At 68.1% G+C, this 57,671-nt stretch carries 50 protein-coding genes and 2 pseudogenes (2 of these 52 only partly in view); 29 read left to right on the forward strand and 23 right to left on the reverse strand.

Going from position 1 to position 57,671, the window contains the following annotated elements; all coding sequences use genetic code 11:
• The 7 genes from AC07EQ_RS24235 to AC07EQ_RS24265 form a co-directional block, all read left to right on the forward strand.
• A protein-coding gene (locus AC07EQ_RS24235; RefSeq protein ID WP_478390179.1) for a response regulator transcription factor crosses the window boundary here: on the forward strand, positions 1–394 show its 3' portion. 206 nt of this gene lie to the left of the window's left edge; only the last 394 of its 600 coding nucleotides appear in the window; the start codon falls outside the window, past its left edge; its stop codon occupies positions 392–394.
• Between the two features lie 63 nt (positions 395–457).
• A complete protein-coding gene (locus tag AC07EQ_RS24240; RefSeq protein WP_478390180.1) occupies positions 458–643 on the forward strand; it encodes a hypothetical protein in 186 nt (61 codons plus the stop codon).
• Between the two features lie 173 nt (positions 644–816).
• Positions 817–1,011 carry a hypothetical protein gene (locus AC07EQ_RS24245; RefSeq protein ID WP_478390181.1) on the forward strand — a complete coding sequence of 65 codons (195 nt, stop codon included), beginning with the start codon at positions 817–819 and terminating at the stop codon, positions 1,009–1,011.
• A 13-nt stretch (positions 1,012–1,024) separates the two neighbouring features.
• Positions 1,025–2,566, forward strand: a complete 1,542-nt coding sequence (locus AC07EQ_RS24250; protein WP_478390182.1) for an AMP-binding protein — start codon at positions 1,025–1,027, stop codon at positions 2,564–2,566.
• Positions 2,563–3,414: an enoyl-CoA hydratase gene (locus AC07EQ_RS24255; protein ID WP_478390183.1), complete on the forward strand. Its 852-nt coding sequence runs from the start codon at positions 2,563–2,565 to the stop codon at positions 3,412–3,414. Before AC07EQ_RS24250 ends, AC07EQ_RS24255 begins: the two co-directional genes overlap by 4 nt.
• 183 nt (positions 3,415–3,597) lie before the next feature.
• Positions 3,598–3,990, forward strand: coding sequence for an AMP-binding protein (locus AC07EQ_RS24260; RefSeq protein WP_478390241.1), 393 nt, complete (start codon positions 3,598–3,600; stop codon positions 3,988–3,990).
• Positions 3,991–4,815: 825 nt separating this feature from the next.
• Positions 4,816–5,544 carry an alanine:cation symporter family protein gene (locus AC07EQ_RS24265; protein ID WP_478390184.1) on the forward strand — a complete coding sequence of 243 codons (729 nt, stop codon included), beginning with the start codon at positions 4,816–4,818 and terminating at the stop codon, positions 5,542–5,544.
• A gap of 49 nt (positions 5,545–5,593) precedes the next feature.
• On the opposite strand, the gene AC07EQ_RS24270 is transcribed toward AC07EQ_RS24265, so the two are convergent.
• Positions 5,594–5,851 (reverse strand): hypothetical protein, encoded by a 258-nt coding sequence (locus AC07EQ_RS24270; RefSeq protein ID WP_478390185.1) that lies wholly within the window; start codon positions 5,849–5,851, stop codon positions 5,594–5,596.
• Between the two features lie 428 nt (positions 5,852–6,279).
• Here AC07EQ_RS24270 and AC07EQ_RS24275 point away from each other — a divergent pair, with 428 nt between their 5' ends.
• Positions 6,280–7,698 carry an LLM class flavin-dependent oxidoreductase gene (locus AC07EQ_RS24275; RefSeq protein ID WP_478390186.1) on the forward strand — a complete coding sequence of 473 codons (1,419 nt, stop codon included), beginning with the start codon at positions 6,280–6,282 and terminating at the stop codon, positions 7,696–7,698.
• Between the two features lie 340 nt (positions 7,699–8,038).
• Here AC07EQ_RS24275 and AC07EQ_RS24280 read toward each other — a convergent pair whose 3' ends face one another.
• Both AC07EQ_RS24280 and AC07EQ_RS24285 read right to left on the reverse strand, forming a co-directional pair.
• Entirely contained in the window at positions 8,039–8,842 is an 804-nt protein-coding gene (locus AC07EQ_RS24280; protein WP_478390187.1) for an IclR family transcriptional regulator, read from the reverse strand.
• 241 nt (positions 8,843–9,083) lie between these two features.
• Positions 9,084–10,385, reverse strand: a complete 1,302-nt coding sequence (locus tag AC07EQ_RS24285) for a flavin monoamine oxidase family protein (RefSeq protein ID WP_478390188.1) — start codon at positions 10,383–10,385, stop codon at positions 9,084–9,086.
• Positions 10,386–10,796: 411 nt separating this feature from the next.
• Between AC07EQ_RS24285 and AC07EQ_RS24290 the strand changes: the two genes are divergently transcribed.
• From AC07EQ_RS24290 to AC07EQ_RS24340, 11 genes are all read left to right on the forward strand, one after another.
• Positions 10,797–12,011, forward strand: coding sequence for a bifunctional 3,4-dihydroxy-2-butanone-4-phosphate synthase/GTP cyclohydrolase II (locus AC07EQ_RS24290; protein ID WP_478390189.1), 1,215 nt, complete (start codon positions 10,797–10,799; stop codon positions 12,009–12,011).
• A 55-nt stretch (positions 12,012–12,066) separates the two neighbouring features.
• Positions 12,067–12,594, forward strand: a complete 528-nt coding sequence (locus AC07EQ_RS24295) for a flavin reductase family protein (protein ID WP_478390190.1) — start codon at positions 12,067–12,069, stop codon at positions 12,592–12,594.
• Entirely contained in the window at positions 12,591–13,028 is a 438-nt protein-coding gene (locus AC07EQ_RS24300; RefSeq protein WP_478390191.1) for an ester cyclase, read from the forward strand. Before AC07EQ_RS24295 ends, AC07EQ_RS24300 begins: the two co-directional genes overlap by 4 nt.
• A gap of 44 nt (positions 13,029–13,072) precedes the next feature.
• Positions 13,073–13,858, forward strand: coding sequence for a 2-keto-4-pentenoate hydratase (locus AC07EQ_RS24305; protein WP_478390192.1), 786 nt, complete (start codon positions 13,073–13,075; stop codon positions 13,856–13,858).
• A 181-nt stretch (positions 13,859–14,039) separates the two neighbouring features.
• Positions 14,040–15,530, forward strand: a complete 1,491-nt coding sequence (locus tag AC07EQ_RS24310; protein WP_478390193.1) for an aldehyde dehydrogenase (NADP(+)) — start codon at positions 14,040–14,042, stop codon at positions 15,528–15,530.
• A gap of 19 nt (positions 15,531–15,549) precedes the next feature.
• Positions 15,550–16,035, forward strand: a complete 486-nt coding sequence (locus AC07EQ_RS24315) for a riboflavin kinase (RefSeq protein ID WP_478390194.1) — start codon at positions 15,550–15,552, stop codon at positions 16,033–16,035.
• A gap of 155 nt (positions 16,036–16,190) precedes the next feature.
• On the forward strand, positions 16,191–17,696 hold the full coding sequence (locus tag AC07EQ_RS24320; protein WP_478390195.1) for an MFS transporter: 1,506 nt from the start codon (positions 16,191–16,193) through the stop codon (positions 17,694–17,696).
• A gap of 37 nt (positions 17,697–17,733) precedes the next feature.
• Positions 17,734–18,537, forward strand: a complete 804-nt coding sequence (locus AC07EQ_RS24325; protein WP_478390196.1) for an HpcH/HpaI aldolase family protein — start codon at positions 17,734–17,736, stop codon at positions 18,535–18,537.
• A gap of 44 nt (positions 18,538–18,581) precedes the next feature.
• A complete protein-coding gene (locus tag AC07EQ_RS24330) occupies positions 18,582–19,688 on the forward strand; it encodes a mandelate racemase/muconate lactonizing enzyme family protein (RefSeq protein ID WP_478390197.1) in 1,107 nt (368 codons plus the stop codon).
• A gap of 230 nt (positions 19,689–19,918) precedes the next feature.
• The gene (locus tag AC07EQ_RS24335; RefSeq protein ID WP_478390198.1) at positions 19,919–20,998 is read left to right on the forward strand and encodes an alcohol dehydrogenase family protein; all 1,080 of its coding nucleotides are present in this window, start codon (positions 19,919–19,921) and stop codon (positions 20,996–20,998) included.
• 38 nt (positions 20,999–21,036) lie between these two features.
• Positions 21,037–22,164, forward strand: coding sequence for a mandelate racemase/muconate lactonizing enzyme family protein (locus tag AC07EQ_RS24340; protein WP_478390199.1), 1,128 nt, complete (start codon positions 21,037–21,039; stop codon positions 22,162–22,164).
• Between the two features lie 161 nt (positions 22,165–22,325).
• Here the strand turns inward: AC07EQ_RS24340 and AC07EQ_RS24345 are convergent.
• Both AC07EQ_RS24345 and AC07EQ_RS24350 read right to left on the reverse strand, forming a co-directional pair.
• Positions 22,326–22,664, reverse strand: a pseudogene (locus AC07EQ_RS24345) (FAD-dependent oxidoreductase); the annotation flags it as partial.
• The gene (locus AC07EQ_RS24350) at positions 22,615–23,955 is read right to left on the reverse strand and encodes an MFS transporter (RefSeq protein WP_478390200.1); all 1,341 of its coding nucleotides are present in this window, start codon (positions 23,953–23,955) and stop codon (positions 22,615–22,617) included. The pseudogene AC07EQ_RS24345 and the gene AC07EQ_RS24350, both read right to left, overlap by 50 nt.
• Positions 23,956–24,580: 625 nt before the next feature.
• Here AC07EQ_RS24350 and AC07EQ_RS24355 point away from each other — a divergent pair.
• Positions 24,581–25,191, forward strand: a pseudogene (locus tag AC07EQ_RS24355) (zinc-binding dehydrogenase); the annotation flags it as partial.
• Between the two features lie 794 nt (positions 25,192–25,985).
• On the opposite strand, the gene AC07EQ_RS24360 reads toward AC07EQ_RS24355, so the two are convergent.
• The gene (locus AC07EQ_RS24360) at positions 25,986–26,465 is read right to left on the reverse strand and encodes a hypothetical protein (protein ID WP_478390201.1); all 480 of its coding nucleotides are present in this window, start codon (positions 26,463–26,465) and stop codon (positions 25,986–25,988) included.
• A gap of 187 nt (positions 26,466–26,652) precedes the next feature.
• Here AC07EQ_RS24360 and AC07EQ_RS24365 point away from each other — a divergent pair, with 187 nt between their 5' ends.
• A complete protein-coding gene (locus AC07EQ_RS24365) occupies positions 26,653–28,989 on the forward strand; it encodes an ATP-binding protein (protein WP_478390202.1) in 2,337 nt (778 codons plus the stop codon).
• A gap of 244 nt (positions 28,990–29,233) precedes the next feature.
• Here the strand turns inward: AC07EQ_RS24365 and AC07EQ_RS24370 are convergent, their stop codons facing one another.
• Positions 29,234–29,458 carry a hypothetical protein gene (locus AC07EQ_RS24370; protein WP_478390203.1) on the reverse strand — a complete coding sequence of 75 codons (225 nt, stop codon included), beginning with the start codon at positions 29,456–29,458 and terminating at the stop codon, positions 29,234–29,236.
• A gap of 364 nt (positions 29,459–29,822) precedes the next feature.
• Between AC07EQ_RS24370 and AC07EQ_RS24375 the strand changes: the two genes are divergently transcribed.
• The 3 genes from AC07EQ_RS24375 to AC07EQ_RS24385 all read left to right on the forward strand — a co-directional run bounded on the left by AC07EQ_RS24375 (position 29,823) and on the right by AC07EQ_RS24385 (position 32,215).
• Entirely contained in the window at positions 29,823–30,341 is a 519-nt protein-coding gene (locus tag AC07EQ_RS24375; RefSeq protein WP_478390204.1) for a GntR family transcriptional regulator, read from the forward strand.
• Positions 30,338–30,559: a hypothetical protein gene (locus AC07EQ_RS24380; protein ID WP_478390205.1), complete on the forward strand. Its 222-nt coding sequence runs from the start codon at positions 30,338–30,340 to the stop codon at positions 30,557–30,559. Before AC07EQ_RS24375 ends, AC07EQ_RS24380 begins: the two co-directional genes overlap by 4 nt.
• A 318-nt stretch (positions 30,560–30,877) precedes the next feature.
• Positions 30,878–32,215 carry a flavin monoamine oxidase family protein gene (locus AC07EQ_RS24385; RefSeq protein WP_478390206.1) on the forward strand — a complete coding sequence of 446 codons (1,338 nt, stop codon included), beginning with the start codon at positions 30,878–30,880 and terminating at the stop codon, positions 32,213–32,215.
• Positions 32,216–32,301: 86 nt separating this feature from the next.
• On the opposite strand, the gene AC07EQ_RS24390 is transcribed toward AC07EQ_RS24385, so the two are convergent.
• From AC07EQ_RS24390 to AC07EQ_RS24400, 3 genes are all read right to left on the reverse strand, one after another.
• The gene (locus tag AC07EQ_RS24390) at positions 32,302–33,642 is read right to left on the reverse strand and encodes an MFS transporter (protein ID WP_478390207.1); all 1,341 of its coding nucleotides are present in this window, start codon (positions 33,640–33,642) and stop codon (positions 32,302–32,304) included.
• Between the two features lie 240 nt (positions 33,643–33,882).
• Positions 33,883–34,962, reverse strand: coding sequence for a proline racemase family protein (locus AC07EQ_RS24395; protein ID WP_478390208.1), 1,080 nt, complete (start codon positions 34,960–34,962; stop codon positions 33,883–33,885).
• Positions 34,963–35,009: 47 nt separating this feature from the next.
• Entirely contained in the window at positions 35,010–35,990 is a 981-nt protein-coding gene (locus AC07EQ_RS24400; RefSeq protein ID WP_478390209.1) for an Ldh family oxidoreductase, read from the reverse strand.
• A 266-nt stretch (positions 35,991–36,256) separates the two neighbouring features.
• On the opposite strand from AC07EQ_RS24400, the gene AC07EQ_RS24405 reads away from it, so the two are divergent.
• Entirely contained in the window at positions 36,257–38,116 is a 1,860-nt protein-coding gene (locus AC07EQ_RS24405; protein WP_478390210.1) for a GntR family transcriptional regulator, read from the forward strand.
• 344 nt (positions 38,117–38,460) lie between these two features.
• On the opposite strand, the gene AC07EQ_RS24410 is transcribed toward AC07EQ_RS24405, so the two are convergent.
• A complete protein-coding gene (locus AC07EQ_RS24410; protein ID WP_478390211.1) occupies positions 38,461–39,816 on the reverse strand; it encodes an MFS transporter in 1,356 nt (451 codons plus the stop codon).
• A gap of 130 nt (positions 39,817–39,946) precedes the next feature.
• Positions 39,947–40,858 (reverse strand): proline dehydrogenase family protein, encoded by a 912-nt coding sequence (locus AC07EQ_RS24415; protein WP_478390212.1) that lies wholly within the window; start codon positions 40,856–40,858, stop codon positions 39,947–39,949.
• Positions 40,859–41,150: 292 nt separating this feature from the next.
• On the opposite strand from AC07EQ_RS24415, the gene AC07EQ_RS24420 reads away from it, so the two are divergent.
• Positions 41,151–41,858, forward strand: coding sequence for a GntR family transcriptional regulator (locus AC07EQ_RS24420; RefSeq protein WP_478390213.1), 708 nt, complete (start codon positions 41,151–41,153; stop codon positions 41,856–41,858).
• 23 nt (positions 41,859–41,881) lie between these two features.
• Here the strand turns inward: AC07EQ_RS24420 and AC07EQ_RS24425 are convergent, their stop codons facing one another.
• Both AC07EQ_RS24425 and pruA read right to left on the reverse strand, forming a co-directional pair.
• A complete protein-coding gene (locus AC07EQ_RS24425) occupies positions 41,882–42,454 on the reverse strand; it encodes a HutD/Ves family protein (protein ID WP_478390214.1) in 573 nt (190 codons plus the stop codon).
• A 98-nt stretch (positions 42,455–42,552) separates the two neighbouring features.
• Positions 42,553–44,193: an L-glutamate gamma-semialdehyde dehydrogenase gene (gene pruA, locus AC07EQ_RS24430; RefSeq protein WP_478390215.1), complete on the reverse strand. Its 1,641-nt coding sequence runs from the start codon at positions 44,191–44,193 to the stop codon at positions 42,553–42,555.
• 90 nt (positions 44,194–44,283) lie between these two features.
• Here pruA and AC07EQ_RS24435 point away from each other — a divergent pair, with 90 nt between their 5' ends.
• Positions 44,284–44,997 (forward strand): GntR family transcriptional regulator, encoded by a 714-nt coding sequence (locus AC07EQ_RS24435; protein WP_478390216.1) that lies wholly within the window; start codon positions 44,284–44,286, stop codon positions 44,995–44,997.
• 107 nt (positions 44,998–45,104) lie between these two features.
• Complete coding sequence (locus tag AC07EQ_RS24440) at positions 45,105–46,493, forward strand: potassium channel family protein (RefSeq protein ID WP_478390217.1); 1,389 nt, start codon at positions 45,105–45,107, stop codon at positions 46,491–46,493.
• A gap of 83 nt (positions 46,494–46,576) precedes the next feature.
• Here the strand turns inward: AC07EQ_RS24440 and AC07EQ_RS24445 are convergent, their stop codons facing one another.
• Genes AC07EQ_RS24445 through AC07EQ_RS24470 form a run of 6 tightly spaced genes read right to left on the reverse strand, consistent with a single transcriptional unit; the run spans position 46,577 to position 52,594 of the window.
• The gene (locus tag AC07EQ_RS24445) at positions 46,577–47,881 is read right to left on the reverse strand and encodes a nickel pincer cofactor-dependent isomerase, group 22 (protein ID WP_478390218.1); all 1,305 of its coding nucleotides are present in this window, start codon (positions 47,879–47,881) and stop codon (positions 46,577–46,579) included.
• A complete protein-coding gene (locus AC07EQ_RS24450) occupies positions 47,878–48,939 on the reverse strand; it encodes an alpha-hydroxy acid oxidase (protein ID WP_478390219.1) in 1,062 nt (353 codons plus the stop codon). Before AC07EQ_RS24450 ends, AC07EQ_RS24445 begins: the two co-directional genes overlap by 4 nt.
• Positions 48,936–49,868, reverse strand: coding sequence for a dihydrodipicolinate synthase family protein (locus AC07EQ_RS24455; protein ID WP_478390220.1), 933 nt, complete (start codon positions 49,866–49,868; stop codon positions 48,936–48,938). The genes AC07EQ_RS24450 and AC07EQ_RS24455 overlap by 4 nt, the downstream gene beginning before the upstream one ends.
• Positions 49,869–49,894: 26 nt before the next feature.
• Positions 49,895–50,755: an ABC transporter permease gene (locus AC07EQ_RS24460; protein WP_478390221.1), complete on the reverse strand. Its 861-nt coding sequence runs from the start codon at positions 50,753–50,755 to the stop codon at positions 49,895–49,897.
• Complete coding sequence (locus AC07EQ_RS24465; RefSeq protein ID WP_478390222.1) at positions 50,752–51,768, reverse strand: ABC transporter substrate-binding protein; 1,017 nt, start codon at positions 51,766–51,768, stop codon at positions 50,752–50,754. Before AC07EQ_RS24465 ends, AC07EQ_RS24460 begins: the two co-directional genes overlap by 4 nt.
• Before the next feature lie 37 nt (positions 51,769–51,805).
• Positions 51,806–52,594, reverse strand: coding sequence for an ABC transporter ATP-binding protein (locus AC07EQ_RS24470; RefSeq protein WP_478390223.1), 789 nt, complete (start codon positions 52,592–52,594; stop codon positions 51,806–51,808).
• Positions 52,595–52,706: 112 nt separating this feature from the next.
• Between AC07EQ_RS24470 and AC07EQ_RS24475 the strand changes: the two genes are divergently transcribed.
• The gene (locus AC07EQ_RS24475; protein WP_478390224.1) at positions 52,707–53,516 is read left to right on the forward strand and encodes an IclR family transcriptional regulator; all 810 of its coding nucleotides are present in this window, start codon (positions 52,707–52,709) and stop codon (positions 53,514–53,516) included.
• Between the two features lie 46 nt (positions 53,517–53,562).
• Here the strand turns inward: AC07EQ_RS24475 and AC07EQ_RS24480 are convergent, their stop codons facing one another.
• The 3 genes in view from AC07EQ_RS24480 to AC07EQ_RS24490 are tightly spaced (at most 13 nt apart) and all read right to left on the reverse strand, a layout consistent with a single transcriptional unit that may run on beyond the window.
• Positions 53,563–55,155 carry a hydantoinase B/oxoprolinase family protein gene (locus AC07EQ_RS24480; RefSeq protein ID WP_478390225.1) on the reverse strand — a complete coding sequence of 531 codons (1,593 nt, stop codon included), beginning with the start codon at positions 55,153–55,155 and terminating at the stop codon, positions 53,563–53,565.
• Positions 55,152–57,203 carry a hydantoinase/oxoprolinase family protein gene (locus AC07EQ_RS24485; RefSeq protein WP_478390226.1) on the reverse strand — a complete coding sequence of 684 codons (2,052 nt, stop codon included), beginning with the start codon at positions 57,201–57,203 and terminating at the stop codon, positions 55,152–55,154. The genes AC07EQ_RS24480 and AC07EQ_RS24485 overlap by 4 nt, the downstream gene beginning before the upstream one ends.
• Positions 57,204–57,216: 13 nt before the next feature.
• On the reverse strand, positions 57,217–57,671 hold the final stretch of the coding sequence (locus AC07EQ_RS24490; protein WP_478390227.1) for an MFS transporter. Its footprint extends 802 nt past the window's final position; the window shows 455 of its 1,257 coding nt (coding positions 803–1,257); its start codon lies beyond the right edge, outside the window — the gene reads right to left on this strand; its stop codon occupies positions 57,217–57,219.

The following is a 57,671-nucleotide window of genomic DNA, read 5'->3' on the forward strand; positions in this document are numbered from 1 at the left end:
GCACGCCGACATCTCCGCAGCGGTAGAACAGGGTGTCCGGGCAGTCCTGTGGCGCCGCCATTTCTCCACTACAACGTTCATCCAGGCCCTTCGTGCTGTAGGCAGCGGTGGCGGATACTTCCCCACCTCACTGCAAGGCGCACTCATCGAGCAAATCGTGCAGACCTACCGCGAAGTACTCGCACCGCAAGACTTGACCCCGTCCGGGTTCACCCACCGCGAGATCGATATCCTCCGCCTCGTCTCCGAAGGATTCGATCTCCAACAAATAGCTAACAAACTGCACTACTCAGAACGCACGGTCAAGAACATCCTCTACCAGTTCATGAAGCGGTTCGGCCTCCATAACCGCGCTCACGCCGTCTCCTACGCAATCCGCTCCGGTCTCATCTAATCCCAGCCGAATATTTCCGTTCGGTGGATTGTCCATGCCGGCGGCGAAGGAGTTCGCCGCGGCGTGGGGGACGTCAGCCGGTCCAGTCTGGTGGCGCAGCTGCGCAAGATCAAAGGCGATCGCTTCGGCGGCCTCACCGTTCCGCTGACCTTCACCGCCAGCGGCCCGCCGCCGGCGAGCTGCATGTTCATGCAGGGCAGCGGCGGCAAGTGGGCCGCGCCGAAGGGCGACAAGCCGACCTGCTTCTGAGAATTGGGCATTGGCACTGCTTGAGTCTGTCGCAACGATGGCACGAGTTTCGCTCGAACCCCAAGAGGAGATTCCGATGTCGAAATCTTCTGGCGGTCTGCTTTCAGGCCTCGAAGTCGCGGTCACTGTGGACGACCAATTCCAGTGGACCGGGATCCCGTTTCCCGAAGGGCATGGTCCGCAACTCGACGCAGAAGTGGGCCGAGTACGCGGGCGTGTCCATCCCGGATGTTCCGCCGGCGGTGCTCGCCGAGGTGGAGAAGGCGGCTCCCATCGAGGGCATGAGTTACGACGAGGTTCTTGGCCGGGCGATCCAGGAGTGGACGCGCCGGGTGTCCTTCACCCCGGTTCCGGCCGACTTCCACTGAGAAGGGACCTGGCATGAGCGAACCGCGAATCCACTCAGGCGGAACTTCTCAGTCGCTGGAGACGCTGCGCACCCGTGCTGCGCGGCTGGCATCGGCCCTCAACGCCGACGGGATCGGTCCGGGCGACCGCGTCGCCGTTGTCATGCGCAATGACATCGCGTTCGTGGAGGTGACGCTCGCGGTCGGGCTCGTCGGGGCTGCCCCGGTTCCGATCAACTGGCACTGGACGGGGGACGACCTCGCACACGCGCTGGCCGACAGCCGCTCCCGGCTCGCGGTGGTCCACACCGACCTGCTGCCGGCCGTGGAGTCCAGCGCACCCGGGCTGCCGATCATCGAGGCGGAGATACCGCCCGGGGTGCGGTGCTCCTACGGGCTGGCCGAACAGCCGTCCACCGGAAGGTGGCCGACGCTGTCGCAGCGCATCGACGATCACGAACCCCGCACCGAACCCTCACCTGCCGCCCCGATGAGCGTGATCTACACGTCCGGCACCACCGGGCGGGCCAAGGGAGTGCTCCGCGACCCGGTCGCGGTGGCCGACCGCCCGACGTTGCTGGCCAACATCGCGAAGCTGTGGCACCTGGCTCCAGCCGAGACGACCCTCATCCCGGCGCCGCTCTACCACTCCGCTCCGAACGTGCACGCCACCTTCGCCGTCGCGCTGGGCATGAACTTGCACATCATGCCTCGCTTCGACGCCGAGGAGTTCCTGCGGCTGGTGCAGGAGCACCGCGTCAACAGCGTGCAGATGGTTCCTACGATGTTCAACCGGCTGCTGCAGCTGCCCGAGCAGGTGCGGCGTTCCTACGACCTCTCCTCGCTGAAGGCCATCGTGCACGCGGCCGCGCCGTGCCCGCGGCACGTCAAGGAAGCCATGATCGGCTGGTTGGGTCCGATCGTGCACGAGTACTACGGCGGCGCCGAGGTGGGTGCCTTCACCGCCTGCGACACGGCGGAGGCCCTGAGCCGTCCGGGCACCGTCGGGCGCCCGATCCTTGATGCCGATGTGCGCATCCTCGGAGAGGACGGAACTGACAAGCCGGTGGGCGAGGACGGCATCGTCTACGGGCGCTGCTTCACCGGCTGGCCGGACTTCACCTACATCGATGACGAGCCCAAACGCCGTCGGATGGAAAGGGACGGCTACCTCACCCTCGGCGACATCGGCCACCTCGACGACGAGGGCTATCTCTACCTCAGCGACCGGCTCAACGACATGGTCATCTCGGGCGGCGTGAACATCTACCCCGCCGAGGTCGAGGCGTGCCTGCTCGACCTCGAGGGGGTCGCCGATGTGGCCGTGTTCGGCATTCCCGACCCCGACCTGGGAGAGGTGCTCGCCGCCCACATCCAGCCGATCCCCGGCGCGATCCTTCACCCGGCCGAGATCCGGACCCACGTCGGCTCCCGCCTGGCGCGCTACAAGGTACCGCGGGAAGTGGTGCTCGCCGACGAGCTGCCGCGCGAGGACACCGGAAAACTGTTCAAGCGCCGTCTCAAGCAGCAGTACCTCGATGCGGCGGGGCACAACGGGGACGAGGGGGTTGCATGAGTTCGTCCGTGCTTCTCGAGAGCCCGGAGACCGGTATCGCGCGGGTGGTGCTGAACCGGCCCGAGCGTCGCAACGCGCAGAACCCCCAGATGCTCTACGACCTCGACGAGGCGCTGGCGATCGCGGCCCGGGACCGCACAGTCCGGGTGATCATCCTGGCTGGTGCGGGACCCGACTTCTCCGCCGGACATGATCTCGGCGAACGCGACTCGAGGATTCCCGGGCCGTCCGTGGCCACCCTCGAGGGCGCTTTCGACGCCGACGGGGTCGAGGGCAGGCACGCGTTCGAATGCGAGGCCTATCTGGGAATGTGCCGCCGGTGGCGCGATCTGCCCAAACCCACGATCGCCCAGGCCCACGGGCGTTGCATCGCCGGAGCGCTGATGCTGTTGTGGCCGATGGACCTGATCGTGGCCGGCGAATCGGCGACCTTCTCCGATCCGGTAGCGGCATTCGGGCTCAACGGTGCGGAGTACTTCACCCACGTGTGGGAGGTGGGCGCGCGCAAGGCCAAGGAAATGCTGTTCACCGGCGCTCCTGTGACTGCTGCGGACGCACATCGGCTGGGCATGGTCAACCACGTGGTCCCCGACGACGACCTCGCGGACTTCACCCTCGACCTCGCACGGCGGATCGCACGCATGCCCGAGTACGCGCTGCGGCTGGCGAAGTCCAGCGTCAACAACAGCCTCGCCGCCCAAGGCCAGGACGTGGCGCTGGAGTCGGCGTTCGCCCTGCACATCGCCGGGCACGCCAACAACCTCTCCCGCCACGGCGACATCATCGACCCCGGTGGTGTCGACACGATCCGGGCGCTGTCCCGCCAGGCGCCGGAGCGTGCGCCGTGACGAATCCATCCCGAACCAGCCCGCGGGAGGCAGCGTTGACCAGCGACACCCGTCCAACCATCGAAGGTTGGCTCGCCGAGTACGACGCACGCCGACGCCGACGTCGCGTGGCTGCTGTGCGACCGGCACGACCCGAATGCGGTCGCCTTCACCTTCGTCGACGCCGACCTGCGGACGCACGACCTGACCTTCGGTGAGCTCGCCGAGCGTTCCCGCCGACTCGCCACCGTGCTCGCCGACCACGAATTGCGGCGCGGCAGCAGAGTGCCGGTGCTCATGGGAAAACGACCGGAACTCATCGTCACGCTCGTGGCGATCTGGCGCCTCGGTGCGGTCCACGTGCCGCTGTTCACCGCGTTCGCCACCGGAGCCGTCCAGCTGCGCGTCGAGGCGGCCGGCGCCGAGCTCGTGATCACCGACCGCGCGCAGCGTGCCAAGGTCGACCCGATTCCCGGGATCACGGCACTCGACGTCGACCAGTTGGAGCGGGCCGCTGCCGACCGTGAACCCCACACCGGGCGGGAGACGGTTGGCGGCGACGGCACTTCCGGCGCCCTACGAATGCCACCGAAGTGACCGTGATCCCCAGGCAGCGCACGAATCCAGCCGGTTCCGTATGCCCGGCTGGATTCGCCCGGTCAACAAAGTGCCCCCGGACTGGCTCGTACAGGATGCACACGGGTTCGGACGCTGGTCATCGGCGTCGCGGGATGGGCACGCCGGCGCTGTCAAAGCCTCTGGTTGTCGAGGCGAGAGTGCCTCTGGTGATGGAACGCCGTGCAAAGCGTCGGGAGCAGTGAGCGGGTCCTGTCACTGGATCAGGAACGGCTGCTGATGCCGGCAGCGCCGTCTCGACCGCGTTCTACACGGTGAGGGACAACGCCCTGGGAGAGGAAGGAACTTATTGATGGGTAACGCAAATGTGGCGTTGTCGTTGGTTATGGTGTGAAGGTGACGGTGGTTGATGTCAAGCGGCTTTCGCCTGCCTCGCAAGAGGATTTGCGGCGGCGGGTGGTCGCCCGACCACGTGCGCGCCTTGTTCGGCAAGGAAGAAGTCCGCTACGCCGCCGACTAGACACGCCACAATTGCCCTACCCCCCAATATGAAGGTGAAGCCGAGCCCCTTCAGGAGGAGCGCCCAACGGTGAGCATGTCTAGAAACAACGCGCCTGGTCAGGAGGTCGATTTCGACGCTTCAGGCAGCGACCCTCAAGACAGGGCTGGTCCTGATCCGTTGTCCGAACGAGCCTGCGAACTTGATTCTGAACACTGGATCAACCAGTAGTTCTGTTCAGGGTATCCGGGCTGCGAGGAAGTCCCAGGATGGAGACACCCGGGTTTATTTGCTGACGGGGCTGGTCATGTTGCGGGGTGTGTGACCGGCGGTTCGACTCGCACTGGGTGCATTACCGGCCTGGCTATCGCTGCCGTCACGGCCACACCAGCGCGCGCACGCAGAAACCAGCCGCCTGCACCTTCCTCGGATCCGTCCTGTCGCTCAAAACCGTCTGGGGCCTCGCCGACGTCACCACGGGGTTGATGGCCACCGTCAACCTCCTGGCCGTGCTCGCCCTGACCGGCGTGGTCATCAAGGTCCTGCGCGACTTCGACGCCCAACGCGCACGCGGACTCGACCCGGTCTTCACCCGAGCTCTTCACCGGCGTGGTCGAGCTGATCCGGTCGAACGGCATGGCGCCGGTGAGCTGCGGACGGGCGAACGGCTCCCGCCGGAGACCGAGCTCGCGTCGGCGTTCGGGGTGGCTCCGATGACCGTGTCCGGCGAGGCGGCAGCGCTGGCGGCGGAGAGCCACCGCACCGATGTCCCGCCTGCCGACTTCCGGTTCGCCGACGCCGAACTGCACCGACGCATCACCGAACGCAGCGGATCACCGCAACTGGTCGAAGCCGAGCGAGCGGTCCAGGCCGAGCTGACCCGGGTGCTGCGCCACGCGGAACGCCCGCCGAACATCCTCAACCTCGCGCACCAGTCGCACACCCCGCTGGTGGAAGCGGTGCTGGCGGGTGACCCCGAGCTGAGCCGTCAGGAGCTGTGGGCGCACGCCTGGTCGTCCGTCGACCTGATGATCGGCGTCGGTTTCCTGCCCCGAAGGCACGAGAACAGGAGCTGAGCCGGGTTCTGCGCGTGATCGAAAGTCCTAAGTGGACGCCGGCGGACGCTCAGAACCACGAGGCGAGGACGATCGCTTCCAGTCGAGCCGGGCGGTTCCTTGCCGAGATCCCCGGCTCGACGTTGGTGCGCATCCGGGGCGCGGACCGCATCCCGATGGAGAACGATGCGGTGGCCAGCGCCGCATTCTTCGCGAGCTGATCGATCACGCACGATCGGAATCCTGTATGGACGGTCGTATCAGCCGGAACCGTCGGTTGGCGCTGGGTTTTCTCGCTGACGTCGACCAGATCCGTGTCGATCTGCAACGCGCGGGCGGAGGAGTCCGCCGGTGTGGGCGGCCGCGGGTGCGTCACCGCAGGCCAGCTCGCGTCCAGCGTCGAACAAGGCACTGGACGCGGGCTGGTCGGCTGATGGGCCGCTGCCGGAACGGCGGAGTTGGTCGCGGGACGCCGCGGTGCTCGTTGCGGCGTTCACTAAATGACGATGGTGTTCGAATGCAGCGCTTCTGTTGATCGCGCGCTGGCGTCCGCATTGAGACCGGAACTCCGTGAAGAACAGATGATCTCCCGCTCGTTAAGCGGATCGGCGTCATTGGCGGGCCCCGCGGCTTCCCTCTTGACGCGAGCAGGTAGCCGCCGCCACAATCGGCGAAGCAGCGTTCACTAAGTGAGCAATATGTTCAGTTTTCTGGTGACTGTCCTCGCGTGGGCCAGTCCTCGCCAAGGGAGGCGCAATGAGTGACCGTCCGCTCAAGCTGTTCGCTTTCGATGTCCAGGCGCCGGCGCACCTGACCGCGGGGTCGTGGCGCAACGACGACGACCAGGGGTACCGCTACACGGATCTGCGCTACTGGACGGAGACGGCGAAGCTGCTGGAGGAGGCCTGCTTCGACGGGATCTTCTTCGCCGACACGGTCGGTTACCACGACGTCTACGCCGGATCTCCCGACGCGGCGATCCGGGACGCAGCGCAGTTCCCGATCAACGACCCGGCGCTGCTGGTGTCCGGGATGGCTGCGGTCACCGAGCACCTCGGGTTCGGCGTCACCTCCTCCCTGACCTACGAGCAGCCGTACTTGCTGGCGCGGAAGTTCAGCACCCTCGACCACCTGACCGGCGGGCGCGTCGGGTGGAACATCGTGACGTCCTACAGCGAGTCGGCGGCTCGCAACCTCGGGCTGGGCAAGCAGATTCCCCATGACGAGCGCTACGACATGGCCGAGGAGTACATGCAGGTCTGTTACCGGTTGTGGGAGCACTCCTGGCAGGACGACGCCGTCGTGCGGGACCGGGAGTCCGGGACCTACGTCGATCCTGCTCGCATCCACCCGATCGACCACAGCGGGAAGTACTTCCAGGTTCCCGGGATCCACCTGTGCGAGCCCTCGCCCCAGCGAACTCCGGTGCTGTTCCAGGCGGGAGCGTCGTCGCGGGGCCTCGCCTTCGCCGGATCGCACGCGGAAGGGGTGTTCGTCAACACGATGACCCCGGAGCTGTCCCAGCGCAGTGTGGCGAAGGTGCGCCAGGCGGCCGCGGACGCCGGCCGGGATCCCCGGAGCGTCCAGGTCGTCGCGTTGATCACCGTCGTTGTTGCTCCCACCGATGAGCAGGCGCAGGAGAAGTACGAGTCGTACTTGCGGTCGGTCAGCTACGAAGGGGCCATGGCCCGGTTCGCCGGATGGACCGGCATCGACCTCTCCGGATATGACCCGGACATGCCGCTGAAGTACGTCGAGACCGACGCTTCGCGCTCCCTGGTCGAGATGTTCTCCAAGGCGGACCCGAGTCGGACGTGGACGCCGCGCCAGGTAGCCGAGTTCCTCGGCATCGGCGGCACCGGCGCGGTCGTCGTCGGCTCACCGCAGACCGTGGCCGCGGAGCTGCGCCGCTGGCGGGACGTGGCCGACATCGACGGGTTCAACCTCAGCTACGCCAGCAAGCCCGCGAGCTGGAACGACTTCATCGACCTGGCCCTGCCCGAGCTGCGCCGCCAGGGCCTGGTCAAGGACGGCTACGACCGCAGTGCCACCACGTTGCGCGAGAACTTCTTCGGAGCGGGTCGCAATCTGACGCTGCCCGATCACCCCGCCTCCGCCGTGCGCGCACTGCACCACGACGACGTCCCGCTGGCCGCTGCTGGTGCGCTCGCCTGACCCCTCGATGGGCGCGATCCGCCGGTGCGGCGCCGTTTTCGGTGATCTGCTGCGCGGGTACCGGAACGAATTCCGGTGTGGAACCGCGGACCGCGCGGTTCCACACCGAACGATGAAGAGGATCCACGCGCGGCGTCCGGCCCCCTGAGGGATTTCGGTGTCGTTGAACCCGACCACGTGCGCCCCGGCTGCGGAAATGCAGCCGGGGCGCACGAGCCCGACCAGCCTGGTCAGACCGCGATGCATCAGGCGGGCGCGATCGGGGATTCTGCGCCGCCTTCCGCAGTCCTGTCCCGAATTCCGCAACTCGATGCAGGAGTTGCGGTCGTGCTCAAGAGGTTCAGCGCTCTGGTACGTCGGACCACAGAACGTCGGCGATCCGATCTGCGGCGGCTTGCAGCGTGCTGACCGCTTGCGGGATCTTGTCCCGGCCGAAGCGGTAACGCGGTGCGTTGAGGTTCAGGATGGCGACCAGGACCCCGGCGGAATCCCGCACCGCGCACGACAGGGCGATCAGCCCTTCCTCGAGCTCGTTGTCGATGAGGCCGTACCCCTGCTCCCGGACGTGGTCGAGTTCTCGGAGGAGTGCGTCCCGGTTGGTGATCGTGTGCTCGGTGAAGGCCTCGAGCTCAGCGGGCAGCAGTTGGTTCACCCGCGCGATCGGCAGGTTGGCGAGCAGCACCTTGCCGCTGGAACTGGCGTGCAGCGGGTACTGGCGGCCGACTTGGTGTTCCAGTGCCGCGGACGTGGCGCCCACGACGTGCGAGCCGGAGGCTTCGGCCACCAGGTCGAGTCCGTCGGAGGAGTTGACCGCCGACAACGTCACGGACTCGTTGAACTCCTCGGCCAGCTCGTCGAGGTAGGGCTGGACCCGGGTGGTGAGACCGGCGTAGGGAGCGGCCTTCTGCCCGAGGCGGGCCAGCTCCCACCCGAGGACGTAGTTGTTGTTGATGCGGTCCACCAGCCCCACGCGTTCGAGGCTGTAGAGCAGGCGGAAAGCGGTGGGCCGTGAGAGCTTGACGGCCTTGGCCAGGGTCGAGGCAGTGGCGCCGGTGCTCGGTTGCACGGCGAGTTCCCGTATCAGACGTGCCGCCTTCACCACTGACTTGTTCAGCGGCTCCGTCTGCTCGGACGGCTGGCTCATCCGACCCCCTCACTCAGCGGCGCTGGGACTTGCGCCTCCGAGTGCAGAGTGTACGCAGTGTCCAGTTAGTGAACGACCTGCCGGGCGCCGACTGTGCTCGTCGTCGCCTTTGTGACCCGGGCAGCCGCGCTGAACCGCCCCGCCAGGCGGAGTTTCGGCAGGCGGGGCGGTTCAGTTCAACGCTGCAGCTCACCAGCGGTGGGGACGGCGGCAGCGCGTTCATGTTCCGGTGGGGGCGTGTTCAGGTAGACGAGTCGAGCCGGGTGGTGAGTTCGCGGGCGACCCGCAGGCCGCTCTCGATGGCTCCGTCGATGAAGCCGGCCCAGACGTTGGCGTAGTCGCTGCCCGCGAAGTGCAGGACACCTTCTGCGCGCTGCTGCGCTTCGAAGTACTTGGTGAGCTGGTTCGGCCGCTGCATCAGCCACGTCTCGCGGGAGTGCGGATCGGCCATCCAGTCATGTCCGGTGACCTCCAGGACCTCGAGGTCATCGCGCCACACGCGCAGCGCCGCGCGGACGGCGTCGACGTCGTTCGGGTCGATCTTCCCGGAGTCCGCGCCGAAGGAGACGAGCACGGCGTCGTCGTCCCCGATGAACTCCGTGCGCACGACCGACAGCGGATGATCGGCGGAGGAGTAGGCGAAGAACGGTTTGATCGGGCCGCGCACCCGGATCCACACCTTGACGCCCCTCGACGCCGCCTTCTCCTCGCTCGCAGCGCGCTTTTCGGGGCACAGCGCGGGGGAGACGTCCAACTCGCCGATGATGTTCTGGGGCAAGGTCACGACGACGCGACGCGCGTTGATCCGGTCGCCGGCGGCGGTGGTCACCACGGCACCGTCCGCGTCGTGCTCGATCCGGCGCACTTCGGTGGACGTGCGGATGTCGGCGTCGGTGTCGGCGACGATCGCTTCGACCAGGGACCGGGTTCCGGAGGCGAGGCGGAACACCGCGGAGGCCTCGTGCATGAGGTGCCAGGAGCCGGCCGTGGCCGCTGTCCAGCGCAGCGCGCTGGTGAACGCGCCGTCCTGGAGCGGGGCGTTGAAGTGCCCCACCCACGCGGCCTCGTTGGCGCGGTACTCCTCGACCGGGAGGTCCAGTTCGTCGAGCTTGTCCTGGACGCTGAACGTGTCGACCGACTTGAGCTCCGGCTCGGAAGTCGGTTTGTCCGGTCGGGGGATCCAGCGCATCGTCTCGTCCAGCAGGCGCTGCATGCCGGGGTCGATGAGCTCCATGAACCCGTCGAGCGTTCCCTTGCGGACTTCCTCACCGGCCAGCCAGTAGGCCTCCTCGGGGCGCGGTCCGCGGGTGACCTCGAGCCCGTAGCGGGTGACCTCGGCCCACGCGTGCGGCTGCACCCAGTGCAGCCAGGTGCCGCCGATCTCGAGGTCCCGGCCGAGTCGGTGGTCGGTCCACACCCGGCCACCCAGCCGGTCCCTGGCTTCGAGGACGACGACCCGCAGTTGGCGTCGGCTGAGCTCGCGGGCCGTGATCAGGCCGGCGATACCGCCGCCCACGACGACGACGTCAGCATCTTCAATCACTCTGGCGCTCCCTGGTGGTCGGACCGGAGGTCTGTCCGGGTCTGGAGACGTGGTCCGGGCGCGCGGTGGGGCGCTCGGACCTTCCTGCTCAGAACCGCTTCAACAGCACATAAATGGACAATATGTTCAATATATGAACAAGATGGCTCGTATTTTGACGCCGGTCGCCAGCTCCGTCAAGGCCTGACCGCATGGTTTAACTGGTGGAATTTCCAGTGGTGAAGCAGTGGGGTCCTCTTGACGTCCGTCGAGTTCAGTGTCACAGTTCGATCCATAATGAACGAAGCGTTCAGATAGTGAATATTTTCCGGCTGATTGATCAGTCGAGGTGGTAAGAGCGCAGGTTCCGGTGTTCCGCGGTGACCGGGGTGCGCCCTGTCGCGGACCGATACGCATTCGCAGGAGAAACCGATGCCCTCGTCGAGCATTGCCGAAGCCATCGCCGCCCTCGCGGCCGGCGGGAAGGTTCTCGTCGTCGACGACGAGAACCGGGAGAACGAAGGCGACCTGATCATGGCCGCCGAGCACGCGTCCACCGACGACGTCGCCTTCTTCCTGGAACACACCTCGGGATTCCTGTGCGTCTCGATCGACGAGCAGCGGGCCGACGAGCTCGAACTGGACCTGATGGTCGCGACCAACACCGAGAGCCAAGGCACGGCCTTCCTCGTCAGCGTCGACTACAAGCACGGGACCACGACCGGGATCAGCGCGCAGGACCGGGCGGCGACCATCCGCGCGATGGCCGATCCGCAGCTCGACCCGGCGGATCTGGCCCGGCCCGGGCACATCATGCCGTTGCGCGCGAAGCCCGGCGGGGTGCTGGAGCGCACCGGACACACCGAGGCGGGAGTCGACCTGTGCCGACTGGCCGGGCTCAGCGGTGCCGCTCTGCTGTGCGAGATCGTGACACCCGACCGGCGGCAGATGATGCGCCGCCCCGAGCTGGAAGAGCTCGCCGCGGAGCACGACATCCCGATGATCTCCATCGCCGCGCTCGTCGAGTGGCTGCGCGACGACGACCCCGGAATCCGCCGCACGGGACAGGCCGAGATCCCCACCGATCTCGGGACGTTCCAGGCGATCACGTACCAGGCCGCGGGTGAGGAAGTCGAGCACCTCGCGCTGGTGATGGGCGATGTGGAAGGTACCGACGACGTTCTCATCCGCCTGCACAGCGAATGCCTCACCGGTGATCTGATCGGCTCGTTGCGCTGCGACTGCGGGTCCCAGCTGCGGATGGCGATGAGCGAAATCGCCAACGAGGGCAGGGGGATCATTATCTACATGCGCGGCCACGAGGGGCGCGGGATCGGCCTGGGCCACAAGCTCCGCGCCTACGAACTCCAGCAGCACCACGGGATGGACACCCTCGAGGCGAACCGCGCGCTCGGTCTGCCGGTCGACAGCCGCGACTACGTCCCGGCCGCGAGGATCCTCGCCGGGCTGGGGATCGGCTCGGTGCGGCTGATGACCAACAACCCCGAAAAGCACCGCGCGCTCGAGGAGAACGGAGTCGTGGTCAGCGAACGCCTCGCGCTGGAAGCCCCGCCCAACGAGCACAACGTGGCCTACCTGGCCGCGAAGCGCGACCACATGGGGCACATGCTCCAGCAGCTCGCCTGAACCCGAGCGCCCGCACCACTCCACCCACTTCTCAGGCACAGTAAGGAGGCCGACCATGTCTGTCGTCGTCACCTGGAACCCTCCGTCCATCGACCCGGTGGTCCAGCGCCAAGTCTTCAGCGCACTCCCGACCGGCGTCACGGCCATCACCGGCCTCACCTCAGATGGATCCCCGCGCGGTTTCGTGGTCGGCACGTTCCAGTCCTTGTCGCTGGACCCGCCGCTGGTCACCTTCTGCGTGGACAAGAGCTCCAGCACTTGGCCGACCCTGCGCTCCCTCGGGCGCTTCACCGCGAACATCCTCTCCACCGAGCAGCTGCCCGTCTGCCGGGCGCTCGCGCGCAAGGGCGAGGAGAAGTTCCGGGGCATCGACTACGAGGAGAGCCCGCTGGGCACCCCGCGCATCTCCGGCGCCACCGCCTGGATCGACTGCGAAGTCCTCTCCGAGGTCGTGGCCGGCGACCACTACGTCATCGTCGGCTCGATCGAGGAGCTCGTCGCGGGGGAGGGCGAAGCCCTGATGTTCCGCGGCGGCAAATTCGGCGAGTTCACCCTGTGGCCGACCCCGGAAGGAAAGGCATGACGGTCATGAACACGATGCTCGAACGCGTCACCGACGCCTGGACCAGGGCCTGGGGCAGCGGCGACACGGCCGCCTTCGAGGCGCTGGTCGACGAAGGCTACGTGCGCCACTCGAAGTCCGGTGAGGAGTCCATCCAGCTCGTCGTGCAGCAGATCGAGGAGCAGCACACCGCGTTCAGCGGCTTCAGCATGCGGATCCTGCGCGCCATCGAGGACCACAACCTCGTCGCGATCCACTGGGAGAGCACCGGAACGCACACCGGCGAGTTCATGGGCGTCCCCCCGACCGGCCGCACGGTCACCGTCACCGGCGCCTCCTTCGTGGCCCACCGCAACGGGAAGATCACCGACGAGTCCGTCGTCTGGGACCCGCGGGAGATGCTCTCCGCCGTCGGGATCTGGCACCTGGGCGACCAGCGCAAGCGCAGCACCTGACAGGCCGCTTTTCGGACCACACCGATACACCGGAGGAGTACACCGTGGCGATCAACGTCGTCGAGACCGCGGAGCGCATCATCGCGGCCCAGGAATCCCGTTCTCCCGTCGACAAGCTCATCGACGAAGCGGACGGGCCCACCAAAGCGGACGCGTTCCGCGTCCAGGAGGAGGTCGTCCGACGGCGCGTGGCCGCTGGGGACGCGGTCGCCGGTTTCAAGCTGGGCAACATCGCCAAGGCGATGCAGACCAAGTTCGGCGTGGACGAGCCCGACTACGGCTACCTGCTGGCCGGTCAGTTCCGCCCGGAGAACCTGACGATCACCGCCGACGAGTTCATCGAGCCGTTCGTGGAGGTGGAGCCGGCGTTCGTCCTGAAGAAGAGCGTCGGCGGGCCGCACGTCACGGCCGTGGACATCATGGCGGCCACCGATTTCGTGGTCCCCGCCCTGGAAATCATCGATTCCCGGGTGCGCAACTGGAACATCGAGATCTACGACACGCTGGCCGACTGCGGCTCCAGCGGTGCCGTGATCGTCGGCGGCAGCCCGCGCAAGCTTTCCGAGGTCGACCTCGCCGACACGCCGGGAGAGGTGCGCTTCGACGACGAGGTGAAGTCCAAGGGCAACACCAATGCCGTCTACGGCAACCCCATCGGCGCGCTCGCCTGGCTCTGCCGGCGCATCGCCGAATACGGCGTGGGGCTCGAGGCCGGTCAGCTGATCCTGCCGGGCAGCATCCTGGCGGCGGAGAAGTTGGTGCCGGGCCACCGCATCACGGGCAGCTTCGCCGGGTGGGGAGAGGTGAGCTTCGACTACGCGGCCCGCTAGTCCGGGACCGTCCTAATGGGACATTACCGGCTCCCTCGCATTCGCGGAGCCGGTCCACTCCATCGACACCGCTGAGCAAGCAGAACCACCTCGCCGCCTCCGCGCAAGAGGGGGCGGGTGCCAACACCTGAACACCGGTGCAGCGGTGTGCAGGTGGACACCACGGAAGGAGACCCCAGCGATGGGCGTTGACAACGAACAGCCGTACCCCGAGACCAGCCTCTCCGAGATCGACCCGCTCCTGGGGCGGGTGCAGGCTGCCCATCGCAGCTGGGCGGGCACACCGGCCAGCGCCCGGGCGGACGTCCTGACCGCCGTTGGCGACGCCCTCGACTCTGCTGCCGGGGAGCTCGTTCCCCTGGCCCAGACCGAGACGCACCTGCCCGAGGGTCGGCTGCGCGGTGAGCTGAAGCGCACCGCCTTCCAGCTGCGCCTGTTCGCGGACGTGATCCGCGACGGCGGCCACACCGACGCCCGCGTCGACCACGCCGACCCCGACTGGCCCATGGGCGCTCCCCGCCCGGACCTGCGCCGCTCCTCGCGCCCGCTCGGCCCCGTGCTCGTCTACGCGGCCAGCAACTTCCCCTTCGCCTTCTCGGTCGCCGGCGGCGACACAGCCTCGGCGCTCGCCGCGGGCAACGCCGTCGTCGTCAAGGCGCACCAGGGGCACCCACAGCTCTCCGACGCGACAGCCACCGTAGTGCGCTCCGCGCTCCAGGCCACCGGCGCCGATCCGGACCTGCTCAACGTGATCCACGGACGCGAACCCGGCATCGCGGTGCTGAAGGACCCGCGGATCAAGGCGGCCGGGTTCACCGGATCGATCCCGGGCGGGCGCGCCTTGATGGAGATCGCGACCTCGCGCCCCGACCCCATCCCGTTCTACGGCGAGCTGGGCAGCAACAACCCGGTCTTCGTCACGCAGGCCGCCGCCCGCGAGCGCGGGGACGAGATCGCCGCCGGCTTCGTCGCCTCGTTCACCCAGAACTCCGGCCAGTTCTGCACCAAGCCCGGCACCATCTTCGTCCCCGCCGGTTCTGATCTGGCCCAGACGCTGGCTTCGGCCACGCTGCCGGAGGGCGAGCCGATGCTGAACCCGAACATCGAAAAGGCCTTCCGCACCACGCTCGCGGAGCTCGAGGGCCACCGCGCCGTCGAGGTGCTCGCCCGCGGTGTCTCCTCGGCCGACGGGGATCCGGCGCCGACTCTGCTGCGGACCACCGTCGCGGAGCTCCTGGCCGACCCCGTTGCGCTCGAGGAGGAGTGCTTCGGCCCCACGGCGCTGGTCGTGGAGTACGACGACGAGGCGCAGCTGGTCGCCGCGGCCCGCACCTTCGCCGGACAGCTCACGGCCACGCTCCAGGCACAGGAGTCCTGCGCGGTCGCGGAGCTCGTCGAGGAGCTCGCCGAGCGCGCCGGCCGGGTGCTGTTCAACCAGTGGCCGACCGGTGTTTCGGTCACCTACGCGCAGCAGCACGGCGGGCCGTACCCCGCCACGACGGCACCCGGCACCACCTCCGTCGGGACCGCTGCCATCCACCGCTTCCTGCGTCCGGTCGCCTACCAGAACTTCCCGCAGCACCTGCTCCCGGCGGAACTGCGCGAGGACAACCCGAACGGCGTCCCGCGGCTCGAGGACGGCCGCCGCGTGGAACCGGTCTCCGCTCGTTAAGGCCCGGGAGGAGATTCCCATGAGCATCGTCATCCAGGGCGTCGTCGAGCACGGCGACGCACGCGGTCGCCTGCTGGGCTTCCCGACCGCGAACCTGCGCATGCCGCGCGGAACGGAGCACGACGGCGTATGGGCAGCCTGCGCGGCCGTCCCCGGCTGGGGCACGTGGCCGGCGACCGTTTCCGTCGGCACCCGCCCCACCTACTACGACGCCAACTCGGTCCGCCTCGCCGAGGTACACCTGCTGGACTTCGACGGCGACCTGTACGGACGCCACATCAGCGTGGAACTCACCGACCTGCTGCGCGGACAGGTCGCCTGCTCCTCGACGTCCGCGCTCGTCGATCTCATCCGTGATGACGTGCGCCGCACACGCGCCCTCCTCGGCCAGGCGACCAGTACGCCCGGCGCCGCAGAGGCGGGGCCGGTGCCGGACGTCGCGGACGGCCGCGCCGCCTCCACCGTCGCCGCAGCGGCTACCGGGCCGACCTGCGCCGGACCGTAGAAAGCGCCCGCAGGACGGGATCGAGCCACGGCTCCCCGCACCAGCCTGCTGATCACCGCGGAGGTCCCGTGGTTCCTCCACCTCCCCGTATCCGAGGCCGCTTTCACTGTCGTGCCTCGCTGACTCGCGTCAACCGCCAGAAACGAGGGACAACGATGTCCGATTCGAGAAGAAGTCATCACCCCGGAGCATCCGAGGACACGCGCAAGGTCCGCGAAGAGGACTGCATCGTCGTCGACAAGCCGGCGCTCATCCGGGCGCAGGTCGGCGCCGGGGTGGGCAACTTCATCGAGTGGTACGACGTCGGGGTCTACGGCTACCTGGCCGTCACCCTGACCAAGGTGTTCACCGAGGGCATGGACGAGAAGCTCGGCCTGCTCGTGACGCTGCTCGGGTTCGCCGTGTCCTTCCTGGTCCGCCCCCTCGGCGGCATGATCCTCGGTCCGCTCGGGGACAAGATCGGCCGTCGCAAGGTCATGTTCTTCACCATCGCGCTCATGGCCGTTGCCACCACGCTGATCGGCGTGCTGCCAGGGGTGGGCCAAATCGGTGCCTGGGCCGTGGTGCTGCTCTACCTTCTGCGCATGGCGCAGGGCTTCTCCACCGGCGGCGAGTACGCCGGAGCGGCGACCTACGTCGCGGAGTTCTCGCCGGACAAGAGCCGCGGGTTCTGGACCTCGATGCTCAACAGCGGCTCGCAGCTCGGCTTCGCGGCCGGTGCCGGTGTCGTCGCGGCGACCACCGGAATCACCACCCACTTCTGGGGCCCGGACGCCATGCTCAACGGAGGCTGGCGCGTCCCGTTCCTCCTGGCGTTCGTCCTCGGCATCATCGCGATGCTGTTGCGCAGCAGGATCGAGGAGTCCCCGAGCTTCAAGGCCGCCCAGGTCAAGACCGAGGCGCAGGCCGCCAACCCGATCTTCATGCGGCACAAGCTGCCCGGCGTCTTCAAGTTCTACTGGCCGCAGGTCCTCATCGGCATCGCCCTCATCGGCGCCGACGGCGCCTCGTCGTACACCCTGACCAGCTACATGCCCACGTACCTGGAAACCCAGGTCGGGATCGCCACGATCCACACCGCGGTCGCCACCGTCGGCATCCTCGTCCTGCAGGCCCTCCTGCTGCCGATCTTCGGTCGGGTGGCGGACAAGCTCGGGCGCAAGCCGGTCTACCTCATGGCGGCCATCGGCAACCTGGTCCTGCTGGTTCCCGCGTTCGGGCTGATGCGCCTGGGGACCACGTGGTCGCTGTACGTCGCGCTGGGGCTCGTGATGATCCCGAGCACGCTGTTCCTGTGCATGAACGCGGCCATCATGGCCGAGCTGTACCCGACCGCTTCGCGGTACTGCGCCGTCGGGTTCACGCAGAACGTCGCAGCCTCGCTGTTCGGCGGCACCGTACCGCTGGTTTCCCAGCTGCTCGTCGATCTGACGGGGAACAGCTACGCGCCCGCCTACTACGTCATGTTCTTCTCCGCCGTCGCCCTCGTCGCAGCCCTGTGCATGCGCGAGTCGGCCTCGCGCCCGCTGCTCGGGTCGGTCCCGGTGGTCTCCAGCCGCGAGGAGGCCCGGGAACTGGTCGATGGCCAGGACACGAACGAGCGCTTGGACACCTCGACCATGCTCCTGGCGCCCCTGCCCAAGGTGAACAGGCGGGCATGAGCCCTCCGGCTTCACGGGCCACGACGAGGAGGAAACTTTGACCAGGACGAACGAGTCGGTGACGCCGATCGCGGACTTCGTGCGGCGCGTGCGCGATCGCGAGCCCCTCGTGGGGTACTGGCTGCTGGCCGATTCACCGGTGATGGCGGAGCGGCTGGCGCGGGCCGACTACGACTACTTGTGCCTCGACCAGCAGCACGGGCTCATGGGGTATCACGGCATCCGCGACGGCCTCATGGCCATCGATGCGGGCGGTGTCCTGGGTTCGCGGCACACCGTGGGGCTCGTGCGCACGGTCGCGAACGACCTGCGCTGCATCGGCCAGGCACTCGACGCCGGCGCGGCCGGCGTGATCGTGCCGATGATCGACGACGCGGCGACGGCGCACGAGGCGGTGCGGAACGCGAAGTACCCGCCGCTGGGGCGCCGCTCGTACGGGCCCATGCGGTCCGAGCTGCGACGCGGCCCGGACCTCGCCGTCGTGAACGACACGACGCTGGTGGCCGTGATGATCGAGACCGCGGCGGGCCTGGAACACGTGGAGGAGATCGCAGCCGTGCCGGGCGTCGATGCGCTCTACGTGGGCCCGTACGACCTCACGCTCGCGATCGGCGGCGGCAACCCCGACGATCCGGCCGCTGTCGAGGCGCGCGACGCCGCGCTGCAACGGATCCTGCGCGCCGGGCACGACGCGGGCAAGGCTGTGGGCATCCACGCCGACGACGGGGACACCGCCGCAGCGCGCCTGGCCCTTGGCTTCGACTTCATCAGCATCGAGGGCGACCTGGTTCACCTCGAGCAGATCGCGCAGGCGCACCTGGACCGCGCCCGCCGGGTCTGAGGGGCTTCTACCCACTACCGCCATCACCTGAGAGGGGAGAGCGCATGAAGATCTCCGAGATCGCCGTCTACTCGCACCAGATCCCCGTTGTCCACGGGCCCTACAAGATGTCCGTCGGCGAGCTCACCGCTCTGGAAACCACCCTGGTCAAGGTCGTCACCGACAGCGGCCTGGTCGGCTGGGGCGAAACCTGCCCCGTCGGTCCCGTCTACCAGCCGCACCACGCGGCCGGCGCGCAGGCGGCGCTGGCCGAGATGGCCCCGAGCCTGATCGGCGAGGACCCCACCCAGGTCCTGAGCCTGCACCGCCGCATGAACGCCCTGCTGGATGGCCACAACTACGCCAAGGCCGCCATCGACATCGCCGCCCACGACATCACGGGCAAGCACTTCGGCGTGCGCGTCGCCGACTTGCTCGGGGGAGCGCAGACGGAACGCGTGCCGTCCTACTTCTCGCTGAGCGTCGGGGAGCCGGACGAGGTTGCCGAGCAGGCCCAGCGGCGCGTGGACGAGGGTTATCGACGCCTCCAGCTGAAGGTCGGGAACCGTCCCGTGGAGGTCGACATCGAGGTCGTCCGCAAGGTGTGGGAGCGGGTGGGCGGGCGCGTGCGGCTGGCCGTGGACGCCAACCGCTCAATGGTCACGCGGGACGTGCTGAGGCTGAGTCGCGAGTGCCGCGACCTTCCGTTCATCATCGAGCAGCCCACCCGCACCATGGACGAGGTGCGCGGGATTCGCGACCGGATCGAGCACGCGATCTACCTCGACGAGACCACGGTCGACGTCAACGCGGTGCTGCGGGCGGTGGGGGACGACCTCTGCGACGGATTCGGGCTCAAGGTCACCCGTCTTGGCGGTCTGCTGCCGATGACGACCGTGCGCGGGATCTGCGAGGCGCGCTCTCTGCCCCACACCTGCGACGACGCGTGGGGCGGGGACATCATCGCGGCGGCCTGCACCCACATCGGCGCCACGGTGAATCCACGGCTCAACGAAGGCGTGTGGATCGCGCAGCCGTACCTCGCTGACCACTACGATCCCGAGCACGGCCTTGACGTCGTCGACGGCCACATCGCCCTGCCGTCCGGCCCTGGCCTGGGCATCGCGCCAGATGAATCCCGGTTCGCCGCGGCGGTTGCGGTCTTCGGCTGACGGTGCCCAGCTGAACCTGCGAAATCGCTTCGAGTAGTCCCTCGCGGGCAGAAGGCGGGTCCCGCCGCGCGGAACCCTCCGTACGGTCTTTCGCAGAAACTGTTCCCTGCGACCGTGTTTCGCCATCTTGGTGATTGAACGATCAGTGACCGTGGCGATGGCACGTACATGTCCGCGCTCGACGTTCGCGTCTATCGGACGAGAGAAGGAGAATCGTGCTTCCTGAGACCATGACCGCCGTGCTCCTGACCGGTCACGGCGGATTGGACAAGCTCGAGTACCGGACCGACGTCTCCGTCCCGCACCCGGCCGAAGGCGAGGTGTTGATCGAGGTGGGTGCCGCGGGGATCAACAATACCGACGTCAACACCCGCATTGGCTGGTACTCCAAGCAGATCACCTCGGCGACGAACTACGGCGGGGCCGACGGTTTCACCGCGGTCGACGACGGTGACGCGAGCTGGTCCGGCAAGGGCCTGGATTTCCCCCGCATCCAGGGGGCTGACGTGTGCGGCCGAATCGTCGCGGTGGGCGACGGGGTGTCCGCCGACCGCGTCGGCGAGCGGGTTCTCGTTCGCACCATGCTGCGCAGCTACGTCGGTCACCGCCCCTTCGAGTGCTGGACCCTCGGCAGCGAGTGCGACGGCGGCTTCGCCCAGTACGCCGTCGCCCCCGCTCCCGACACCTACGCGGTGGACTGCGACTGGAGCGACGCCGAACTCGCCGCTGTCCCGTGCGCCTATTCGACAGCGGAGAACATGCTGCACCGCGCCGGCGTCGGCGCCGAGCGCGTGCTGATCACGGGTGCTTCGGGCGGTGTTGGGCTCGCGGCCGTCCAGCTCGCCAAGCGGCGTGGCGCAACCGTCGTGGCCGTCTGCTCCGCGGACAAGGCACCGCAGGTCAAGGCGGAGGGAGCGGACGAGACGGTCGAGCGCGGCGCGGACCTGGTCGCCGCGCTCGGACAAGGCTCCATCGACGTCGTCGTCGACCTGGTCGCCGGGCCGCAGTGGCCCCAACTGCTCGACGTGCTGCGCACCGGTGGCCGCTACGCCATCGCAGGTGCCATCGGCGGACCGATCTCCGAGATCGATCTGCGCACGGTCTACCTGAAGGACCTCACCTTGCACGGCTGCACCTTCCAGCCCGACGAGATCTTCGAGAACCTCGTCTCCTACGTCGAGTGCGACGAGATCCGCCCGGTCGTCTCCGCCACGTACCCGCTGGCCGAGATCGCCCGCGCGCAAGCGGACTTCCTCGCGAAGAAGCACCCCGGAAAGCTGGTGCTCATCCCTCCGGCTCCCGCGCGCTGACCCGCGGAACCGCTGCACGTCCTGGTGGCGAAAGGGACATGATGAAGATCTCGCGGATCGAACTCTTCCAGGTCGACCTCCCGTACTCCGGCGGCACCTACCTACTCTCCGGCGGCCGCACCTACACCTCGTTCGACGCCTCCGTCGTCCGCATCACTTGCGACGACGGAACCCAGGGCTGGGGCGAGAGCACCCCGTTCGGCTCCACCTACATCGCCGCGCACGCGCTCGGCGTCCGGGCCGGTATCGAGGAGATGGCGCCCCACCTGCTCGGCAGGGATCCGCGCCAGCCCGACCGGATCAACGACGCCATGGACGACGCGTTGCTCGGCCACAACCACGCCAAGACCGCGCTCGACGTGGCGTGCTGGGACGCGTTCGGCAAGTCGGTTGGCCTGCCCGTGTGCGAACTGCTCGGCGGGTCGACCGGCGTCCCGATGCCGATGATCTCCTCGATCCACGCGGGGGAGCCGGAGGAGATGCGGCATCGGGTCGCCGAACACCGGGACCGCGGCTTCCGCGGCCACTCCATCAAGATCGGTGCGCTCGACGAGGAGGGCGGCCCGACGCTCGACGCCGAGCGCATCGCCGCGTGCCTCGCCGACCGCCGCCGAGGCGAGTTCTTCCTGGTTGACGCCAACAACGGACTGCTGCCCGAGTCCGTGCTGCGAATGCTGCGCCTGCTCCCGTCAGGCCTCGACTTCGTCCTGGAAGCGCCGTGCGCCACCTGGCGCGAAACGATGTCGCTGCGCAAGCGCTGCACCTACCCGATCATCATCGACGAGCTCGCCGAGCAGGACGCCGACATCGCGTTCGCCGTGGCCAACGACGTCGCCGACGGCATCGGGCTGAAGATCTCCAAGGCCGGCGGCCTCACCCGGGGACGCCGGCACCGCGACATGGCCCGCTCCGCCGGACTGACCACCAGCGTGCAGGACACCGTCGGCTCCGCCATCGCCTTCGCAGCCATCGTCCACCTCGGTGCGACCGTGCCGACCCGGATGCTGCGCACCGTCCTCAACTGCGAAAGCATGGTGACCCTGCGGACGGCGAAGTTCGACGCGGTCGGCGAAGACGGCCTCGTCCTCCCACCGGACGCCCCCGGCCTCGGCATCGAGGTGGACGAGACCGTGCTCGGCGAACCGGTCGCGGTCTGGGCCGCCTGAACAGGCCGGGCGCACCCCGACTCCTGATCAGGAGTCGGGGCGCGCCGCGATGTCCGCGTAGAGCTCGGGTCGTCGTTGCTCGAGCAAGGGGATACCGTTGATCGGCTGCGCGACCCCGTTGTGCCGCACAGCGTCGAGGAGATCGAGCAGGTGATGCGCCCGCCGGCGAAGACGTGCCCGCCCCAATTGAGCCAGTACGGTCCTCGGCGTTCCGATCGAATGCGCCCGCCGACTCGCCCTTCCGCTTCGAGCAGGACGGCGTCCCGGTGCCGCAGCCGCCAAGCGGCCGCTAGCCCCGCGATACCGCCGCCAACGATGACCACGTCTTTCATCGATCTTGCCTTCCAAACACTCATTGCAGTCGCTGATGACGAGCCCTCGTCGAGGACGCGAATGGTGGGCTGGAGCCCCCGCGGGTTGTCGGGGCTCCAGCCGGCCCAGCCGGTGGGATCACGCGGGCGATTGGGCCCGTGTGGTTGTTCGGAGTGCGCTGGCTTCATGGAGAGCGAGGTTGGTGGTCTCCGGTGCCCACAGGACTGAGACGATGACGCCGAGCAGGGTGACGGCGGCGCCGATGAGCATGGTTGTACCGACTCCGAGGCCGGTCAGTGCCAGGGGGACGAGATAGGTGCCGACCGCCGCGCCGATGCGGCTGAGCGACGAGGCGACGCCGACGGCGGTGCCGCGAACTTCGGTGGGGAACAGTTCGTTGGGATAGACCCACTGCAGGATTTGGGTGCCGCCAATGCCAAGCGCATACACGAGAAAGGCTACGGCCAGCACCGCCATGGGTGCGGTGGGAACGATCCCGACGACGAGCAGTCCCACACCGGAGATCAGGAAGCTCCAGATGACCAGCAGTCGGCGGCCGGTTCGGTTGATGAGGACCAGGGAGAGCGCGCAGCCGACGAGGAACAGCAGGCTGATCAGGGCGGAGCTGAGGTTGGCGGTCTCGCTGCTGACGTTCAGGGCCGCGAGGATCTTCGGCCCGAACGCATACATCGCGAACAGCGGCACGATCGAGCAGGTCCAGAAGGTCGTCACATACGCGATGCGCCCGAGGTAGCCGCCGCGGAGCAACGCGCCGAACTTGACGCTCTCCTGAAAGGGCGGCAGATCATCCACGCTGGCGCCATCGCCGTAGACCTTGCGCATCACGGCATCGGCTTCCTCGCGCCGGCCTTTGCTGAGCAACCAGCGTGGCGACTCCGGAGTGCCCAGGCGCAACAGGACGATGATCGTGGCGGGAATCGCCGGGCTGAGCAGCATCCACCGCCAGGCGTCGGGGCCGACCACCATGAGCGCGTCACCGATGAAGTAGGCGGCCGTGGCGCCGACGAACCACATCACGACAAGCCCGCCCAGCAGCGGGCCACGGAACCGGCGCGGGATGAACTCGGCCAGCAGAGAGGTTGCGATGGGATAGTCGGCGCCGACCGCGATACCGATGCCCAGGCGCAGCAGGAACAATATCGCGACATCGCTGACGAAGAATTGCAGCACCGAGCAGACGATGATCGCGACCAGGTCGATGGTGTAGAGGGTTTGGCGGCCGAAAATGTCGGTGAGGTAGCCGCCGATCCCGCCGCCGATGAAGATTCCGATCAGCGCCGAGGCCCCGAGCAACCCTTCCCAGACCGTCGAGACGTGCAGTTGCGGGCTGATCTGCACCATCGCGATGCCAATGATGCTGAGGATGTAGCCGTCAAGGAAGGGGCCTCCCGACGAGTACAGCGCTAAGCGCTTGTGAAACCCCGACAGGGGCGCATCGTCGACCACGTTGCCAGACATAACCGCTCCCGAGGATTTAAATGGGCGCTCTGACGCTGAGTTGCCGAGTGAGGAAGCTGTAGTTGGTGGTTGCGAGCTCGCGGTCGCCTTGTGGGCGTCGCTATCGTGGCCACCGGATAGCGACGAAGTATGCGAACGAGCCCGTTTGTCGACAACGCCCAATGTAGCTCCACCAGGAGCCAGGCTTACAGTGAGTCATAAGTCTTCCTAGGATTTCTGCATGGCTAGACGTCCGCGCGAAGCGGTGGTCCTCACCGGCAGTGAGCACGCCGCGCTGGTGAGCTGGACACGCAGCCGCAACTGCCCGCAACTGAACTGGGCTGAAGCAGTGGACCTCATCGCCCGCGAGGACATCGGTATCTACGAGGCGATCCGCAGCGGTGACGCCAACGAAGCCGCTCGCCGTTGGCGCATCAAGGTCGAACGCAGCGTCCGCTACATGGTCGCCCAATTCCCCAAGGACCACTTCGACCCCAACCTCTGGGTCGCCATCGCCGGCAAGCCCGATCCAGGCTCGAGTGCTTCCCCGCGCGGGTGCGCGAGCAGTTCGACCACCTCGTCCGCAGCCATCCGCTGCGCCGGGAGAGAACTCCCCAGAGCTCGTCCGGCGCATCCACGTGTCAGGGCTTCCGACGTCGAGTCCGTCGGCGAGGGCGTCGCCGACCTGGATCCGGATGACTACGTGGTGCCGAACTGGAGCGCGTCTGCGGCGCGTGTTGCGCCTGTGAGAAGGGCAAGCCGCACCTGTGCTTCGACGCCAACAACGCCAAGTAGGCCATGACGATCGGGGACGGCACCCGGCTGTCCCGGCCCTGGGCATCGGTGCCTTATTCGAGAAGGCACGGGTCGCCGTCGGACAGTCCACCACGGTCAACCCCGACACATGGCTGGCCTCGCCGCAGCCGTCAACATCGGACGGGTCCGCCGTGGCGCCTCGGTAGCAATGATCGGCTGCTGCGGCGTCGGTAGCGCCTCGATCGCCGACGCGAAGCTTGCCGACGCGAGCACGATCATCGCGGTCGACACCGACCTGCGGAACTGACCTGGAACGAGGAGTTCGGCGTCACGCACACCGTCGACGCCACCGAGACCGATCCGGTCGAGGCGATCCGCAACGTCACCGACGGCAACGGCGCTGACGTCGTCATCAAGGCAGTGGGTCGCCCCGAGACCTACCAACAGGCGTTCTACGCACGTGATCTCGCCAGGACCACGGTCCTGGTCCGCGTCCCGTCTGGACCGTCGGCGACGACCGCGCGACCACATCAACCAAGCCCCGGCTTGACCGACCGGTTTTCCGCACCGATCCTGCTCAACCCAGCCGAGAAGATCCTCTGGGCACGACCTGGCCCGACCGCAAGCCCGACCAGGAACTGGAGGAGGCTAAGTGCTGACCGCCGGGGGATCGACCTGCGCGTACTGCAACCCCCAGCCACTCCCCGGGCTGGTCCTGCCTCTACGCGCCAGAACTGGACATCGTCTTCACTGGTGACACCCCGTTCAACGGCGGCCCTGGCACCACAAGATGGTCCTACTCGGACTTCGACACCATCATCGAATCCCCTCCGCACCACCCTGCTGCCTCTGCCCGGCCACACGGAAGTTCGGACCGGACACGGCGACCCGATCAAGATCGGCGATGAGACCCCGCACCTGCGGGCCTGGATCGAATGCGGACGATGAAGACCTCCGGGGCTCCGCACCCGCAAGCCACCCACCGACATCTCCGGAACGGCCCGGCACCTCGCTCGTGCCAGACCTCGACCGGGGAGACGACAAGAACCGAGAGGAGGGGTACCCCCGTGAGCCATTCCGATAACGCCACCCACGAAGCCGGGGAGAGCGACCACGACGACGAGTCGCACATCGTTCGCGGGCTCGACGAGGAGCTCCACCTGGTGCGTCTCGCAACCCGTACGCCTGCCCAGCAGAGATGGACTCGGTCACGCGGCCCTGCTCTGGTGTGATCGCTGCATATCTCACACCAGGAGCACGTTTCGGAGGCGCTGCCGGTCGCTTCCGATTCGGTATCAGGCTGCAGAGGCATGCCCTTCCGCAGACGCACGACGGCTTTCGAATGCGGTCGCCAGACTGGCTCGGCAGGTTCGGAGGATCTGCCGCGTTGCCGCAGTGTCGGGGGTCATGCGGCAGCGCGTGCAGATCACGTCGACCGAACCCTCCACCTCGTCCACCGCGACCGAGGCCTCGGCTTCGCAGCGGCGGCACCAGCGGTGTCCGGTCACGACGATGACGTGCACAGGTGAGCTGATGCATTCGTGCACCCATCGGCGATGCACGTGGCAGGAGAGGCGATCCAGCGGCGAGAGTTCCCCGCGTTCTTCCACGGCGTCCTCCATGCTCAGAACCTTGGCAAGACGGCGATCACGTACGTCGACATAGCGCTCGTCGACCCGCGGTAGCTCCACGGGCCCAGGCCGAGCAGGCCGCGGCGAATGCCGTGACTGAGGGTTCTCGACCTCGGTTCGTCCGGAGCGGGCATCGACAAGCATGGCTTCCGCCTCCCAAGTCCATTTCGTCTGGTGTCCAGTGTCTTTCGGCCTGGTTGCGGAGACATTCGTGCCAGTACGTACGTGACTGCGTATTCGGAGCGCGCCCGACGACGACCATCTTGCGGTGGGCAGCCTTTGGTACCATCAGCCAGAGTAAGACCAGGTTGTCGATCAGCCCGAATGAACCATGGTGGCACCAGCTTCGATCGATTCCGGAGCAAAGCACCTCACCGAACTGACCGGATTCGTGGGGCGCCGGGCTGAGCTGGGCGAGATCAGGCGTGCGCTGTCATCGTCCCGGCTCGTGACCCTCACCGGTGTCGGCGGCGTCGGCAAGACCCGGCTAGCGGTACGGACGGGCTGGCGCCTACGACGCTCGTTCCCCGACGGTGTCTGCGTCGTCAAACTCGCCGATCTGGACGACAGCGACCTGGTGGCGCAGGCGGTCGTGAACGCCCTCGGGATTCACGACACCGCCACCCGCTGGAACGCGAGAACGCTCGCCAACCGGCTTGCCGGGCAGCGCCTGCTGCTGGTGCTGGACAACTGCGAACACCTGCTGGAGGCCTGCGCCCAGCTCGTGGCCACGCTGCTGGAAGGCTGCCCTGACCTGAGAGTCCTCGTCACAAGCCGGCAGCCCATAGGCATTGCTGGAGAACACGTCTACCCGGTGTCCCCGCTGCGCGTCCCTCCCGACGACGCGCCACGCACTCCTCAGGCGCTGCGCGGGTTCGAAGCGGTCGCGCTGTTCGAAGACAGGGCCGCCACCGCGGTACCGCACTTCGCGGTCGACGACGACAACAGTGTGGCGGTCGCCGGGCTGTGCCGGCGACTCGACGGGATCCCGCTGGCCGTGGAACTCGCCGCGGCGAGCCTGCGGGTACTGTCACCAGAGCAGCTGTTGCGACGTCTCGACGACCGGTTCAGCCTGCTGACCTCCGGCAATCGGACTGCACTGCCCCGTCACCAGACGTTCCAGGCGTCGATCGACTGGAGCTTCGACCTCTGCACCGAGCAGGAACGCCTCCTCTGGGCGCGAGCCTCGGTGTTCGCGGAGAGCTTCACCCTGGAAGCCGCGGAAGCCGTGTGCGCGGACTCCGCACTACCGCGCTCCCAGGTGGTCAACGCCGTGACCGGATTGCTGGACAAGTCCGTCATCCTCCGCGAAGAACGAGAAACCGGCGTTCGATACCGGCTGTTGGAAACAATCCGCCAATACGGCCGCGCGGTACTTCACGAATCCACAGACGAACACAGGATGCAGCGGCGCCACCGGGACTGGTACCTCGGATTGGCCGAAGACACCCACCGACGCTGGTTCGGTCCCGCACAAGCAGCCTGCATCGCGACCATGCGCTCAGAGCAGGCCAACATCCGCGCTTCGCTGGAACACTGCCTGTCCACACCGGACACATCGCATTCGGGCCTGCGCATCGCCGACGCCTGCCGCGACCCGTGGCGGGTCGACGGACTCACCAGTGAAGGACGCCGCTGGTTCGACCGCCTCCTCAACCACGATCGCGAACCGAGCGCGCCCAGGGCTCGCGCGCTCACGAGTGCCAGCTACCTCGCGCTCCAACAAAGCGACCTGCCCGCCGCTACCCAGATGGTCCGCGAAAGCCGGGACCTGGCCCAGCAACTCAACGACGCAGCCCTGGCAAGGCTGCCCAACGTGCCCCAGGCGCACGCCGCCATGCAACGGCAGGACTTCCCACACGCCATCGCACTTTCCGAAGAGTTCGCTGCCTGCCCGCCCGACGGGGAGACCGACTGGCTGGCGACCGCGTTGCTCCTGCTGGGCATCAGCCACACCTTGTGTGGAGACCAGAAGCGAGCGAAAGCTCGCTGGCAGGAGCTGCTCGATCTCTGCGAAGAACACGGAGAGACGTGGCGAAAGTCCTACGCGCTGTGGGGCCTCGGGCTCGAGGCCTGGCGAGAGGGCGACCTGAACCACGCCGAAACCCGCGAGCTCGAATGCCTTGCCGCACAACACGGTTTCCACGACCAGTTCTGCGCGGCCCTCTGCCTCGAGGCCATGAGCTGGATCGCCACCAGCACCGGGCGTAACGAGAACGCCGCCCGCCTAGCCGGCGTCGCCCACACGGTCCGCCGGGACGCCGGCAACCCTCTACTGCCCTTCTTCACCGAATACCACGACCGCTGCGAAGAACAAACCCGCCGCACCCTAGGCGAAAGAGCCTATACCCGCGCTTTCGAAGAAGGCGCTCGCCTCACGATCCGCCAGATCACCGACCAATTACTGGGCGAACCCGCCGGACCCAGTCCATCTTCCCGGGACGAACCGGGCGAGCAACTCACCAAGCGGGAAAGAGAAGTCGCACAGCTCGTCGCGCAAGGAATGACCAACAAGCAAATCGCCCAAACGCTTGTCATCTCACAACGCACCGCCGAAGCCCACGTCGAGCACATACTCACCAAGCTGGGCTTCACCTCCCGCGTCCAGGTCGCCGCGCTGCTCGCAGAAAACCCCGACACGCCAACAAACGCCAAACACTACGCCTAGTAGAACGATGAGGGCCTGTCAAGTTGGGCCTGTAGCGGAAACGGCGCCTCTCTGTGTCAAGCGGATCTTGTATGGTGGTAGTGGCGGGCTTGGTAAGTGACTTGTCCGAAGAGCTGATGAGCGGGGTGTCAGTCAGCCGCGCTGGACGATAGAGCCGCCCCCGAGTGTCCTGCCGGGCCCGCCGCCAACGTCCGCTCGGCGCCGTGGAGAAGTTGACGGTAGACCACATCGGACAGTCGCCTTTTCAGGCACCGCATGGCTTCTTTATGGCTCTTGCCTGCCGCGCGCTATTGGCGAGCGCGGCGCGCACCTGGTCGGTGAAGGCGGTGGGGCAACTGCCGTCCGCCTGGGTGGGCAGCGCGCCGCTCGTCCACACCAGGTCGCGCATGGCGACGGCCGCTGAGTAGGGGGCCGTCGCCGGGGTCGATTCCAGGGCGATGAGCTCCTGGTCGGCGTCGTGCGTGGTCATGAGGACCTTCCTTCACAGTGCTCTGCAAGGGGAACAGGCGGTGCTGATCGCCGGGGCGGGCAACTGGCTGCCCTGACGCGTGTTGCGGCGAGCGGGTGCTACGCGGCGCGAAGCCCCGCTGATCGACGTTGCGTTGATGGCCGCCAATCGACCAAAGTGTGATCACACATTTAGGAATGTGATCACACTTGTGCAAGAGTGGGGAGGTCTGAGATTGACCAGCCACGTGGACGACTCGGTAGGATCACGCTCGGTGTTCAGGGTGAGAGGGTGTGATCCAGAAGCGGCCGGATCCACTGCCTCACCACCGACGACGTGGTCGCCCGCGACTGATTTCGCGGCTGCGCCGAGCTAGGAGAAACTCGTGTCCGCCGAGCGGCATGCCCACGCAGCAGCAGGGGTGCCACACGAAGCTCGCCCTGATCTGGCGAGCCCGCTATCGACTGATGATCGTGCGCTCCCCCTGGCTGAGCAGGTCTACCAGCACCTGCGGCGCCAGGTGATCCACGGGGAGATTCCCGCCGGTAGCTGGCTCCGCATACGCGACCTCGCTCGGGCCTACGGCACGAGCGTCATGCCCGTGCGCGAGGCCGTCCGCCGTCTCGTCGAAGCAGGTCTGGCCACTCACGAACCTTACAAAGGCGCCAGAGTTCGAGGTCTCAGCGTTGACGAGCTGACCTACGCCTACGACTTGCGCATTCTCGTGGAAGGCGAAGCAGCAAGGCTTGGCGCCCTGGCTGCGCGGCCGGAAGCCGCTGATCTGATGGGGCTCCATCGGGCAGCACCTGAACGGGCGGTCAAGGCAGGAGACATGCTGAGCGCACTGCAGGCCGACGAGCGCCTCTCGACACCCTCTACGAGTGCACCGGAAACCACATCATGATCGACGTGATCCATGGCCTGTGGGAGAAGTGCCTGCCGTACAAAGCTGTTTGGGCCACCAACATCGCTGAGCGGAACGACGCCGACGCCTGGCATCTCAAAGCGGACCTGATCGACGCGGTCCACGCCAACGACGGCGATCGGGCCCAGAGCATCATTCATCAGTCCTACCGCATTGCGCAGACGTCGATCCAAAATATCTTGACAGAGCAAGGCTGATCCTCAGAGCACACGCGTCAGGAACGGCCGCGACCCGTTCCAGTCTGAGCGGCACGGCGAGGACGCAATCTCGGTTTTCCTGCCTGGGGCCTTGGTGTGGTGGAGATGCGTACGCCGGATCTCGACATTGGGCGGTGCGTCGGGCAATGTTGTTGCGGTGTACGGGAACCTCGCCGTGTGGTGGGATCCGGCTACTACAGGGGCCTGTACATTTACGCGCTGGAGGATTGCTCCCGCACCAAGAACGTCATGCACAACCACGGCAGCTGACCCCACGTCGTACTCGCGGGGCGCCCCTTGAGGGGGAGGAGGAAATCCATGATCGTGCACGATCTCGTCGTGGTAGGCGGCGGACCTGCTGGCGTCGGCACCGCTTACCGGCTGCGCGAATCCGGCCTGGTGGTGAAAGTCCTCGAAGCACAACCGGAGCCGGGCGGGCGGACGAAGAGCGTCCGGCTGCCCGGAGGGATGGCCAACACCGGCGCGCTGTTCGCCTACCGCGGCACGCCGAGCGAGGAGCTCGTCACCGAGCTCGGTCTTGAAACCGTGCCCTTCGAACCGAGCACCTACGGCATCTCCATCGACGGCCACACCTCGATCGGAGCGAGCAACGCGGACGTGGTCAACTCCTTGCCGCTTCCCGCCGACGATCGGGCAGCGCTGCTGGCGACACTCGACGGAGCGGTCGCGGAGTACCTGGACAACACGCGGGGCGGTCGCTTCACCGCCGACGCCGACCGCCTCGACGGGGAGACTGTGGCCGAGCGGTTCCGCGCATTGCCCGCGCACGCCCGGAAGATCCTGGAGACGGCTGTGCGCGGTGGGTCGGTAGGGGACACGGAGCATCTGAGTGCGCGCTACGCGCTCCGGTACTTCGCCAGCTATCCGGCGCACGAGAAGGAGAACCGCCTGTTCGTGCTGAACGGGATGCAGGCGCTCACGATCGGCATGGCCGCACGCTTGGCGCCGGGAACGATGGAGCTCTCGACCCGGGTCACGAAGGTGACTTTCGACCCCACCGCAGGGGTTTACGCCGTCTCCGCGACGGGCCCGGCGGGCGACGTCGAGCACCGCGCCCGCCAGGTTCTGCTCGCCGTGCCCGCGCCGCTCGTGGAGTCCCTCGTCGACGGCCTTCCGGCGTGGAAGCGCGCGGCGCTGGCGCGGGCGGAGACACCGGGCAGTACGACGATGGTCGTCGCCGCGGACGTCAGCGGAGTCGAGCACCACCGCGATTGGGCCTTCGTCACCACCGCCGGAAGCCGGTTCGACTGCATCATCAACCCGGCGCCCGGCCGGGTCGCGTCCTCCAGCGAACCGAACATCGCGCACTTCGTCTGCTACGGGAACTCGGCGGGATACCGACCCGACGTGGCCGGTGATCCGGAGCAGGAGGCGCAGTGGCTGGAGGACTTCCTCGCCGTCGCCCCGGGGCTGCGCGGACGGGTGCGCGGCACGCACGTGCAGGCGTGGGAGCACTGCTTCGCCCTGCTGAGCCCGAAGCGTGCGGACGCGGTCGAGGACCTGCAGCGTCCGGTCGGTGCGATGCACTTCGCCGGTGACTGGACGTCGCCCACCGCCGGAACGCACGGCGCGCTCGGTGAAGCAGAGCGCGTGGCTGACGCCGTGGTCGCCGCGGCCCACACCAACGGCGGATAGCCGCCCCCTATGTAGCCGGAACGCACAGCGCGGCGGGTCTTCCTGCTCGGAAGACCCGCCGTCTGCCGGTTGATCCCGGAAGGGCTCTAGTGCGAGTGCCCGGCGGCTGCCTCGGTGAGGGTCATCCCCTTGGTCTCAGGCGCCAGCCACTGGGACAGCGCGGCGCCGAGGGCGGCGAGTCCGGCAGCGCACAGCATCGTGGTTCCCGGTCCGAGGTTCGTCATCGACCAAGGCATCAGGAAGGTACCGGCGCCCGCCCCCACGCGGCTCACGGCGGTCGCGAAACCCGTGCCGATGCCGCGGATCTCGGTAGGGAACACCTCTGCCGGGTAGATACCGGTCAACGTGTTGTACCCCGCGTTGAAGAACGAGAACGCCAGGAAGCAGATCAGCACCACGACGGGCGGGGCGCCCGTCCACAGGCCGATGATCGCGAGGAGCGCAGCGCACAACCACTGGGGCGGCACGGTCAGCACGCGCCGGCCCACTCGATCGATCAGCGCGACCGTGGCGATCACTCCCGCGGTCGCCAGTGCCGACAGCCCCACGCCGCCGGCCAGTCCATCGCTCAACCCGTAGGACGTCAGCACGCTCTCGGCGAAGGAACCGATCGCGAAGTACGGGGTGACGGCGCAGAACCAGAACATCGAGGTGAACAGCGTCGCCCGCCAGTACTGGCGAGAGAACAGCAGTCGGAGGGACCCCTTGCGGGTGTGCTCGGATTCGACGTCGCTGATGTCGGTGGGGTCTTCCAAGTAGCGGTGCGCGAGTGCGCGGGCCTCGTCGTGACGGCCCTTGCTCCACAGCCAGCGCGGCGATTCGGGCAGCCCGAAGCGGGCCAAGAACAGGACCACTGCGATCGCGGTGCTCGTGCCGAGGATGATCCGCCAGTCAAGCTGCGTCGCGTGGGTCAGGACGTAGCCGACGATGAACGCGACCATGAATCCGGTGTAGAAGGCGACCAGACCCAGTCCCATGAGCCGGCCCCGCAGCCGGGCCGGTGCGAACTCCGACATCATCGGCCAGCCGACGGCGTACTCGATCCCGACCGCAACGCCCATCAGCAACCGCACCAGGAACAGCTCGGTCGGGGAGTCGACGACGAACTGCAGTGCCGAGCCGATGACGAAGATGCCCATGTCGACCATGAACAGCGGCTTGCGCCCGAACTTGTCCCCGAGCCAGCCGCCGAGCGGCGAACCGATCAGGATGCCGATCAGCGAGGAAGCGACGATCAGGCCCTCCCACAGAGGGGAGAAGGCCAGGTCCTCGGAGACCCGGTCGATCACGGTCCCGATGATGCCGAGGATGTAGCCGTCCAGGAACATGCCCCCGATGAGGACGGAGACGAGCCTGATGAGGAAGCGGCGCTTGGCCTTTGGATCGACATCGCTCGGTTCGGCTACCCTGTCTCTCAGGTCTGACATCGGTGTCTCCTCACCATCGAGGCGGTTGTTGGTACGGCTGGTCTACGGCTGGGCGAATGCTGAAGAAGCCCGACCGCCGGCGGGATGAACGCGGTCCGGAAGTGCTCCCGGCAAGAGTGATGCGTGCTCACCTTCCGAGTGCAATGCGGCCATTCGGTGCTGTGCGCGGCAGGGGCGTCCTGTTAGGACATCGCTGTTGATGAATTTCGTCTATCGGCAGGGAATCGGCACTGCCGAGCGTCAACTGTTCTGGAGGACGTTCTGCTCCGGCGCCCAGATGTCGCCAACCGTGAACCCGTTCGGATAAGGATCGCGGGGATCGAGCACGTGGGTGCTGTATCCGGTGATCCACGCCTGCCCGCTGACGGTCGGAACGACCGCGACCCGGTCGCCGACCGCGACCTCCCGGACCAGCTCGCCGGTGTAGACGTGCCCGAGGATCCCCTCGTGCCGGAACGGCTGGTCGAGCGCGAGTTCTCCCTTCGCGTGCAGTGCGGCCATCTTGGCGCAGGTGCCCGTTCCGCACGGGCACCGGTCGATCCCGCCGGTCCAGGTCGCGGGGTTGTCGAGATCGACCGGTCCGCTCGCGACCACGACGGCGTTCCTCCGGTCGGCTTCCGGGTTGTCCGTCGTCCCGGAGAGCTGCGCGATGGTGATGCCGATGCCCGGGTAGTCCGGGTGCTCCACCGGGAGCTGGTCCTGCGCGGCCTTCAGGATCAGCGCGGCGGTCCGGGTGATGTCCCGGCCGCGCTCGGGGACGAGTTCGAGGCCGTCGAACTGCGCCACATCGGCGATGACGTAGAACATGCCGCCCCAGGCGACGTCCACCGTCACCTCGCCGAGCTCCGGCACGTCGATCACCGCATCGCGGTGCGCGGAGAACGCCGGCACGTTCTCGAAGGTCACGCGCTCGACCTTGCCGTCGCAGCACTCGGCGGTGATGTCGATCAGACCTGCGGGGGCTTCGAGCTTGAACCTGGTGACCGGTTCTTCCATCGGGATCATCCCGGTTTCGAGCAGCACGGTGGCGACCGCGATGGTGTTCCCGCCGCTCATCACCGGGTATTCCACCTGCTCCATGATGATGAATCCCGCGGCGGCCTCGGGGTGCTTCGGCGGAACGATCAGGTTGCAGCACAGCGGCGGGTAGCCGCGGGGCTCGCGCAGCATGAGCAGCCGCAGCTGGTCGTCGTTGTCCGCCAGCCACTTCATCTGGTCGTACACCGAGTCACCGGGGATGTGGGGGACACCGCCGGTGATGACGCGCATCGGTTCACCGGAGTGGATCTCGACGGACTGGATCATTCGCTTGTAGGACATTCGCATTCCTCCTCGTGAACATCGGTGTTCACGGGTGATGGTCGTTATCAGGACCCGGCTGGCGTCGTGTCCTGCAGTTGCTGGAGCAGTTCGTCGCTGATCTGGATCGAGGTGAGTTCGTCGTCCAGTTCGAGTGCCGGGAGTCGGACGTGGTGCTCGTGCCGGAGGTGTTCGAGGTGTTGGGACAGCCGTTTGGGCGAGCCGGGGAAGGTGTCCGGGCTGAGGCCGAGGACGAAGACACCGATGCCCGGAGATGCGCTGCCGCTGTCGAACGGTGCCGCGTCGAGCGAGAACGCTCCTCCGGACAGCGTCGCGAGCATCTCGACGAGGAGGGCGACGTTCCCTCCACGGTGGCCGCCGAACGGCAGCAGCGTGCCCTCGAGAGCGGCGCGCGGATCTTGAGTGGACTCACCCGCCGAGTCGAGCGCCCACCCGGAGGGGATGGTCTCCCCGGCTTCGGCAGCCCGCCGGATGTTGACGAACGCCGTCGCCGACGAGGCCTGGTCGATGACGACGGGCTGCCGCCCTGGACGGGGAAAGCCGAAGGCGAGCGGGTTCGTGCCGAGGATCGGCCGATCCGCACCGCCCAGTGACATCAGGGCGGGGCTGTTGGCCGAGGCGAGCGCGATGATCCCGCTGCTGGCGAGTCGACGCACGTAGTGGCCGAGCTCGCCGCAGGTGAACGAACTCCTGATCCAGAGCGCGGCGAGCCCGCACTCCCGAACGGCGTCCTGGAGATCGTCGAGCGCTTCCGCGAATGCGACCTGCGCGAGGCCGCCCCGGGCGTCGACGTCGATCGCCGCCGGAGCAGCGCGGTGCACGACGGGCTCCGCAGCTGTGCTGATACGGCCACTGCGGTAACCGTCGAGGTAGTCGAAGAGGTGTGCCACTCCCACAGCCCGGTTGCCCAGTGCCTCGGCTTCCACGGTCGCCTCCGCCAGCACCTGCGCGTCCCGCGCTCCGACACCGACGGACAGCAGAGCTTCGCGGCACATCTCCGCGAGGGCGTCGCGATGAATCGCGGCCATGGACGGGTTCCCTTCTCGTTGGGGTGCGGCGCAGATCAACAGGCGCAGCGCCGCACTGCGTCGCCGCAGCGACATCGCATTCACCGGCTCGGGCGACCGACGGATCTTCGGATCGCCGCACTGAGCCCGTGGCGCCTCGTGGGCCTCAACGACGTGGCCGCTGGTTAGCGAGAAAGTATGCGGAAGTGCTCGGGTGTCAACAATGATTTGGCCGTTCACTTGGCCTTCAGCTTCAACCGAGGCACAAGTTCACCTACACTTGGCCCATGGTCGGGAGACCGAACGACTCGGTGGTGCTCACGGAAGGCGACCGCGCCGCGTTGCTGAGCTGGACCCACAGCCGCAACTGCCCGCGAGCGCTGGCCGAGCGCGCGCAGATCGTGCTGGCGTGCGAGCAGGAACCAACCAACACCGCAGTGGCCGAACGGCTCGGCATTTCCCGATATACGGTCGGAAAGTGGCGCGCTCGGTTCTTGAGCGACGGCCTGGACGGGCTCAACGAGCTGCCCCGGTCCGGGCGGCCTCCGGTGATCTGCGACGACACCGTCGCGCAGGTCCTCGTGCGCACGCTGGACCCGGCGCGAAACGGGCGAACCTGGTCAACTCGCTCCATGGCAACGGAGATCGGACTCAGCCAGACCACCGTGAGCCGGATCTGGCGCGTTCATCGGCTCCAGTCGTGGTCCGATCGTCCGCTGCAGCGGTTGGACGGGCGGACGATGTTGGCCGGCATCGAGATCCGCGACATCGCCGGACTGTTCATCGTGCCCCCGCTGCGAGTTCTCGCAGTAGCGGTCGACAGCCACGTGCCTTCCCCGTCGCAGCTCGAAACCACCCCAGGCACAACGGACCGACGAACCACGGAAGCGCGGAACGTCCTCGCCGCTGCGAACGCGTTCGCCTTGCTTCGAAGCGAGAACGCCGCCCACGGAGAGTGCGGGACCAACGCGTTGCTGCGCGCTTTCCTGACGGGCCTCGACCAGAGCGTGGGTGAGGGGCTGGGGGTGCGCCTGCTCGTCGACACCCAGCCGAACACGGCAGCGCCAGAGGAGATCGAGGCATGGGTGCGGCGGCACCCCCGGTTCAGGCAGGACCGCGTTCCCGCCACCTCGTCGTGGATCGACGAGATCGAGGTGCTCCTGGCTGGAAACCCCTTGCAGAATCAGGAGAACATGCCCGGTTTCGCCTTCTCCTTGGCAGACCTCCGCGATGAAATTCGGGCCTGGTGCGCCAATTGGACGCCGCGGACGAGCCCGTTCACGTGGATCAACAGGGCTGACTCGGTGGGCAAGGGCGACCGCGGTGGATGGGGGCGGAATAAAGACTCGAGTTCGAGCCGGCTCGATGCCGAGCTTCGCGATGCCCTTGGCGAACCGGCGGACAGTGCCTCCGGTGGGCCGCGCATCGCCGACCGCATCGTCCAGCTCGTGCGCGAAGACCTCGCCGCCGGCCGGTTCCGGCACGGTCAGCGCGTCAAGGAAGCGCCGCTGGCGGACCGGTTGGGAGTTTCCCGCGGGCCCGTCCGAGAGGCGCTTCGCGTGCTCATCGAGGAAGGGATGCTCGAGCGGCTCCCGAACCGCGGGACAGCCGTCCCCCGTGTCACCACGATGACCATCATCGACCTCTACGCCGCCCGGGCCATGCTGGGTACCTCGCTCATGCGGCGAGCCGCACTGCTGAGCCGGTCTCAGCTCAAGCACGTCGGCTCGGCTCTGGACGATGTCAGTGCTGTCGCCGGGCGCTGCGAGCACGTCCGCATCGCAGACGCCGACCTGAGGTTCCAGGATGCGATCGCGCAGGCGGCGAACCTGCCCCAGACCGGTCTGATGTTCCAGCGCCTGACCATGCGGCTGCGGATGTTCATCTCGATCCTGCATCTGGACTACGGCGCGTCGGCAGCCGACCTGATCGCGCGCGAGAACGCCGGGATCTTCGAAGCGATCTGCGCCGGCGACGGTGACGATGCCGCACGGCGTTGGCGGGTCAAGGTCGAACGCAGCGTCCGCTACATGGCCGCCCAGCTGCCCGACGACCACTTCGATCCCGAGCTCTGGTGTGCCATCGCGGGCAAGGCCAGTCCCGAATCCGGAGATCCACGCAAGAGCTCCGGAACGCCACCGGGATGATCGCTCGAGATCGCGCCGAAAAATGTTGGTGTCAAGGGATTTTGATGGACCTGAGACTATCCGAAATGGACTTGAGTCATGCCGGGCTATGCTGAGCTGTGGAGGATATCCCTGTTTTGAGAGCGTGGAGGACCTCCGGCGCCGGGTGGGCTGGTGGTTACCACGGCTCCGGAGGCCTCGAAGAAGGCTCGATGGATCATTCGAGCCCGCGAACGATGTGCGATTCGTCTTCGTCCCCGTCGCGGAGTGCGATGTCGGACTGGTTCACGGCGGTGCCCTCCTCTCCGGCTTTCGTCGTTCTTCCATTGCGTGCGGGGAACGAACAGCCCCGCACGCGGACCGGGTCAGGTGTGGGTGACCGCAGCTTTGGACGGAGCGGCTGCGGGTGTTTCGAGCGACGCGGACTGCTCCAGGGACATGTGCCGGGTTTCGGGGGCCCACGCCGCTGAAACGAGGGCTCCGAGCAGGGTGATGATCGCCCCGATGATCATGGTCGGGCCGATGCCGAGGCCGCTCAGCGAGATCGGGACCAGGTAGGTGCCCACCGCGGCGCCGATCCGGCTCAACGAGGAGGCCAGGCCGACCGCGGAACCCCGGATCTCGGTCGGGAACAGCTCGTTCGGGTAGATCCACTGCAGGATCTGCGAGCCGCCGATGAACAGCGCGTAGCCCAGGAACAGGGCCAGGACGATCCCGACCGGCGCCTCTGGGAAGATCCCGAGCGCCAGCATTGCCAGGCCGGCCCACAGGAAGCTGTGGATGATCAGCGGACGCCGACCCATCCGGTTCACCAGGAACAGCGACACCAGGCACCCCACCAGGAACATCGTGGTGATGACCGCGGAGCCGATGGTGTCCGCGCCGCCCTGGACCATGAGCGCGTCGAGGATCTTCGGACCGAAGGCGTAGATGGCGAACAGCGGCACCACCGAGCAGGTCCAGAACAGGCTGATGAACAGCATCCGCTTGCCGTAGCCGGAGCGGAGCAGCGCGCCGATGTCGAGGTTCTCGCGAACCTCCTCGTCCAGGTCGGCGACCGAGGCGCCCGGGCCGAAGACCTTCACCAGCACGGCGTTGGCCTCGTCCTCGCGGCCCTTCTTCATCAACCAGCGGGGAGATTCGGGAGTGCCGATCCGGGACAGCACGATGATCAGGCCGGGGACCGCGGCGCTGGCCAGCATCCAGCGCCAACCGTCCTCGTAAGCCAACAGGACCTCGCCCACCGCGTAGGCCACGGCGGCGCCGACGAACCACATCGTCACGAACGCGCCGAGCAGCGGGCCCCGGTACTTGCGCGGTGCGAACTCGGCCAGCAGCGAGGTGGCGATGGGGTAGTCGGCGCCGACCGCCACGCCGATCAGCAGGCGCAGCACGATCAGCCAGAAGGCGTCGGTGACGAAGAATTGAGCGACCGAGCAGACGATGATCGCGATCAGGTCGATGGTGAACAGCAGGTGCCTGCCGAAGATGTCGGTCAGCCAGCCGCCGAGGAACGCGCCCAGGAAGATGCCGATCAGCGCGGAGGCCCCGACCAGGCCTTCCTGCGACGCGGTGAGGTTGAGCGCGGGCGAGGCCTGCACCATGGCCACGCCGATGATGGACAGCACGTATCCGTCGAGGAACGGGCCGCCGGAGGAGAACAGCGCCAGCCGCTTGTGGAACGGCGAGAGCGGGGCGTCGTCGAGCACGTGTTGGGACATCGTCGAGTCCTCTCGAAGCGACCGTCGAGGCTCGGAAGAGCTTGGGGGAGAGGCGGAATCCGCCCGGAACAGTCACTGGCAACGAAGGGGGCGGGGTGTCCCGGCCGGTTGGCCGGGACGGCAGCGGTGCTCAGCCGCCGATCAGCGAGCGGAGGAAGAGCAGGAGGTTGGCGGGGCGCTCGGCCATCCGCCGCATCAGGTACGGGTACCACTGGCTGCCGAACGGCACGTAGACGCGGACCCGGTAGCCCTCGGCGGCCAGCTGCTCCTGGAGCTTGCGGCGAACGCCGTAGAGCATCTGGAATTCGAAGTCGCGCTTGCCGAGTCCCAGCCGGCTGGCAACGGTCTTCACGCGCTCGATGCAAGCGTCATCGTGGGTGCCGAACGCGGGATCGGGCAGGTTCTCCAGCACCCACTCGGTGAGGTGCAGGTACTGGGCGGTGACCTCCTCGGCGTCGCAGACGAAGTTGTCGATGCTCTCCCGGTAGGCGCCCTTGACCAGCCGGATCCGGGGTTTGACGTCGGTGAAGGAGGCCAGGTCGTCCTTGCACCGGCGCAACGCGACCTGCTGGGCGACCCGTGTGTTCGGGTGGGACGGCAGCAGCGACCGGTAGGTCTCCAGCGTCTGCGGGCCGACGGAGCTGTGCTCCATGTCCACCTCGACCGTGACTCCGGACTGCTCGGCGGCGTCGAGCATCTCCTTCAGATGGCCTGCACAGACGCTCTGGTCCAGGCCCACGCCGAGCTGCGAGAGCTTGACCGACACGGTCGCTCCGGGCGCTTTCGCCGCGATGGCGTGGATGGTGTCCACGTACGCGCTCGTCGCGGCAGCGGACTCCTGCAGCTCGCTTACGGTCTCGCCGAGGAGGTCGAGGCTGACGTCGATGCCCTTGGCGTTGAGCTTCTGGGCGACGCCGATGGCCTCGTCCAACGTGGTCCCGGCAACGTACCGGGAGACGAGGCCCTTCGTGAGCCGGCTGCGGCTGACGTGGTCTTCGAGGCGCTTGTTCTCCGCAGCCAGGAGCAAGAGCTTTCTGATCATGTTCTTCCCTCACGTGTCGCGGGCGCGGTGTGTGGCGAGGCTGGGGACGGAGAGGAGGGAACGACGCTGGTCCGTGCGATGGAAGCGTCGTTGCGGTCCATCCGTTGGGTTCACACTGTAAGATGTGATCACACATCACACAATGTTTGAACAGAAGTCGATCGTTCTTAATCGTTCGAAACTTCGGCGTAGCGCGGACGAGCGTGCTCGACCGTCCCGAAGTCGTTGTTCGTCCGTGCTGTCCGGGGTGATGCCGTTCGCCGGTGTCGACCGGCGTTTACCATTGGCGGTCATGGCGATGTCGAAACTCGAAAGCACGTCCCTGCTTGCAGATCGGGTCTTCAACGCCATCCGTGAAGAGATCATGAACGGCAGCATGCCCGCGGGACACCGGTTGCGGACCCGGAACATCGCCGCCCAGCTCGGCACGAGCGTGATGCCCGTCCGGGAGGCGATTCGCAGGCTGGAAGAGGCGGGTCTCGCTGAGAGCATTCCGCACCGAGGAGCAGTCGTCCGCGGGCTCACCCTGGACGAATTGCGGCAGATCTACCACGTGCGCCGTTTGCTCGAGGTCGAAGCGGCCCGGCTGGGCGCCCCCCACGTCACCGGATCATCCGTGTCCGTGATGGAGATGCACTGCACGGCGATGTCCGCATCGGTGGCCGAAGGGGACGTCGTAGGTGCGTTGGACGCCGACGAGGCGCTGTTGGCCGAGCTCTACTCGGCCGCCGGCAACGAGGTCATGCTCGACGTCATCCAGGGGCTTTGGGAACGCTGCCGGGTGTACAAGATCGTCGGTGCGCGGAAGGCGATCGAGGAGGACGACCAGTCACTGTGGTCGTTCCAGCCGCGCTTGGTCGAGGCCGTGCGGGTGCACGACGTCCAGGCCGTCGCCGACATCACCGACGAGTCGATGGCCAGCGCCACCGAGCGCATCGAACAGCAGCTCGGTGGCGAGCCGAGCGACGTGGACTCCGCGCGGTCGGCGGGCCGGCGCTGACACTCCGCCGACCGCGCGGAAGATCACCGGGATTCCCCGGGAAAGACCCCGTTGGGCGGTAGATCGCCGAAGATGCGGACTTCGGCGATCAGGGCACCTTCGGCCACTCCGGTCATCGCTGCACCGGTGGTGACCACCGCGCCCAACGTCGGCAACTCGGCTTCGCAGACCGTCAAGCGGCCCTTCATCAGGAACAGCGAACGGACGTCGCTGCTCCAGCGGACGTCGCCGTCGTGCCGCCGCACGTGGACCGTTCCATCGCAGTGGCCGCGCGTGGTCATGAGGTTCAGTGCGCGGGCCGGTCCGGCCAGCCCGTGCACTGCGACTGCCACCTCGCCCGGGAACCGGATCGGCCGGTACAGGTCCGCGGCGCACGGCTCGCCGTCGCCGGTGAGCTCGAAGGGCCCACCGACTACCGGTGTGAAAACGCGCTCGACACCGTCGAAGCGAGAGAAAGGTCCGTCCTCGGTGAGGTCGGCCAGACTCAGCCGCCACAGAACGCCCGGCCCGGCCCGCTCGACCCAAATCTCCCGGGTCGTACCCCTGCCGTTGCGCCACGGCTGCGGCGCTGAGTCCGCCGGATCGATGATGATCACGTGTACTCCGTCCTCACCCGGGACCCGTTGCGGAACAACGACAGTCGAGCACGAGCGATATGCGGTGGCCGTAGTCCAACGGCGCCGGACACGGGTCGTCAGCCCATGTACGGGTAGGTCCAGTCCTGGTCGGGGGCCATGTTCTCCTTGATGAACCGGCCGCTGACCCACCGCTGCAGGGCGAGCACCGAGCCGGTCTTGTCGTTGGTGCCGGATCCGCGGCCGCCGCCGAAGGACTGCTGGCCCATGGTGGCGCCGGTGGGCTTGTCGTTGACGTAGGTCATCCCGGCGGTGTCGCGCAACCGGTCCAGAGCGGTGACGATCGCGCGGCGATCGTTCGCGAACACCGAGCAGCTCAGCGCGTACTGGCTGGTGCCGTCGACCAGGCCGAGGGTGCGCTCCCACTCGGCGTCGTCGTAGACGTGGACGCTCAGGAACGGACCGAAGAACTCCTCCGACATGCTGAACGCCGTCGGGTCGTCGGTTCGGACGATCGTCGGGTCGACGAACCAGCCGCGCTCGGTCGAGGTGGTGCCACCGACCAGGATCTGGTGACCGGAGTCGGCCTTCGCCCGGTCGATCGCACCTTGCAGGCGGTCCACCGCGTTGCGGTCGATCACCGCGCCGACGAACGTTTTGTGGTCGACGACGTCGCCGACCTGCAGGCCCGCGGTGGTCTCCAGCAGCGGAGCCTCCAGCTCCTTCCACAGGCTGCGCGGGATGTAGGTGCGCGAGGCGGCCGTGCACTTCTGGCCCTGGTATTCGAACGCGCCGCGGACCAGGGCGACGAGCAGTGCCTGCGGATCGGCGCTGGGGTGCGCCACGACGGCGTTCTTTCCACCGGTCTCGCCGACCAGCCGCGGGTAGGCGCGGTAGTTGTGGATGTTCTGCGCAGTGCTCTGCCAGATGTTGCGGAACACGGTCGTCGAGCCCGTGAAGCTGATGCCGGCGAGGTGCTCGCTGGCCTGGGCGGTGGCGGTGACCAAGCCGCCGTCGCCGTGCACGAGGTTGATCACTCCCGGCGGGATTCCGGCCTCCTCGAACACGCGCATGACGACTTCGCTGCTCAGCGCGGACTTCTCCGAGGGCTTCCAGACCACCACGTTGCCCATCAGGGCCGGCGTGGCGGGCAGGTTGCCGGCGATCGCGGTGAAGTTGAACGGGGTGAGGGCGAGGACGAAGCCCTCCAGCGGACGCTGGTCCATGGTGTTGTGCACGCCGGTCACCGAGAACGGCTGGGTCTGGTAGATCTGCGAGGCTAGCTTGACGTTGTAGCGGAGGAAGTCCACCAGCTCGTTGATGTCGATCTCGGCCTGGTGGAACGTCTTGGACTGGCCCAGCATCGTGGTGGCCAGCAGCTCGTCGCGGTACTTGCCGTTGACCAGCTCGGCCGCCCGCAGGAAGACCGCGGCCCGGTCCCACCACGCGGTGCGAGACCAGTCGTGCCGCGCGGCCAGTGCGGCGGCGATCGCGGCGTTGACGTGCTCCGCGGTGGCGACCGGGAACCGGCCGAGGTGCAGCGAGCGGTCGTGCGGCGCGATGACGTCGGCCGTCTCACCCGGCTCGAGCCGTTCCCCGGCGATCACGTTCGGCAGGTCGCGCACCTGGCTGCGAACCTGGTCGATCTCCCGGAGCAACCGGACGGCCTCGGGCGAGCCCGGGGCGTAGTCCCGCGCCGGTTCGTTCACCGGCTCCGGGACACCGGGGTTGCCCGCCATGCTGACGCCGTGCGAAGTCATGTGCGCCTCCTCGAAGGCTCTTGGTGAAGGTAGAGACAAGACTGAAGTTGTTCTAAAATTTCAGATGTGAGCGTAGGTATACTGGCAGGTGTGGGTCAACACCTCGAAGCCAACGGAACCACCGGAGCATTGGCCGACCCGGCTCGGCCGGAAGCCGTCGACCGCCCCGCGCGGAAAGCGGACCGCGCCTACGAGCAGCTGCGCGATGACCTCGTCGCGCTGCGGATCGAACCTGGTGAGCCGCTGGACGAGAAGCGTCTGAGCGCTTCGCTGGGGGTCGGCCTGACGCCGGTGCGGGACGCCATCAAGCGGCTGACGCTGGAACGGCTCGTGGTGACCTACCCGCGCCGGGGCACCTTCGCCGCCGAGATCTCGGTCAGCGACGAGCTCTGGCTGACCGAGATCCGCGAGGATCTCGAGGGAACCGCCGCAGCGCTGGCTGCGGTGCGGGCGACGGCCGCCGAGCGGGAGGAGCTGTCGAGGCTGGCCGACCTGGTCGATTCGCACCCGTCCGCCGACCACGGAACGACCTCCTACATCGAGGTCGACGCCGCGATCCACCGTGCGATCTACGCGGCGGCTCACAACCCGTTCCTCGAGACGAGCCTGAACCAGTACGCGAACCTCGCCATGCGGATCTGGCACTACGGCCTCCGGCGGGTCGCCCGTCAGCCGTCCGCGGGCTGCGACCAGGCCGAGGTGGTCGAAGCCATCGTCCGAGGTGACGCCGACGCCGCTCGCGCAGGTGCCCGCGCGCACCTGCGCGACTTCTCCACCAGCGTCCGAACTCTGCTGACCAGCTGAACGACGAGGACGCCCGCGATCCGGGCTGCCTCCGCACCGAACCGACCGACCGTCGGTGGCCCCATCCGCGCGCACTGCCCGACCGCCAACAGGACAGGACACGCTCCGTGACCGCCAACCAGTCGGATGTTCCCGAACCGACCCGTGGTCAGCGAATTCTGATAGTCGAGGACGACGAGCAGCTCGGTGAGCCCGTCGCCGCCTTCCTCGGTGGCTGGGGGAATCAGCTCCAGCGCCTCACCCGGCCCGACGACGCGGCGTTGGAGGAGGCGCTGGAGGAGTCCGATGTGGACGCGATCGCGATCGTGTCCCGGGACGACATCGTCGCGCTGCGCTACGCCTTGCTCGCCGAGCACCTCCGGCCCGGTGTCCGGCTCGTCGTGACGATCTTCGACCGCACCACGGCCGGTGAGGTCGCCCGCCGGATGCCCAACTGCACGGTGCTGGCGATGACCGATGCGATCGTGCCGAGCCTGCTCGCCGCTTGTCTGGACGACCGCTACTGCAGCGTGCTCCAGCGCGAAGAGCGCCTGCTGGGCGTGGCGGAGGATGGTCGATTAGAGCCTTTCGAACCGGAGCCGAAGCGCTCGCGCGGTTGGCCGTTCCAACGTTGGCGAACGTTCGACACCTCGGCCCGAGCGCTGGTGGTTGGTTTCTTGGGGATTCTGACCGCGCTCGTCGCGGAGGCGGTGCTCGGAGCGATCGTGCTGCACGAGCGTTGGTACGACGCCATCTGGCAGTCCGCCCGCGTGCTGACCACCATCGGAAGCTCGCCGCACGCAGACACCGGTCCGGCGTGGTACAAGCTGTTATCCGCGACGATGATGGTCGCAGTGCTGGTCCTCGCCGGTCTGTTCACCGCGAGCCTGGTCGATCGGATGACGGGCCGTCGCTTGACCGGCATCATCGGTGCCCGGGCTATTCCGGTGCGAGACCACGTGATCGTCGTAGGGCTCGGCCAGGTCGGATTGCGGTTGTGCGTCCGGCTGCGAGAGCTCGGCATCCGAGTGGTCGCAGTCGAGCAGGACGAGGACGCCCGGTGCCTTCCGCTGGCCCGGCAACTTGGCATCCCGGTCGTCCTCGGGCGAGGTGGCGACAGATTCCTGCTCCAGCGGGTGGGTATTGAGGGAGCCCGTGCTGTCGCGGCGGTGTCGTCTGTGGCCCTGGACAACATCGCGGTAGCGGTCACCGCGCGCGCACTCGCGCCGGACCAGAACATCGTCCTGCGCGCGGGAGGTGCCGATGACGTCGTCAACGAGTCCCGCTCGCTGTTCCGCATCGGGGCGGTGTGCGACGTACCGCGCATCGTCGGAGCGATCGTCGCCTGCCGCGCAGTCGGCGTGGCCGCGCCGAACGTCTACTGCACCCAGGACGGCCAGGTCAACGCGGTGCTGGTGGACGGCACGGTCGTCCGTCTCGAGGATTGGTCCACCGCACGTCATGACGGGCCTGCGAACGCTTCCACGGTCATGGCTATCGACGGCTCTCAGCAGTGACGGCGGCAGCACACGGCAGATCGAGCCGAACACGACCCGGCAGCCCGTGCCTCCTTTCCATCGAGGTGGTGCTGGTTCTCCGGTCATGAATCGTGGTCGGCGACTGGCGAGAACGGCAGCAGGGAGCCGTCTTCGTCGAAGACGAGGCCGGTCGCTGTTTGGGGGAGGAGCTCGACCGAGTCGACTCCCGCGATCTCCTGCCACACCGCTTCGGAGACCTCGATCTCGTCGAGGGCGAGCGTGTTCCTGATGCGCGCCACGCGGGCTTTCGACACGTCGTCGAGGCCCAGGCAGGAGATGGCGATGCGCACGATGTCCTCCGGGTGGTCCAGGACGACCGGCATGCGGCTCCCCGCGGCGCCTCCGGAGGTGAGCGAGTTCGTGTAGGTGACGTCCCAGTCGATCTTCTGGGACATGCGGCGCGTCATGAAGTCCGCGCCGCCGATGCCCGCCGCGTTCCCGCCGCTGGCAGCGGTCAGGTCGCACACCGCCACGAAGGTGATGCGGGGTGAGGTGAACGGCGGCTCGAAGTAGGTGCTGTGCCGACCGATCACGTTGGAGTCCATCCCGGCGCCGGAGATCTCCTTGCCCATCTCGTCGACGATGAGCAGGTCCAGGCGGTCGGTCGGCAACCGGGGCATCCACGCACGGGCGATCGCGCAGAGCTCCTCCTCGCCGCTGGTGATTCGCTCGGGCGGGAGGGCTCGCACGAAAGCGACTTCGTCGTGCCCGTTCTCGACGATCGCGATACCGGCTGCGATCTTCCCGGTCGCGAGGACGGCTTCGGCCGTCTCGCGGATGGTGCGCTCGTAGCCGTGGTGCACCATGATCCGGTGCCGCTGCGCGGAGCCCGAGTGGTTGCTCAGCCCGATGGTGAGCATCTTGAGCAAACCCGAGCCGATCGGCCCCGAGAAGTCGGTGTGCGGCTTCACGCGGTTGATCACCACCACGGCATCCGCCGCAGCGGCGTGGGCGTCCATGAGAACGGGCTGACCGAGCGCTTCACCGACGTCAACGACGTCCATTGTGGACCAGATCGGGCAGCCGGCAACTTCCTCGGTGATGCCGAGGTGTTCGAGCACGTGGCGCTGCCCTTCCGCAGTGGCGCCACCATGACTTCCCATCGCTGGGACGAGGAACGGCTCGGCGCCGACCGAGCGGAGCCGGGAGACCGTCTCCTGGACGACGACGGGCAGACTCGCGATGCCGCGGCTGCCGACGGCCACCGCGACCGCCGCCCCAGCAAGCCGCGCCAGGTCCAGCTCGGCCAACTCGGCGCGGGTCGCTGCGGCGACATCGGGTTCGCGGCTGCCGCGCGCGGCTTGGCGGACGCGGACCATGCGGGGCAGCTCGTGCGCGCGGGGCACCGCCGCGAGACCGCCGCTCACGGCACCGCCCCCGGATCGACCAGCGTGGCGTCGAGCTCTGCGACGGAACGGACTCCGCACAGCGCCATGGCATCGCGCAACTCACCGCGCAGGCAGTCGAGCACTTCGTGCACGCCGTCAGCGCCCCGCGCCGCCAGCCCCCACAGGACCGGGCGGCCGATCATCACGGCGGTGGCGCCGAGCGCGAGCGCGGCGAGCACGTCGGTGCCCCGGCGGAACCCGCCGTCGACGAGAACGGGGACAGCACCGTCGAGAGCGCGCACGACTTCCGGCAGACACCGGATCGAAGCAGGCGCCGCGTCGAGGTTCCGCCCGCCGTGGTTGGACACCACGACCGCGGCCAGACCGGCCGTGACGGCGCGCCTGGCGTCGTCGGGCCGCAGGACGCCCTTGCCGACGACGGGCAGGGACGTGGCGGCGGCGATGGCCTCCACATCGGTCCAGGTGAACCCGGGGTGGGTGAACTGGCTGGCCAGGCGGGCACCGGACTCGCCGGGGAGGTTCGGCCGGTGGATGTGGCTCGGGATCTCGGGCATGGCCCGTCGTTGACTGTGCCGCGCACCGCTGACCGGGGTGTCGAGGGTGAGCACGACGGCCCGGGCGCCGACCGCTTCGGCCCGCGCGAGCAGTTCCTTGGTCAGCGCCGGATCGCATTGCGGCGAGATCTGGCACCACAGGTCAGCTGCTGCGACCTCCTCCCAACGCGTCCCGGCTTCCATGCTGATCACGTAGGGAGCGTGGGCGCGCGTCGCGCCGGCAGCGGTGGCGCGCTCCCCTTCGGGGTGGAACAGGGTGTGCATTGCGGAAGGCGCGACGACCAGCGGATGCGGGAGCCGCCCGCCCCACAGCTCGACGCCGGTGTCGACGTCACCGACACCGCGGCAGACGTGCGGGTGCAGCTCCAGGGAGCTCAGCGCCGACTCGTTGCCCGTTGCGGCCCGGCCGTCACCGGCCGCGGCCATCAGGTAGCCCCATGCCGCCGGTGGGAGGAGTGTCCGGGCGACCCGGCCCAGGACGGCGAGGGGGTGGGCGGAACGGTCGTCGAGCGGCGCGGTCACGAGGGGACCTCCATGCCGTGCGAGCGCAGGACCTCCCGCAGACCGCCGAACTGCTCCGGTGGCACTGCGGCGCGGGGGAACCGCGGGTGGCCGGCTTTCTGCCCGAGCAGGGCGAGCGTCGCTTTGAGCTGCCCGGGAATGCCACCGAACCGGCCGTTGCCGTCCGCGGTGTTCAGCTCGGCCTGGAGGCTCACCACGCGGTCGACCACGGCCAGGGCCTGCGCGGAGCGACCGGCCCACGCGTCCTCGAAGGCGCACGCCAGTTCACGGCCGAGCGGCATCCCGCCGCCGATATACCCGGCGCCGCCCCACCCGCTGAGGATCATGCCGAGCCCGGCGCGGGTCAGGACGTTTCCGAACACCCGGATCTTGTCGCCCGCGAGGCGAACGGTCTCCATGAACTGCAGGTCGTCCTGCGTGCTGTCCTTGACCGCGGCCACGTTCGGGATGTCGGCGAGCTCGGCGATGAGGTCGGGGGCGAGGTCGGTCGTCACATCGGGCGGGATGTTGTAGATCATCACCGGCAGTTCGGTGCGCGCACACATCTGGCGGTAGTACTCGCAGACCTCGGCGCGAGTGAGCCGCCATCCCGGCGGAGGCGAGAACATGACCCCGTCGGCTCCGATCGCTTCGGCGTGCTGGATCAGCGCGACCGTCTCGGACGGCCGGATCGCGGACACCCCGATGATGATCGGGATCGCACCGCCGATCTGCGCCACGGCAGCGGCCGCGACGGCTCGGCGTTCCTCGACCTCCTGGGCGTACCACTCGCCGCTGCTGCCGTTGACCACGACGCCGTGGGCGCCTTCGTCCTGGAAGTACTGCAGGAGCTGGGCGAAAGCGCCGAGGTCGAGCTCTCCGCTTTCGGTGAAGGGGGTCGGTGTGGCGGCGAAGTAGCCGCGCCAGGTCTCCGGTGGCTGGTTGCGCACTGCTGGATCTCCCTGCTGCTCGATGCTCAGACCTTCGCCGCGTGCGTGACCCACCGGAGCGGCCGACGGAACAGCAACCCCAGGAGCCGGTCGCTGATCAGCCCCAGCGCACCGAGGCTGATCATGCAGGCGACGACGTAGTCGAAGCTGAACTGGTTGTAGGCGTCGATGAGCACGTACCCCAAGCCCGACCGGGCGCCGAGGATCTCCGCGACGACGACCGTCGTCCAGGCGAGGGCGAGGCCCACGCGCATCCCGGTGGCGATGCTCGGCACGGTGGCCGGCAGCGTCACCCGGAGCAGCAGCTGGGCCTTCGTCGCCCCGAGCATGGACGCCGCCCGCACGAGCCGTCCCTCGGCCTGCAGCGCCCCGGTCAGGGTGTTGACGTAGACCGGGAAGAACGTCGCCATCGCGGTGAGGAAGATCGCCGGGCTGTTGCCGATGCCGAAGAGGATCAGCGCGATGGGGATCCAGGCCGTGATGGAGATGGGGCGCAGCACGTCGATCATCGGGTTGATCGCGTGGCGGAGGAGCGGGAAGTACCCGCACAGCAGGCCGAACGCGATCCCCAGCGCGGATCCGAGCAGGTAACCGGAGAGGATGCGGGCCGTCGAGTCGCCGAGCGCGGTGAGCCACTCCCCGGAGTAGGGCGAGGACGTCGAGGACGCGGCGAAGACGAAGTCGGCCAGCGCCTCCAGCGAGGCGGTGAACGAGGGGAAGAGGCCGTCGGCGATGAGGCGGTTCTCGCCGAGGTACTGCCAGATCCCGATCAGGACCGCGGGCACGAGCAGGGGCAGGGCGAACCGCTGCACCGGGGCGGACGCCCCGGCCCGGCGATGCGGTGCTTTCGTCGCGGTGCCGGTTCTGGTGGCTGCATCGGTGCTCATTCGCCACCTCCGGCAGCGCCGAGCGCTTCCGGCGTCTGTCCGGTGGCCTTCGCCAGGAACGCGTAGTCGATCTTGGTGGCGAACTGCTGTCCCACGTCGGCCTGCAGCGAACCGAACCGCTGCATGTTGGCCGCCATGTCACGGTGGGTCTGCGCGTCCATCCGCCACCAGGGGCTGGAGTGAGCGAGCGCCTTCTCCAGCAGCGCCGGGTCCCCGTTCTGGTACTCCATGGCCGTGTTCACCCAGGTCTTCCTGTCCGCGAAGGTCTTGGTGACGTTGACGTAGGCGTTGATGATGTCCTGCACGGCTTCAGGTCGACGTGCGATGAGGTCGTCGCGGGCGAAGACATCGCTCGGCACGCTGGCCCACTCGGTCAGCTGCGCGTTGAGCTCGGCCGGTTGGGTGGCGATGCCCTGCACCTCGGCCTGCGCGGTGTTTGGCTGGTAGGTCACCACCGCGTCCACGCCGCCGTTGCGGAGTGCGAGCAGCAGGTCGGCGGGCGCCTGCAACGTCGTGACCTGGGTGTCGGTGTCCATGTCGATGCCGTTGCGGGCCAACGCGATGTGGAAGATCAGCTCGTCGGTCGACCCGCGGATGACACCGAGCTTGCGGCCCCGCAGGTCCTCCCATTTCGAGATCCCGCTCCCGTTGCGGACCAGCAGCTGGGAGCGGCCGGGGGAGACGCCGGCGACCATCTTGACCGGGAGGTCGTTCTTCTCCAGGCCGGAGGCGATGACGTTCATGCCCAGGGCGGCCATCTGGATGTCACCGGTCTGGAGAGCGACGAAGGCGTCGGCCGAGGAGCGGAAGGTGACCAGCTCGACGTCGGTGTTCGAACCGGCTTCGGCCATCGCGTCCGGTGTCGCGGTCCAGCCCGCCCATAGCAGGGCGGGCACGGTGCCGACGCGGATGGTCTCGCCGGAGGCGTTCGACCCGGTCGAGCCGCACCCGGCGAGGGTGACCAGAACGCTGAACGCAGCTGCTGCAGCGGCGAGGCGGCGGAGAAGTTTCATGGGGGCTCCACAGTGGTGGGACAGTCTTGTCGTGTGGTCAGCGGGTTTGCAGGGCCGCGCGCGCGGATTCGCCGTGCAGCTCGTGCAACAGGTGCCGGCGCATCTCGGCGAACCGCGGTTCGGAGGTGAGGTCGTAGCTGCGGGGACGCGGCAGGTCCACTTCGAGCACTTCCTTGACCCGGCCCGGTCGTGCGGACATGACGACGACGCGGTCGCCCAGCAACAGCGCTTCGTCGATGTCGTGGGTGACGAACAGGACGGTCTTGCGGTCCCGCTCCCACAGTTCGAGCAGCAGCTCCTGCATGATGATGCGGGTCTGGGCGTCGAGGGCACCGAAGGGCTCGTCCATCAGCAGCACCGACGGATCGTTGATCAGCGTCCGGGCGAGGCCGACGCGCTGGCGCATGCCGCCGGAGAGCTCGAGCGGCAGGTGCTGCTCGAATCCCGTCAACCCCACCTTCGCGATGAGCTCGCGGACGCGGCTGGACAGCTCCGCGCCGCGCTCACCGCGCAGGCTCGGGCCGAACGCGACGTTCTTCTCGACGGTCAGCCAGGGGAAGATGTTGGCGTCCTGGAACACGACGCCGCGGTCCGGGCTCGGTGCGGAGACGGGTTCGCCGTCGACCAGCATGGCCCCCTCGGTCGGCCGGAGGAACCCGGCCAGGACGTTGAGTGCGGTCGACTTGCCGCAGCCGCTAGGCCCCAGCAGGCACAGGAACTCCTGGTCCGCGACTTCGAGGTGGAGGTCGTCGACTGCGCGTTGGGCCGGTCGTCCGCGTTGACCGGGGAATTCGATGGAGAGGTGATCGAAAAGGATCTGAGGCACGGCACCCTCCGTTCGGTATTAACGAACAGCGTTCCGCTGTGCGAGTAACGTTGGCACCTCGGATGACGGCCAGTCAAGAGATCTGGGGTAACGGTCGGATACGCTCTTCGGCATGGCCGAACGTCGTGTGGCTGAAGGAAACGGGCGATCCGGGGGTGTGCAGAGCGTCGACCGAGCTCTCCGGATCCTCGAGATGCTCGCCGAACCGCTCAACGTGCAAGGGCTGGGACTGGCCGAGATCGCGGACCGCCTGGGGGTCGCCAAGAGCACTGCGCACGCCCTGCTCTCCACTCTCTGCGGGCACGGGTACGTCGCGCGCACCGAACCCGGTCCGCTCTTCCGGCTCGGCATGAGCCTGATGCGCCTCGGCAACCTGGTCTCCGCGCACATGCCGATGGTCGAGGTGGCCCGCCCGGTGCTGCACTCGCTCGCCGGCGCGGCCGGGATGACGGCGCGCCTCATCCTGGCCGACCGCGGTCGGCCGCTCTACGCCTCGCGCGTCGAAGGACCCGGTTCCGTGCAGTTCTCCAGCCAGGTCGGGCAGCACGAACTCGCACACTCCACGGCCGCAGGCAAGGCGATCCTCGCGTGCCTCGGTGAGGAGGACGCGCTGCGGGTCGTGGCAGATTCCGGTGGTCTGGTGCGGCGCACGCGCAACACCCTGGTCGAGGAGAGCGCGCTGCTCGCCGAGCTGCAGAACATCCGCGAGCGCGGTTTCGCCGTCGACGACGAGGAGGACGTGGAGGGAATCGTGTGCGTGGCAGCGACCGTCCACGACCGCTTCGGCACCTGCCTGGGGACGATCAGCTGCTCCGGGCTGCGGGTCTCGGTCAGCGCGGGACGGCTCGAGGAACTCGGCCAGCTGGTCCGCGAACACGCGGAACGGCTTTCCGCGCGCCTCGGCGCGACCTCCCCGGGCTGACCCCGGCGGTGCACGCCCTCGGCTCCGCGGAGCCGAGGGCGCAACGTCAGTCCTCGGGCGGTCCGTAACCGCCGCCGCCCGCGGTCTGGATGATCAGCGATTCGCCCCGCTCCAGGTCGAGGCGGCTCATCGCGGGCAGGTCCTGCGCGGTGCCGTCGCGAACGACGTGGACCTGCGCCGGAGAGCCGGGGCGTCCGCCGCGGAGTCCCCACGGGCGCCGGGTGACCCGCGCGGTGGCCACCACGGCGGATGCCTTCCCCTCGGTCACCTCCAGTTCCCGGATGAGCCCGCTGCCGCCGGTGAACTGCCCGGCCCCGCCGGTTCCGCGCGCAATGGCGTAGCGGTTGACCCGGAGCGGGTATTCGCGCTCGATGACTTCGCACGGCGTGTTCCGGGTATTGGTCATGTGCGTGTGCACGGCGTCCGCGCCGTCCATCCCCGGCAGCGCGCCCTGGCCGCCGCCGTAGGTTTCGACGTACGAGAAGTAGCGGCCGGTCGCGGGGTCGTGGCCGCCGATCGTCACGATGCTCATGCTGCCGCTGGAGGCGGCAGGGACGCGGCCGGGAACGATCTGCTCGAAGGCACCGAACAGGACGTCGACGATGCGCTGGGCGGTCTGGGTGTTGCCGTTGGACACCGGAGCGGGGTGCTGCGCCGCGACGACGCTGCCCGGGCGAGTGCGCACCGCGACCGGGCGCATCAGGCCCTCGTTGGACGGGAGCGTTGGATCGGCCAGCGCTTTGACCGCGTACGCCGCGCACGCCTCAGCGATCGCGTAAGAGCAGTTCACCGCCCCTTCGACCTGGTCGGCGCATTCGGTCAGGTCGACCTCGAGCGCATCGCCCCGCTTGTGCACGGTGGCCACGATGGGCACCGCGTCTTCCTGAACGCCGGTGTGTTCCAGGTAGTCCACGAATCGCGCGCTGCCGTCGGGCATTTCGCGCAGCGCGGCGCGGGTGCGGCGCTCGGCGTAGTCGATCAGCGCCTGGCCCGCGGTGCGGAACCGCGGCAGGCCCCAGTCCTCGACGAGTTCCCGGATGCGCCGCGCCCCGAGGCTGTTCGCGGCGATCTGGGCCATGAGATCGCCGCGGGTCTTGTCGGCGGTGCGGACGTTGGTCAGCAGCAGGTCGAGGATGTCCTGCTGGATCTCGCCCCGCTTGATCAGGCGCAGCGGCGGGATCCGGATGCCCTCCTGGAAGATCTCGGTGGCGTGTGTGGCCATCGAGCCCGGGGCGAGCCCGCCGACGTCGACGTGGTGGGCCATGTTGGCGACCACCGCGACGACCTCGCCGTCCACGTGGACCGGGGTGATCAGGCACGTGTCCGGCAGGTGCGATCCGCCCAGGTAGGGGTTGTTGGTGATCACCACGTCCCCCGGGGCCAGGGAGTCGGTGCCGATCTCGGCGAGGGTGTTGCGGATCAGGGTGGGCATCAGCCCGAGGTGCAGCGGGATGTGCTCGGCCTGGGCGATGAGCTCGCCGTTGGGGCGGTAGACGCCGGCGGAGCAGTCGCGCCGGTCCTTGATGTTGGGGGAGTAGGAGGTGCGGATCAGCGCCGTGCCGACCTCTTCGGCGATGGATTCCAGGCGGTTGCGGGCGATTTCGAGGTCGACGGGGTCCAGGGCGAGGTGGTGGGTCATCGGGCGTCCTCCGGGTGAATGTGCAGGAATCCGCGCTCGTCGTGCCAGCACGCCTGCCCGGGGGAGACAACCGTGGTGGAGTCGAGCTGCTGCAGGATCAGCGGTCCGGTCAGGCGTGCGTGCGCCGGCAACTGCTCCCTGCGGTAGACGGGGGTGTCGTGCCACTGGCCGTCGAAGTGGGCGCGCCGCTTCCCGATCGGGGCGGGCGCATCGCCGGTGGGGAGATCGGGCTCGACGCGCTGTTCCTGCCAGCCCGCGGTGACCGTGACGCGCGCGGTCACGACCTCCAGCGCCGCATCGGTGTCGCAGAACCCGTAGCGCTCTTCGTGGACGGCGTCGAACGTTCGGCGCAGCTCGGCGAAGTCGTCTGTCCACGCGATGCGGAGTTCGTAGCTCTGCCCGAGGTAGCGGGCGTCCACGGCGCGCTCGAACACGGCATCGGTGGCGCTGACGCCCTCCCCTTCGGCCAGGAAGTCCTGTGCCTGCGACACCAGGGCGTTCAACGCTGCGGACACCGGCACCAGTTCGGCGGTGTTCGTGGCCGACACGGTGCCGGCGAAGTCGTGACGCACCGGCGTGTCCAGCATGCCGACTGCCGAGGCGATCCCGGGGTGCGGCGGGACGACCGCGGCGCGCATGCCGAGCTCGCGGATGAGCTCCGAAGCGTGCAGCGGTCCGGCTCCGCCGAAGGCCATCAACGTGCACTGTCGGAGATCCACGCCCCGCTCGATGCTGACCTTGCGGATGCCGCGGCCCATGGTCGCATTGATGACGCGCAGGACTCCAGCCGCTGCCTCGGTTTCACCGAGGCCGACCTCTCGCGCGAAGCCCGCGAGCCGGTGCCGCGCAGCGGGCAGGTCCAGCGGCAGGCGGCCGTCGAGCAGGCTGTCGCCGAGGCGGCCGAGGAGCGCGTGGGCATCGGTGACCGTGATGTCAGCACCGCCGTGGCCGTAGCACGCGGGCCCGGGGCGAGCACCTGCGCTGTGCGGTCCGACCCGCAGCCCGTCGCCCGAGTCCAGCCAGGCGATGGAGCCGCCCCCGGCACCGATGGTGTGCACGTCCACCATGGGCATCCGCAGCGGATGCCCATCGATCTCGCCCGCCGTCATCTCGTCCGGAACCCCGTCGCGGATCAGCGCGATGTCGGTGCTGGTCCCGCCTATGTCGAAGCTGACCACGGAGGGCAGATCGAGCTGCCGGGCCCACCGCGCCGCGCCGACCACGCCGCCCGCCAGTCCTGACAGGACGGTGCGAACGCTCTGCTCCTGGGCGACGCGCGAACCGAGCAGCCCGCCGTTGGACTGCATCACCCAGAGCCTCGCCGGCACACCGACCTGCGAGAGCTGCTTGTCGAGGCGGTCGACGTAACCGGCGATCTTGGGCTGCACGTAGCCGTTGAGCACCGCTGTCGACGTACGCTCGTACTCCCGCATCTCCGAGGTGACCGACGTTGCGGCGAACACCGACGGCGCGACGCCGGCCTCGCGGAGAGCCGCGACGACCTCCTGCTCGTGAGCCGGGTCGGCGTAGGCGTTGAGCAGCGATACGACCACGACATCGGGTTCGGCCGCCCGGATCCGGCCGATCACCTCGGCCAGTTGTTCCCGGTCCACCGGCGCGAGTTCCGACCCGTCGGCGGCGAGCCGTTCGCGGACCTCCCAGGTCAGCTCGGCGGTTGCCAGGGGGTGCGGGCGGCGAGCGGTCTGGTCGTACAGGGCGGGGCGGGTCTGGTGCCCGATCGCCAGCAGGTCCCGGAATCCGGCGGTGGTGACCAGCCCGACCCGCGCGCCGGTCCGGGTGATCACGGTGTTGGTGGCCACCGTCGTGCCGTGTACGAAACGCGCCACCTCGCCGGGGTGTCCATCCACTTCGGACAGCGCTTCGGCGAGCCCGGCGATCACCGCTTCGTCTGGGGCGTGCGGGGTGGAGGGAACTTTCCACACGAAGACCGAGCCGTCCGGCCGGTTCACCGCGATGTCGGTGAACGTGCCACCGCTGTCGATGGCAACCCGGTAACCGCGCTCGTCCGCCGGCGTGGGAAGGGGCATCACGACTCCTCGTTCACTTCGGCTGACCGACAGCGTCGGTCAGGATGTTCCGGTTGCGGGTCTCGGGTAGCAGGGTGAGGGCGACGGCTCCGAGCACGGCCGCGATCGCGCCGACCCAGAACACCGCCGTACCCAACCCGACAGCCGTTCCCAAGGCGCCCACGGACAAGGGGCCGAACGCGGCCAGCCCGCGTCCGACGTTGTAGGCGAAGGCCTGCCCGGTGGCGCGGGATGCGGTCGGGAACAGCTCCGCGAGGTACGCGCCCATGCCGCCGGCCTGCCCGGAGGCGAAGAAGCCCAGCACGAAGCTGATGGCGTAGCCGATCTCCGGCTGGGCGATGGGGGAGAAGACGAACAGGCCGATGCTCGCTACCGAGCCGGCGAAGAACAGCGCGAAGGTGGGTCGGCGTCCGATCGCGTCGTGGACGAACCCGGAAACCAGGTATCCGGCGAAGGAGCCGGCGATCA

The organism is Saccharopolyspora sp. NPDC045839 (assembly GCF_056431645.1).

Coding starts and splice junctions, on each gene's coding strand:
- AC07EQ_RS24380 (WP_478390205.1), top strand. CDS start 30,338: ATGATCGACGTGATCCATGGCCTGTGGGAGAAGTGCCTGCCGTACAAA.
- AC07EQ_RS24415 (WP_478390212.1), bottom strand. CDS start 40,858: ATGATCAGAAAGCTCTTGCTCCTGGCTGCGGAGAACAAGCGCCTCGAA.
- AC07EQ_RS24390 (WP_478390207.1), bottom strand. CDS start 33,642: ATGTCAGACCTGAGAGACAGGGTAGCCGAACCGAGCGATGTCGATCCA.
- AC07EQ_RS24315 (WP_478390194.1), top strand. CDS start 15,550: ATGAGCATCGTCATCCAGGGCGTCGTCGAGCACGGCGACGCACGCGGT.
- AC07EQ_RS24395 (WP_478390208.1), bottom strand. CDS start 34,962: ATGTCCTACAAGCGAATGATCCAGTCCGTCGAGATCCACTCCGGTGAA.
- AC07EQ_RS24290 (WP_478390189.1), top strand. CDS start 10,797: ATGCCCTCGTCGAGCATTGCCGAAGCCATCGCCGCCCTCGCGGCCGGC.
- AC07EQ_RS24405 (WP_478390210.1), top strand. CDS start 36,257: ATGGTCGGGAGACCGAACGACTCGGTGGTGCTCACGGAAGGCGACCGC.
- AC07EQ_RS24340 (WP_478390199.1), top strand. CDS start 21,037: ATGATGAAGATCTCGCGGATCGAACTCTTCCAGGTCGACCTCCCGTAC.
- AC07EQ_RS24400 (WP_478390209.1), bottom strand. CDS start 35,990: ATGGCCGCGATTCATCGCGACGCCCTCGCGGAGATGTGCCGCGAAGCT.
- AC07EQ_RS24370 (WP_478390203.1), bottom strand. CDS start 29,458: ATGACCACGCACGACGCCGACCAGGAGCTCATCGCCCTGGAATCGACC.
- AC07EQ_RS24250 (WP_478390182.1), top strand. CDS start 1,025: ATGAGCGAACCGCGAATCCACTCAGGCGGAACTTCTCAGTCGCTGGAG.
- AC07EQ_RS24480 (WP_478390225.1), bottom strand. CDS start 55,155: ATGACCCACCACCTCGCCCTGGACCCCGTCGACCTCGAAATCGCCCGC.
- AC07EQ_RS24300 (WP_478390191.1), top strand. CDS start 12,591: ATGACGGTCATGAACACGATGCTCGAACGCGTCACCGACGCCTGGACC.
- AC07EQ_RS24335 (WP_478390198.1), top strand. CDS start 19,919: ATGACCGCCGTGCTCCTGACCGGTCACGGCGGATTGGACAAGCTCGAG.
- AC07EQ_RS24485 (WP_478390226.1), bottom strand. CDS start 57,203: ATGCCCCTTCCCACGCCGGCGGACGAGCGCGGTTACCGGGTTGCCATC.
- AC07EQ_RS24475 (WP_478390224.1), top strand. CDS start 52,707: ATGGCCGAACGTCGTGTGGCTGAAGGAAACGGGCGATCCGGGGGTGTG.
- AC07EQ_RS24255 (WP_478390183.1), top strand. CDS start 2,563: ATGAGTTCGTCCGTGCTTCTCGAGAGCCCGGAGACCGGTATCGCGCGG.
- AC07EQ_RS24460 (WP_478390221.1), bottom strand. CDS start 50,755: ATGAGCACCGATGCAGCCACCAGAACCGGCACCGCGACGAAAGCACCG.
- AC07EQ_RS24350 (WP_478390200.1), bottom strand. CDS start 23,955: ATGTCTGGCAACGTGGTCGACGATGCGCCCCTGTCGGGGTTTCACAAG.
- AC07EQ_RS24365 (WP_478390202.1), top strand. CDS start 26,653: ATGGTGGCACCAGCTTCGATCGATTCCGGAGCAAAGCACCTCACCGAA.
- AC07EQ_RS24420 (WP_478390213.1), top strand. CDS start 41,151: ATGGCGATGTCGAAACTCGAAAGCACGTCCCTGCTTGCAGATCGGGTC.
- AC07EQ_RS24310 (WP_478390193.1), top strand. CDS start 14,040: ATGGGCGTTGACAACGAACAGCCGTACCCCGAGACCAGCCTCTCCGAG.
- AC07EQ_RS24245 (WP_478390181.1), top strand. CDS start 817: ATGGTCCGCAACTCGACGCAGAAGTGGGCCGAGTACGCGGGCGTGTCC.
- AC07EQ_RS24295 (WP_478390190.1), top strand. CDS start 12,067: ATGTCTGTCGTCGTCACCTGGAACCCTCCGTCCATCGACCCGGTGGTC.
- AC07EQ_RS24330 (WP_478390197.1), top strand. CDS start 18,582: ATGAAGATCTCCGAGATCGCCGTCTACTCGCACCAGATCCCCGTTGTC.
- AC07EQ_RS24385 (WP_478390206.1), top strand. CDS start 30,878: ATGATCGTGCACGATCTCGTCGTGGTAGGCGGCGGACCTGCTGGCGTC.
- AC07EQ_RS24275 (WP_478390186.1), top strand. CDS start 6,280: ATGAGTGACCGTCCGCTCAAGCTGTTCGCTTTCGATGTCCAGGCGCCG.
- AC07EQ_RS24360 (WP_478390201.1), bottom strand. CDS start 26,465: ATGCTTGTCGATGCCCGCTCCGGACGAACCGAGGTCGAGAACCCTCAG.
- AC07EQ_RS24280 (WP_478390187.1), bottom strand. CDS start 8,842: ATGAGCCAGCCGTCCGAGCAGACGGAGCCGCTGAACAAGTCAGTGGTG.
- AC07EQ_RS24320 (WP_478390195.1), top strand. CDS start 16,191: ATGTCCGATTCGAGAAGAAGTCATCACCCCGGAGCATCCGAGGACACG.
- AC07EQ_RS24410 (WP_478390211.1), bottom strand. CDS start 39,816: ATGTCCCAACACGTGCTCGACGACGCCCCGCTCTCGCCGTTCCACAAG.
- pruA (WP_478390215.1), bottom strand. CDS start 44,193: ATGACTTCGCACGGCGTCAGCATGGCGGGCAACCCCGGTGTCCCGGAG.
- AC07EQ_RS24465 (WP_478390222.1), bottom strand. CDS start 51,768: ATGAAACTTCTCCGCCGCCTCGCCGCTGCAGCAGCTGCGTTCAGCGTT.